The following is a 57,671-nucleotide window of genomic DNA, read 5'->3' as shown; positions in this document are numbered from 1 at the left end:
AATACCTTACCACTTACGCCCACCGTCATTGCCTTAATAATGTTATTCCAAGTTTCGGAATTTTGAACTAAAATATCCTTTGGCTTTTGAACAAATGGCGGCGTCGGTGTAATTGCTACTGGTGGAGTGGTTTTGCGGTCTGGATTATCAATATCATCTTCATCCGTTGCGATGTGGAAGAACTTCAAAAGGAAATAGCGTTCCCCGTACGTCAAAGCACTCCCTAAACCTTTTTCCCAATCGTTTTGCCCATTAGCAAAAAATAAATTTTCGTCTCTTTCTCCTGTCTCACAATTAATCCAAGTAAACTTTAGATGCAAAGTTGTAAATATTTCAGCTTTGGGTTTTTGATATTCAATAGCTACATTTTTGCCATCTACATTTTCCCATTTTTTGCCCGTCACAAAATAATCTTGTCTTTGGTTTTCAATTTTAATAATTTCCTGCTTTAAGATTATTCCTAACTCATTCATTAACGGCTTAATGTGGCTTAAAACTTTATCCCCTGTTACATACTTGTATCCCCCTGGATTGCTGTTGGTCTTAGTGTCTTTATCTTTTCCAAGTCCATTAATTCTCTTTTGAATTTCAAGTAACTTTTGATACAAATTCAAAGGCTTAATTTCTGTATTTTCCATGATTATTAGTTTAGTTAATTGTTATTTCAAAATGGTAAATCTTGATCCTCTGCATCAAAACTTGGTAATTCAGCAACGGGATCCGCTTGTTTGGGCGATTGCGGTTGTTGTGTCTTTGGTGCAGCCGCCACACTTTCCAATACGTCTATACGCCATACTGAATTTTTACAGAAGTATCTATCTTGCCACGGGTTCGCCTCTGGATTGAATGATAATTTAACCTTTTCGCCAACGGTTAAACTATCAATTTTATCCCCGCCAAACACTGAAAATATGCCTTTTTTGATATGTGGAGCATCTCCATATTCAAGTAAAAATTCCATTGAACGCCATTCGTTACCGTTCGTTTTACTTACACCCGACTTTTCGGGTAATAACTCTGTTATTATTCCTGTTATTTCTGCCATTATATTTGTTTATTTGATTTATTTGAAAGGATTACATTCGGAAATTTGTCAGAAAATTAAGGGAGTGCCAAAGACACCCCCGAATTTAACACAACACAATTACCTAATATTTAACACAATTACTTTGTGGGGTCGTTAATCCCTATCATCATTTGGCGTTACCTTATAGGCTAACCAAAGCCCTAACACCATTAAAATAACTGTTGAAACTACTTGAACGTTAATTATAGTATCCATCTTTTGAGTAAATTCCTTTATACCGGTCTTCGTTCTTTTGATTTACCTTTTCTTGGTTAAAAAGAACGATTAACCAAGTAGTGATGATTGCGAAAATTAAGCCTAATAGTATCATGATTTTTAGCTGTTATAAAAGTTCGTGATATGAAATATTATGTTCTGGTATCGTATGAATTACACCCCCAACTCTATCCGTTGCCTTAAAATCTCTTAACTTCCCATCTTGCAAAACCTTTATTTTGTCAGGATAAAAAATTACTTTGTTCATTACTGTTTTCTGTTCCTCTCCCAAAACAAAAAAACTTGGTATCCTCTGCATGGTCATGCTAATTCAAGTTCAAGGTTATACACTTCGTTCTTTGCTTTTTCAAGTTGTTCTCTTTTGTTTTTCTCAGTCCAATCTTCCATCTTTAATTTCAGTATCAACGAAGCCTTTGAATTTTTCTCTAATTGAACCCGACACCGTAAGCAGTCGTCTTCCGTTAAGTCTTCATATACATTGATTGTCTTGAAAGCTTCCGCTTTCTTGTAATAAGCGAAATTGAATGTAACCCCTTGGATAATCGCCCTTGCAAACGACACTTCACTTTTATCCTCGACATTGTTTACTATAATATCAAGCTCTTCAATAGCTTTAATCACTATTGCCTGTGCCATAAATGCCAAGTTTTTAAGGCTTAACATGGTAATTTCTTTAGTTTCTGACATGATTTTTTTATTTTAAACTATTAATTTTTGATTAAATCAGCTTAGAGGAAATTTATAAGCGAGCATTACCCGCCCTAAATTATTTCACACTAAACCTTAACTTAACACTATGAAAAATAACCACTATACTATCTGATAAGGGTAAAATGAGATGATGTACCCATTTAACCCCGCTTGGTACTTATCCAAATCAACCATCTTGATAAGTCCGTTTGATTCCTTTTGGGCTTTAGACTGATAACCGATTGATTCAAGGGTTACCACGTTACGAGTAGTTACTTCCACCTCCCCATCCTGATTTTCTGCGAGCTTCCAGAATGTTATCACACCTTCTTTAATGCCTTTAATTAACTTAGAAGCCTGTCTCATTGCATCCTGCCAGAACGTGCGACCCTTTAAAATGTACTTTGAATATAATTGAGATGCTTTTTTAGAGATTTGCGAGATGATTGTTGAATTTTTCATTATCTTTATGGCCGTAAGACCGTTTAAATTTGTCGTTTAATTGATTCTTATTGTTAGCCGTGAGATTGTGAAGAATCCCACGGCTTTTTTTGTTATCTACGGAAGGAAATTCTTTCATCCTCCTGTCTGTACTCTTCTTCTTCCTCATTCTCCTCTTCACACATCCATTGCATTACTCTGCGTTGATTTTCCAATTGTACTTCTTGGAAATTTTTTCTTTGTGGAGCAACTACTGACTGGATTTTTTGGGCTTGTGTGATGTTGTTCATTTTCTTGTCGTTTAGTAATTGTGAGTATCTGATTGTTTGATGATGTAAATTTACGCAAATGTTTATAATAAAACAAACAAATGTTTATTTATTTTGGATATTTTTTTACAAATGTTTATTTTGATACCAATAAACACTTTTGCTTTGAAAGCATTTTTTGAAAGTTTACATTTACAATAGTTTAAAACTTAAAACTCTAAAAACATGAAAAGATTAATTAGGCTTATTGCGTTGGCTATTTTGTTGCAGTCTTGTGCTACAATGACACCTTTGAAAAATGATTACTCAAAAGTTCAAAATACATTCTATACCGACAAAACGAAAGATTACGTTTGGGGGAAGGTTATAGAGCTATTCAGTACAAACGGAATAGGAATTGGATTAATTGATAAGTCAAGCGGATTGATAGTATCAAGCAAAACTGACTTCCTAACAAAAACTACGACTGAAACAGAAACAGGGCAACTGACTGACAAAACGGCCTTTATTGTAAGAGAAAAGAAAGATTATGGAGGGGGAGATTTAAAGCCACGTGAAGTAAATGGCATCTGGAATGTTAGGCTTTTTGAAAAAGACGGCAAGACTGGCATAAATATCAATTTGACAAATATATACGCAGGCATAAATTCGGTTTCTATGGGTTCGCAAATCATAATTAATTATGATGCAAAAAGTACAGGGAATTTTGAGAAAATGATTGCTGATTCAATAGTATTTTAAACACAAAAAAGCCCTTTCAAATATGAAGGGCTTTTAATAAAACATATAAACCAATAATACAATGAATAGTATTCCTGAAAAACCCCAACAAGCACCGCCGCCATTGGTAACACCGCAACCAACACATCCGCCATTAAGGAATCCATCTACTCGTGATGACAAAGGATTAAGCAAGCCTGAAATACAACAAAAATAATAACGACTAATGACGTGCCAATCATAAGTGTATTTAATCCATTTTTGAAGCTATTCTTTCGGCTCACATAAGCTTCCTGATATAATGTAATGTCACAATTCAGTCCATACACTTTAATTCTTAGGTATTGTAATAAACTTTCTTCTTCCGAACTTAGAAAAATGTCGTCTTCAAGCATCATTGACGGCTTTGTTCCTATAAATGGAACTGTTCTTAATGCAAGGACTTCAAATAAGAAGTAGCAACTCAAAAAAATTACAACGCCCTCTATTAAAGAAAAGAATAGTAATTGACTCATTCTATTGTTTGATAATTCAACAATAATAAACCCGAAAATCGCAACAAATGAGGGGAATAATATTTGTAATAATGACATCGACTTACTGGTGACAAATAAATCTGAATCGTGATAACTTTTTAACAATTCGTTGGCATCTGTTTTTATTTCGACTAATACATCTTTTGATGCTTTATATATTAGTTCTTGATTTAATTCTTTGTCCATAACTTTTTCTTATTTATCACACTAAGTTATAAATAAAATCTATAACTTAAAAAAAAGCCCTGAAAATTAATTCAAGGCTTTTTTGTTATTTACTCTTTTTCTTCAAACTCCTTCATTTTCTCATTAAAAATATTAATAGCCGTATGCTTGTTAATTTTTGCATAGGCTTTCAGGGCCTCAACGGACGAATGCCCTGTATATCTACAAACGATGTGAGGCGGAATATTCAAATCATTCAAACAGTGATTAACAAAGGTTTTTCTTCCCGTGTGAAAAGTAATTATTTCAGCATCTGGATAGTCTATTTTATGTAGAGCGACTTTGATGTAATCATTTGCTTTTTGGTTGCTTATTTTTGGGATTGCTTCCAAACTGCTAAATTCGTCAAAAATCTCTTTTGCGAAACGGGTTAAGGGAGCGGAGTAAACCGAATTAACTTTCTGCCTCTGATTGGTAATCACTAATCCTAATTCTTTATCATCTTCAAGGTGTAAGGATTTCAAGTTTTTCATGTCAGCATAGCAAATCCCTGTGCAACAACTGAAAACATACATATCCACGGCTTTTTTTAGTTTGCCCTCATACGGGTATTCCCGTAACTTTTTCACCCAGTCCCACGTCAAATGCGTGAGATTCGTTTCTTGATTAATAATCAGTTCGGCATCACGGAGCGGATTCTCGGTAATATGCCCCTGCTGGACTGCCCATCGCAGAGCCTTACGAAATTTCAAGCCGTGCTTATTGGCATGATTGTTTCCGCACGATTTTGTTTTAATTAGCCACGTTTTAAATTGCGAAAACGCCTGAATGTTGAAACGCCTTGCTTCAAGTTTAGGATTTTTAGTTTCTACCAGCCACGCTTCTAAGTTGCCAATTTTACACTTCCAATCTTGCATTGTTCCGTGTTCGTAATCGCTTGTTGCTTCTGCCATATACATTTCTAAGAGTTTTAAAATTGGAGGGTTTAAACTTGACTTGCCGTTTACCAAGTCCCGAATTTTTGGAGCCGTTGGGTCTGGAGTGTGTTCAATAAAATAGATAATGTCGTTAGTGAGTTGAACCAGTCGGGCGTTCTGGTCTTGATTCTTAACCCGTTGCCGTTTAGTATCAAAATCCGATTGTGGAACAAAAACACCCGTACAGCACAATTCAACTTTTATGCCGTTCAATGTAAGGCGTGCGTAGATAGTCCCTTTGTCGGGGTCCCGTTGTGATTTTCGGAAATAATACAGGATTGTGTACGTGTTGCGTGCCATTTCATAGTTGAATCTTTCATACTTAATCATTGTGTGTGTTTAGAGGAACAAAAATGTTCTACATAAACTCAGATTAGTTTTGTGATTGTTATTATAGTGTAGAACTTATGCAAAATTAAAAAGAGCATAATTTATTCTAAACCAATATAGTAATTATGTAAATTAAAGCACTTATGTATATATTTCAATATTCTTCATATTAATACACCACTCATGGATAGGAATAATGAGAACAATACTTCGTGTACACAGCAAAATAAAAGTGTACACGAAGTTGTAAAAATGAAAATGCCGATTGTGGGCTTGTAAAGCAAGAAAATGCAGAGAAATGGGGTGGAAAATTAGTAATTGTGGGCGGTATAAGATTCGAACTTACGACCTCCGCCCTGTCAAGGCGGCGCTCTAAACCAACTGAGCTAACAGCCCTTTTTAATGGTTGCAAATATCAGTTTGAAAATTCAGATTTACAATTATTTAGTCCTTAATAATGTAAATATTTTTGGATGGAATTCTAATTAATACTAAAAAACCAATGGCAAAGATCACGGTTAAAAATAATAAACTCATGCGCATACTTCCTGTCAGTTGGTTTACTAATCCAAACATGAAAGTACCAATGACGGTTGAAAGGCGATCACAAACATCGTAAAAACTAAAATAAGAAGCCGTATCGTTCGTATTCTCAGGCAACATTTTAGCATACGTCGAGCGTGAAAGTGATTGAATTCCACCCATCACAAAACCTATTCCTGTAGCCAAAATGTAAAATTCGTTTCGAGTATAAACGTAATATCCCGCAATACAAATGACAATCCAAATTAACACAATGTAGGACAGAGACATTGTATTGCCCACTTTTTCGGATAGTTTAGAAAAAATATAAGCCCCAGGAATTGCAACCAATTGAATTAATAATATCGTAATAATCAATGAATCAGTTGGTAATTTTAATTCTTGCCCGCCAAACAAAGCTCCCAAATACATAACCGTTTGAGCACCCATATTATAAAAGAAAAATGCCAAAAGAAACTTTTTAGTAATTCTTAGGTTTTGTAATTCACCAAATACCTTTTTCAACTCTTTGAAACCATTAAAAATCCAACTTCCAGTTCTCCTTTGCGGCTTTTGGGTTTCGGGCAATAACGCAAATGGAATTTGAGCAAAAACTATCCACCAAATTCCTACGGTAAGAAAGGATATTCTGGAGGCTTCATCGCCCGAAATTCCACCGTACCAAGATGGTTTCAAGACCATCGTTAGGTTTTGAATTAGTAAAATTACGCTTCCTAAATATCCCATCGTAAATCCTCTGGCTGATAATGAATCGTATTTGTCTTCCGTGGCAATTTCGGGAATGTACGAATTATAAAAAACGATACTTCCGCCCCAACCAACGATTGAAAATAAGAAAGCAAAAGTGCCTAAATAGTAGTTTCCTTCCTTAAAAAAAAATAATGTCATGCAAGAAATCGCCCCTAAATAGCAATACAATTTCATGAAGACTTTTTTCTTCCCTGTATAATCAGAAATGGCGGAAACGAGTGGTACAGAAAAGGCTAATAGAAGAAATCCTAAAGAAACAGCATAGGAATAAATGACCGTATTTTCAATTTGAAACCCTAAAAAATCAAGTTTCGTGCTTTTTGAAGGCAACATGACCGCCGCAATCGGAAAATAGATTGGAAAAATTGCTGAAGTTATGGTTAATGAATGAACAGAATTTGCCCAATCATACATCGTCCAAGCAGTGAGTGTTTTAGGGTTATTTTTCATATACTCAAAATATTGTGATTTCTATTTTCTTTAATTTTTTGTGGCAATGATTCTAAAATACTGGTTTTTAACGAGTTTAGAATTCCTTTCTTGACAAAATTTTTGTGAGAAACTAAACTTATTTCTCGAACAGGTTCGGGAGATTTAAAATGACGTACTAATTTCTGTCTATCTTTATCAAAATCACTGGTGGCCAATTCTGGTAAAATCGTAATACCTTGATTGCGTTCTACCATTTTGCGGAGGGTTTCCAAACTTCCTGATTGATATTCAAATTGATTATTTCCAATAGATTTTCTTTTCAATTCGCATAAATTCTCAATTTGCGATCTTAAACAATGTCCTTCTTCCAAAAGCCATAATTCCTTTGGATTAATGTCTTCAGAAAGTGCGTATTTTTTCTTATAAATAGCATTATCACGAGAAACGTACAAAACTAATTCTTCGTAAAAAATTGGGTATTCTACAATATTTACTTGTTGCAATGGGGTAGCCAATAAGCCTAAATCTAATTCATCATTTTTCAGTCCTTCGATTATTTTATCAGTTGTTAATTCCTTGATTTTTAAATGAATATTAGGATTCTTTTGTAAATAATCTGTCAGAAATAAAGGTATCAAATAGGGTGCAAGGGTTGGAATAACTCCTAAACGAATCTCCCCCGATACGTCGTGCTTATTGGCATTAACAGTATCATTAATTTTGTAAAATTCCGAGATTGTAATTCTGGCTTGTTGAATAATTTCTAAGCCAATTTGTGTGGTAATAACGGGTTGTCGGCTTCGGTCAAAAATTTTAACGTCCAACTCTTCTTCCAACTTTTGAATTTGCATACTCAATGTGGGTTGAGTAACAAAACAACTATCAGCCGCTTGCACAAAATTTCGGTGTTTTTCAACTGCCAAAACGTATTCTAATTGCGTGATTGTCATGGGTTTGCAAGAATTTTATTGACTTTATTTAACCAAATATCCCTTCCCTCACAAGTCCAATGCGAATCAGATTTTAGATAATATTTGGAAGGATTTTTTCTAAATTCTGAAAAAGTATCAATGAAGGGCATTTCTACCCTTGAATCTGCCTGAATTTGCTCGATGAGATGGTTGTATTTTCCTAAATCTGGGGCGAGAATACTCACTTTATTGGGAATGATGGATAAATAAACTTCATCAAATCCAGCACGTAAATATTTCTTGTATGCCGCATTGATGTTTTGAACCAGCAAGGCTTTTTCTTTGTCCGTAAATGGATAAAATGCTGAATGTGAGTCAGTTGGTAAAGATTCTTCGGAAAAAAATACACTTTTTTTATCATTTGATAAAATTACTTTTTTCTCAACTCTATCAAAAAATGTGTTATTCAGCGTTGCTTTAATTTCTCGAAATATTAAAAAGAAATCATAGCTAAATAGTGATGATTCAAAGCGTTGTTCAATGCCGTCTTTTTCTGGAAAAATAAAGGCTACTGTTTGAATGATATTTTCCTTTAAAATTCTCTTCCAAGATTTTTTATCTTCCACTTTATCTTCATTTTTTTCCAACCTAAATTGATTAACTTCTTGTGAAAAATGATCTTTGAAAGTACGTTCAACAGTTTCTAAAATTAAAACATTTCTAAGGGTTCTATCTAATTGAATATCAGTTTGTTTACTCCAATGAATGTTGGTATAATTTAACGCATTAACATCGTTTTTATCAACTCTTTGGGCTTCAGTAAAACTATCGCCAATGACAAATAAATTAACTTTTGATTTAGCGGAAACACTTTTTGCGGGCGAGCAGGGCTGTAATTTTTCTTTAAATTGAGGCAAATAGGAGAGGTGATACAAATCACCATTCCGATAATCATCTGGAAAAAGCCTTGACGATTTATAAATCAAGGGCGAGTAGGCTTGTAGCCACAAATAAATGGCTAAAAATAGGACTGAATATTTAAGAATCTTTGAAAACATCGGGTTTCAGATTAAAACTGAAAATAGATAAATTGATTGGTATTGAAGACCCCGAAGAAATAAATTGTCAGGGCAAAAAGACCTATCAACGTATAAAATCTGGAAGTATTTTGGGTATTAATATTGAAAAACTTAAATTCTTTCCACAATAAGAATACAATCAAAATCAGTGAAAACCACATTTCGGTTGAATTTAACGGACTTTTGAAATCTTGCGAAATTGAAAATGTACTTATTTTTTTCAAAACTGTTAAAGCATCTTTTGTGCCTTTCGCCCGAAAGAAAACCCAAGCCAACATTACTAAAATGAATGTTGAAATTAGGTTAATTGTTTTGCCTAAAAGATTTTTTGGTAAGGTTAATTTCGGTAAATATTTATCTCTTAAAACGGCACAAATTAGGTAAAAACCGTGTAAAGAACCCCAAATTACGAATGTCCAAGCGGCACCGTGCCACAATCCACTAATCATAAAAACAAAGAATTGATTGAAATATCTTCGCCATTCCGAAACCCGATTTCCGCCCAATGGAATGTACAAATAGTCTCTAAACCAAGTGGATAGAGAAATATGCCAACGTCGCCAAAATTCTGAAATTGAAGTTGAAAAATAGGGCGTTCTGAAATTTTCCATTAAATCGTACCCCATCACTTTTGCCGAACCCAAGGCAATATCTGAGTATCCAGAAAAATCGCAATAAATCTGAAATGTATAGAAGAAAGTGGCAATTAAGAGCGTGAGACCAGTTTTTTCAGCGGGATTTTCGTAAGCATAATCCACCACCATTGATAATCTATCCGCAATTACCACCTTTTTGAATAATCCCCAAGCCATCATCATTAAGCCACTTTTCACTTTCTCAAAATCATATTGGTGCATTTGATGAAATTGCGGCAAAACATTTTGCGGTCGTTCGATTGGGCCAGCCACCAACTGCGGATAAAACATCACATAAAGGGCATAAATCCCGAAATGTTTTTCTGCTTTTTGATTGCCTCGATACACTTCAATCGTATAACTCATCGCTTGAAATGTATGAAATGAAAGACCAATGGGTAGAATATAATCAAATATGGGTAAGGGGTTTTTTACTTGAAAAATACCTAAAACATGACCGATATTTTCAAAAGAAAAATGGTAATATTTGAAGAAAGCTAATATGCCAACGTTTGATATAATACTAATAATTAGGAGCCATTTTCGCTGTTTCCCTTGCGTTTTTTCCAGATAAATTCCAGCGTAATAATCAATAATAATTGTAAAAAATAATATTAAAATATACTCAGGTTTGAAAATCATGTAGAAATAACAACTGGCAAACAATAATAAACGCCAACGACCAGCCCAACCCAAAGACCAGTAGCCCAAAGTAACAATAATAAAGAAAAAGAAAAAATGTATCGAGTTGAACAGCATATTAATGTATCTTGACTGACCAAGTTTCTATGCTACTTGGTGTGGTAATATTCATGATTATTTTTTTGTAAGAGTCTGAATACGAGATACTTGGTTTGTATGTTGATTCAACGGGTATTTGACCGATACCTTCTCCATTTTCATTAAAAAACTGATAAGTAGTGTAGCCATTATTAACAGAAAAATACTTCCCTGCAATGCCTAAGTTGTAGTAATTCAAAACTTTTCTACCATAATTTAATTCTTTAATGGTAAATATTTCTTGCTCATTTTTATTTAGCACGACAACTTCTTTCCCATCGGTACGCATTAAAACCCAATCAGCACTTCTTTCATCCATGACCATAGAGAATTTAACCTCATTATTTGGTCTGAATAATTGTCTTTTTTCAAGAATTTTACCATCTAAACTAATTTTATACAAATCTCCTTGCTCACTTATTATGCGAATGAGAACATTTTTATTCTCACCTTCTAATAAGGCAGGAGAAGTGAAATTACCGCTAATCGTAAGTGGAAAACCTTCGGCTATTTTTCCTTTCACATTCTGTAAATATATTTTGCCAGATTTCTCTAACATCACGGCATATTCATTGCCTTTTAAAATTATATTTGGCAGTGGTGTAAGTGTTTGACTGACCGTTGAACGCTTAAAAATAGGGGATACGATTAGGCTCTCTTTACTAAGTTTATAAGATTCGCCATTTTCTGACATCAGGGTGATATTTTTACCTCGGTCATTTTCATTTTCAAAGACATTGAAATTTTCTAAATTAAAACCCTTAAAGGGCTTACTTGTGATAACTTCAAATCCTTTTTGATTTCTCGTCAAAATGTAAATTTTTGTTTTGGTGGCAATAAGCAATTCTTGAGAAGCATTTTTTGAATAATTAACGCTTTTTATATCTCCAATGATTTCGCCATTTAATTGGTAACTCCAAATCTGTTTTCCTTTTTCGTATAAATGTGCTACTTGGTCAGCACTTTGAAGCAAAATCTGGGCATTTTTATTCAATGGATTTATTAAATACTTTGGTTTTGAGGAAGCTGTTATATTTATTGTCCCCAATTTAACCCATTTATTATTGGTCTTTTGAATCACTTTATTTACTTCAATATTCTTTAAAAGCACCAATCTCCCATCCGAGGCACTTAATTGTAAAATTTCGGCTTGTACCCCTAAAAGGGCATTTTTATATACATTAAGCTGTTCAGCCCATTTTGGATTCAGTACTTTTTGTAAACCTTTCAAGGCCTTGGAGTTCTCTATAATTAAGGTTAAATTGGCAGGCAAACAATGATTGGTAATTTTTTTACTTTTAGGAGAATTACTTAAAACATCTCCTTTACTAATATTAATCAAATAATCTTGCATCATTGCCAAACTACTCGCCAAAATTATATAGTCATTATATTCAGTAAAGTAGCATTCTTCAAAACCTGTATAAACCTCTCCTAAAAGCATCATTGGAAACTCTTTTATTCCCAATGAAGTTATCAAAAAACTTCCGTATTGTACACTATAAACATCATCTTCACTTTTGCTTGCCACATTTCGTGCAAAGACTTTTAAGGGATTTAAAAGTCCTTTTTGTTTAATTAGAAGGACTTTATTTTGAATTGACTGATCCAAATTGTCAAAACTGCAAAGCGTAACTTCGTCATTTATTTTAGCATAAATTTTATTAAATTCCACTTCAAATTTACTACTTACCTTTTTCCGCAACGAATTAATTTTTTGATGACCTTCTAAATTTTTTTCTAAATTTTTGATAAATTTTTCTTGATTTGAGAAAGACATAATCAAAGAATAGGAACAAGAATTTGGAATCATGTTCAAACTTTGAATGTGAGCAGGTTTCTGACCTTCAAATAAGTTGCTATTGACAGAAGTGCTAAGTGCCTCAATTACATTTGCATTGGGCTTCAACCACTCAAAACTTTGAGGAATAAAGGAGGAAAAATTTATGGCATTTTTATCCGAAATATCTTTTAAAAAACTGTTGATTGAATTTTGGTTAAAGTACGTTTGGGTAAAAATTGCACCCGAAGTAGCATTTATAGCATAGAGTTTAAGGGACTTTACCCAACTATTTTCAGAATGCAAAATAGACTCTTCCAATGCTAAACTTGATTGACTGAAAATTAGAAAATTATCTTGAATAATATAAGAAAAAAGCGACTCTGCATTTTCATCAATTACTTCCAAAACTTTAAAGCCTTTTGTGGTGTGGGGAATTAATCTTTTCCCCGTATTATTTTGTAAAAGTTTACTCAATTTTTCTACAAAGTCTTCATTTTCAGTCGTTAAGGGTAAATAATTGATAAAAGAAAAATTGTCTTTTCCTGCTGGTAGTAAGGCAAAATAAAGCGTTTTTTTGAAAATCAATAACTCGATTTCCTTTTGTGTAAGCCCAATTTTTTTTAAGACTTGATATTGAGAAGATGCTTTGGTGAGCAGAGGAATTCTTGGAATAACGACGTTTTTAACGGTAGAAATTTCATTTGTTTCCAATAAAACAAGCGTATTATCTGGAATAAAGTCGGTTATTTGGTTATTGAGTTGGCTTGTTTGATGATAATAAATGAAACCTCCAATTCCCAAAATGGCAAAGCCCAGTATAAGTAGTTTTTGTTTTATCATAAGGATAATCTTTATTTCACTTTATGTTATTAGAACAAAATTTACACAGAATATTATCTTTGATACACAGAAGTCGTCCTTCAATAGGACGACTTCCGTAAATTCAGGTATAAAAGATTTTATTGTAATTCGTTTTTTGCCGTAACCAATGCCGATCCAATCACTTGGTGCATATCATAATATTTATATTCAGCCAAACGACCTCCAAAAATTATACTTTCTTCTTGACGAGATAAATCACGGTACTTTTTGAATAATTCGGTGTTTTTATCGTCGTTTACGGGATAATATGCTTCCATTCCAGCCGACCATTCACAAGGATATTCTTTTGTTACGACCGTTTTAGGCTGTTTTCCAAATTCAAAATGCTTATGCTCAAGTATGCGAGTATAAGGAATATCTGCCTCCGTATAATTGACTACTGCATTACCTTGAAAATTTTCTTGATTCAAAATTTTATGTTCAAACTTCAAACTTCTGTATGCTAATTTCCCGAATTGATAGTTATAAAATTCATCAATATTACCTGTGAATACAGTTTTTTCGGCTAAACCCATCAATTCTTCTTTATTTTGAAAAAAATCAACATCGGTTCTCACTTCAATATCTTTTAATAATCCTTCCGTCAATTTATTATATCCTCCAATCGGAATTCCTTGATATTTATCGTTAAAGTAATTATTGTCGAAAGTAAATCTCAATGGTAAACGTTTGATAATAAAAGCGGGTAATTCCGTTGCTTTACGTCCCCACTGTTTTTCGGTATATCCCTTGATTAATTTTTCGTAAATATCAGTTCCAACCAATGAAATGGCTTGTTCCTCTAAATTTTGCGGGTCTTTAATCCCAGATGCTGCTACTTGTTCATCAATTTTAGCTTGCGCTTCTTCGGGCGTTTTTACTTTCCATAATTGATAAAAAGTATTCATGTTGAAAGGCAAATTAAATAATTCACCTTCATAATTAGCAATTGGGGAGTTTGTATAGCGGTTAAATTCTACGAATGAATTTACATAATCCCAAATGCCTTTATCATTGGTGTGAAAAATATGAGCCCCATATTTATGAACATTAATCCCTTCGATTTCTTCTGAAAAAATATTGCCACCCGTATGATTTCTACGATCAATAACCAGGCATTTTTTTCCTTTTTTTGTAGCTTCGTGGGCGAAAACTGACCCAAAAAGTCCAGCTCCCACAATTAAATAATCGTATTTTTTCATAATATAGGTTTTAGTTATTTGGCGTTAGGTTTTGGGGATTAGATAATTAGGTATTGGGTAATTAGGGATTAATTTTAAAGTATTTTTGATACAAAATGCAAATAATTTATTATTCTTTCTATTCTCATTTATCCAAGATCTAATCCCTAATCCCTATTTCAAATTCTTTATTTTGTTGTTTAACTCTAATCTAAAATTCAACAATTCTTTAAATGATTGCCAACAAACCTTTAATAATTTCATTTTTTGAATTGACACTTCTCCCGTAGCCCTTTCTTTGTGAATAATCGGAATATTATACAATTCTTGTCCCGATTTTTTAGCCATAATTGCCAAGAAAATATTGGGCGCAAAAGGTACAGGATTTGGTAATTGTGAAAGCAATTTTTTCAAGAACGACCCTTTAATTAATCGAAAAGGAATATTTGAATCCATGATAAAAGTACCATAAACCAAAAACATACTATATCGTAAGATTCTGGTTATCAGCAATCTAAATATATCATCGTGTCTAATTTGGCGGTATCCCAAAATGAAATTTGAATCATTTCGTTTATCCCACAATTTTTTTACATCTCCGGGGATAAATTGATCATCCGAATCAGTTTGGAAGACATATTCAGCCTCCAATTCTACCGCTTTGAGATAAGCGTGAACCACTGCATTCCCATGCCCACCATTTATTTGATGAACCACTACCAATTTTGGATATTGTGGTGTCAAAGTGTCAAGAATTTTGCCTGTGTTATCTTTCGAACCATCGTTTACAACGATAAGTCTTGTATTTTCTCCTGCAAATTCAGTGTCTAAAAGGTCTGACCAGATTTTTACTACGTCTGCCATGCACGCTTCCTCATTGTAGGCAGGCATGACGATTGCTAATTTAATACTCATTAAAAGGGTTGTTGGGAACGAAAATTATTTTACAAAAATACCGAATTAGGTTTAAATTAACGAAATTCTAAATTAAACTTCGTTTTCTTTTTATCAAGTGGTTAATAGGTAAAGTATTTTTTAAGGTTATTTGCCGGTTTTTCAATTAAATACCACGATAAAGTTGCGATAAAAACAGTTATTCCGAAAAAATACAATAATTCAAAAACAGAATTTTGAGTCAATACTGGAATAATTCTTTGAATTTTATGCAAAATTCTTAAAATTAAACTTGTTTGTGGGGTATGAAAATAGTTATAGACAAAATTATGGTACAAATAAAGGCCGTAACTAATTCTTCCTAAATAACTGACTACGGGGTTTTCAAGAAACCATTTCATGATGCCACCATATTCATTCACGGCTTTGGCAATCAAGAAAAAACAAAACATTGAACCGATTAATCTTTCCAATACCAAATTGCCAAAATGATGCACTTGATTTGAGGTAATTTGATATTGCCTCGAAAAATACAAAAATAGTATAAGTAATAATAAACTCATCATCAAATACTTAGAAGTACTGATTTCTTTAAAAATAGTCCCCTTTTGAAAAGTAAAAAGATAAGCCAAAATCCCGCCAAGGCCAAAACTATCCAGACAAGTTGGCATCAAAACATATTGAACCATCCAAGGACTCCCATTCAAAAATAGCATCAATCGGAGAATAACTGATAAAAAAACCATTCCGACTAAAATTTTGAGATAGTGCTTAGTAGGTAAAAAGAGTATTAAATACGGAAAGATAAGATAATATTGTTCCTCAACGGCAAGTGACCAAAGATGATCAATGGTCCCCATCCAATGTTGTTTTGTGGCAATATAAATATTTGTCGTATAGGTCAGACACCACAAAATTGTATCACGAACGGGCGGTACATCTAATACAAATAGGACAAATATGGCTAAAAAATAAATTGGAAATATGCGGATAGAACGGCGAATAATAAATTGTTTAACAGAAAACCAATGGCTCCTGCCTGTATTATCATCCTTCAATTTGCTTTGAATTAATATTCTGGTAATTAAAAAGCCGCTCAATACAAAAAACATTGTTACGCCCAATTGACCCAAAGGAAGTACATTTTTTTCCGCTAACCAATGGTCAATTAGTACCAAACCGACCGCCAAAAAACGGATTCCATCAAGTTGTGAAAAGTATGTTTCTTGTTTCATAAAAAACTACCAATTGGTTTTAACAGATTTAGGTTTTGCGACATTAACAATTAATGAATCTTTCAAAAAATACTTTTTAAAAAGCTGTCCCTCTTTAATTATTAGCCCTAATTGATATGTGCCATTTTCGAATTCATTGTGATTTAACACACCAAGGAAGCCATTTTGCCAATATTTCCCCGTTCTAACGAATGATTTTAAAGGATAACTCATTAATTGTACGGGCATCAAATAATTTCTTTTACTCGATTGAACAATTATGGAAATATTGTCTTCTTTATTTTGTGGGATGATTAAGGTACTATTTTGTACTATTAATCCTTCAGCATTGAAGTCTTTTGTCATATTTTGTTCCCACACTGGTGCATTTTGTATATTTTTTTTAATTTCTTCAATATTATTTTCAAAGCCTAACGTTGGCAATTCGTATAATTTTAAAGCAGAATTTAACGCTGGTTTCGTATCTTCTAATTGCCAATTCACCCCAAAAGAGATTAACTGATTTCTAAAATTAATAACGTCTTTAAAATGGGTGTAATTTGCCACAAAATTGAAACAAATTGCCATGAAAATCAAAGCCGAAACGATCCATTTATCGTTGGTTAAATTTAGTTTTGAAATAAAGGCAAGGTAAATTGTGAGTAATAATAGAATTGAATAAATCTTATATCGACTGGTCAGCAAGCCCGCTTCGCCGTAACTGATTCTGCTCAAGGTTACTACGATTGCAGTACCCATTAAAAACAAAATATTTCCTAAAATGAATAATTCCGTCTGATTCAGGTTACGCTGTTTTTTTATTAATTTGCTGTTAAAAATTAGATAAATAGCTATAATTAAACCAGTTATGAATAAATTGATGCCACCAAAAATGGTGGTTTTTCGACTTTGATTGGCATTCGGTACTAAATCAAATACTGAACCTAAGAATGAAAAGAATCCCAAAATGATTTTTTTGAAACCAATCCCAGCCATCGAAGGATTATTTTCCGGAAATTTATACTGAAAAAAGTATAAAAATATTAAGGTCAAGGACACAATCCCAAATATTGAAAGGTCTCTGTAGCGTCGTTGCAAAACCAATAATACAAAACACACTGGAAATACCGTAATGCCATTTCCGCTGGTGTAAGTTGCCAAAAAAGCGACGAATAAAGCCAAATAAAAATAGGTCTTTTTTTCGGAAGAAATTAAATAAATTAAGGTCAGAATAAAGAAAATAATGCCGAAATTTTGCATTGAAGCCATTCCCCAAAAGGTATTTTCCCATAATTGCATTTGGAATAATATCAACGGAATTGGAACGAAATAGGCAATGGATATTTTTTGTTTTTGGAACAGTCTAAAAAAAATAAAAAGTACCCCTAAAAGCGTAAAATTTCCAATCCACATCAACCAGCGATATTCTATGCTTCCATGAATCCAAAATACGATTAAAGTGAAAAATCGATCAAACGCAATTCGATGTTCATTATGCTGTCTGAAAAATGTTTGCAATTTCGACACAAAACCATCGGCATTCTGAAAATCTACGATAAATGATTTAAGCGCATGGTCGTCCCACTTCGGAATATTTAGGGAGTATTCTGAAAGAAAATAAAAATAGAGCGCTACTGGAAGAAAAATCAGCAAACCCCCAAACGTATTTTTTGAAAGAAATGATTTCAAGAGATAAGGATTATAAAAAAAGTCTCAATTTTTCACCAATATTTCCGGCATCTAAACCAGATTGGGTTTGATGAAAATTTTGATCGCCATAAGTACCATCGGGATATCCTTCAGCTCGCAAACTAATGAATTTTTTGAAAGAAATTCCGTTTTCCATTAACTGAACTGAGAGTTGTTGTGCCAATCCACCCACACTCACGTGTTCTTCTATAACTAACAGATTATCAGTAGATTCTAATAACTTTAAGCCTTCAGGATCAATTGTTAAAGGTACATTTTGAGCCGTATATAAATTAAACTGATTGTTGAATTCTGCTTTTTCCAAAACACTCACCACATTATTGGCTACTGGACCCAAAGCCACAATTGAGCCTTTTGGATTAGCTGATTTAACCACTAATTTCAAACTTCCAAATTCTCCTTCGTGAGCTGGTGTCTGTTTCCCTGCGCCCAAGCGTAAATATGCAGGACGACCATCGGCAACTATTTGATTTACAAAAGGTTCTACTTCATCCGCAAAGGCTGGAATCCAACATTTTACATTTTGTAGCGAACTCAATCCTGCTAAATCTTCAATCGCATGATGGGTACTTCCCATGATTCCGTAGCCGTATCCACCACCGTTTCCCACTAAAAAAACGGGTAAATTATGCAAACAAACGTCATTTCTGAACTGTTCCCAACAACGATACACGACAAAAGGCGCAATCGAATAACAAAACACTTTAAAGCCTTTATAAGCCATTCCTGCGGCAAGTCCGATCATGTTTTGTTCGGCAACACCAGCATTAATGAAACGATTACCTAATTTTGCTTGTAAGTTTTCGAGTGCATTATAGCCTAAATCACCTGTGATAAAGACGACTTTTTCGTCCTCAAGGGCAATTTTTTCAATGGTATCTGAAAATTCTCTTCTCATAATATTTTGGTCGGAGTGAGGGAGATAGGTGGGATGGAATAAAGAATTTTTAGATTTCATTTCTCCATTCCTTCTGTCTACTTTTCTCCTTATTTCCTCTGTTCTTCAACTAATCTTTTTATTTCTTCTGAAGTGTTATATCGTTTTATTCCCTTTCTAACTTTCGTTCTAATAAACTTCGGACGTTTTTTTGTTTCTTCAAAAATTTTGGCAATGTATTCTCCTAAAAAACTGATTCCTAATAGATTAATTCCTCCGAAAAACATTACCAAGATAATAACTGTCGATAGTCCTGAAGGGGTATCAGGATAGATAAATAATTTTGCTAATATTTGCCAAATTATCCCCAAAACGGAAGCAAATGTCATTAGAAAACCTGCGTAAGACATGATTTCCAAAGGCACAAAACTAAATGAAAATATTGCCTTTTTTGCCCACCAGATATTTTTACGCCAGTTGTTGGTAGAAACCCCAAACATTCTTTCGGGACGAATATAATCGACGCCAATTTGCTTAAAACCAACCCAAGCACGCAATCCACGCAGAAATTGTTCGGTTTCTGGAAGACTTACTAATTCTTTCACCACTTTACGATCAATCATTGAAAAGTCGCCCGCATCTTTTGGAATATTGATGTAGGACATATTCCTGAAGATTTTGTAAAATGTTTTGTAGAAAAAATGCAACCAAGCAGGCATTTCTCGTTGAACTCGTACTCCGTAAGTTACTTCATAACCTTGGGTCCACTTTTCGTAGAATTTAGGCATTACTTCGGGCGGATCCTGCAAATCTCCATCCATCAATACAACTGCATCTCCCGTAGAGATTTCCATTCCCGACAAAAATCCTGCTTGCGAACCAAAATTTCTTGAATGCGTAATTCCGATTACGTTAGGGTCTTTGTTGCAAATGGCTTCTAAAACCTCCTCCGTATTATCTGGCGAGCAGTCATTTACAAAAATGATTTCGTAACGAACTTTCATTTCATTGAAAGTTTTCACCAATCGCTCGTACATATACGGAATTGCCTCAGCATCTCTGTAACACGCAATAATGGCCGTTATGACTGGATTTAAGTACGGATTTTGAAAAGCGGGCAATAAATTTTGTTCATATTTTATCGCTGATTGCCAATCGAAATATTGTCTTAATCCGATATTTAAAGGGGTTTTTGCTTTCCAACCTAAGTCTTTTTTTGCTTCGCTTGGGTCGCCGTACCATTCGGCCAAATCCCATGCACGATTTTGCATTGTCCCCCAAGAAGGTTCTTCTTCTATTCCAAATTCTTTCCGACAAATTTCTACTAAATCGCCAATTGTTGTTTTTACACCGCTGGCAATATTGTATGATTTCCCTCTAATTTCAGCTGACATTTTTAAGGCAGAATCAATAAATGCTTCCACGCAATCCGACATGTACACAAAATCACGGCTAATATCTTTAGATACAAAATTGGGCAATTTATGCTGACGAACCGATTCAATCAATTTTGGAATTAATCTATCAGGCTCCTCCCAATCTCCATAAATTGAATAAAGTCGAAGATTTATGGCATTCTTTTCGTGAACTCGTGCGTAAAATTGGATTAAATAAGCCGCTGAAACCTTTGAAACTGAGTAATGACTGTTAGGTTCGAGCGTATCGGTTTCTTTGGGCGTTGTGCAATTAAAACCGTATTCAGAACTACTTCCTGCATGGATATAAACCATGTTAGATGTCATATTTTCTAACAAATTGACCGTTCCAATAACATTGGTTTCGTAAGTTAGGGTAACATTACTTTGTTTAGAATATGCTCCATAAGCCGCTAAATTGAAGACAGTTTTTGGTTGATAAGTTTTAAAAACCTCATGTACTGAATAATTGGAAACAATATCACAATGTACTATATTTTCGGCAGGCACATCAATTAATTTCAAACGCCACGCTTTTTGGGCATCGTGGGTGAGAGCAAAACAGTCTTTGCGAATACTGAAAATATCTTTAAAAAGATTTGTTCCGATAAATCCACTCGCACCATAAACGAAGATGGGTCCTTTGAGAGATAAGATTTTTTCTTTTACCGAATCGGTCATTTATGAGTAGGATTATTAGTTTGTACTGGGCGGTTTTTGAGTAAGCAGTTGGAAGTTTCCAGTCAGCAATAAAATTTGAGTGGTTTTTACTGAATACTGCTAACATGAATTCTTCTTAAAGATAATTATTTTTAACATCATCCATGGCTATTTCATAATGTTCTGGTTTCATGGGTAAATAATGCCATTCCATTTTATTTTCCATGTAAGAAACGCCCTTTCCTTTTACGGTATTGGCAATTAATAATTTAGGAATACCATTTTTGCAAGACTTGAATAAATCAATTTGATTGTGAATTTTCGAAACATTATGTCCATCGACTTCAACTACTTCAAAACCCATCGCTTCCCATTTATTTTTGTCGGCAGAAACACCCAGAATTTCGTCCGTATTCCCAAATCCTTGGATGCCATTTTTATCAATCATGACAATTAAATTGTCTAAGCCTTTTGCCACTGCATAATGCCCACCTTCCCAAGTTGTCCCTTCATTCGTTTCACCATCCGACATCAAAACGTAGGTATATTCGTCATTTTCAAGGATTTTGTTTGCTTGGGCAATCCCAATCGCAATTGGCAATCCGTGTCCTAAAGAACCCGTAGCAAACGGAATTCCTTTGATTTTGTTTGGAGCAGGATGGGCTGGGAGGGTAGTTCCGTTTTTGTAAAAAGTCTTTAATACTTCATCAGAAATTTCACCCAATTCGTGCAAGCAAGCGTACAACGAAGCAGCTGCATGACCTTTTGATAATAAAAAAACTTCCGACTCTTTTCTGTGTGTGATCAATGAACCAATCATCATATCAACGCAAGATAGTGAACAGCCAATGTGTCCAGCATTAGCATTGAAATACATTTCCAGAATTTTGAGACGGAGTTTACCTTGTAACTGTTTAAAGTCAGTTATAGGTTCTATTATTTGTTGTGTTGAGGTAGTCATTCAGCGTTCGATACGTCTAATTTTGAGGAGAATTATTCTTACTCCTTCTGCAAAAATAGCTGATTTTTATGAATCTAACACAATTAACCTATACTGAATCTACTTGGAAAGTATTAAGCGGTCTATTTTTTTACAATCGTAAACTCAACTCTACGATTTAATTTACGTCTTTCTTCGGTCGCATTGCTGGCAATTGGGCGAGTTTGCCCCCAACCTTTTGTCGTTATTCTATGGGAAGGAACGCCTTTTGAAATCAAATAATTTTTAACTTCCTCAATACGTTCTTCGGATAATTTTAAGTTCAATTGAAAATCTCCTTGATTATCGGTATGACCTTCAAAAAGGATTTCTAAGGTCGGGAAATCAAGCATTGCTTGGGCAATTCTATCTAAATCTTTTAAGGCGGGTGCCTGCAATTTTGATTCGCCTTGTTCAAAGGTAAAACTGTTCAAAACACCTTTATTCCCCACTTCCAAAGGCATAAGATAGAAGTCTTTTTTTATTTCTCGGTAAGAAATTTCTTTCGATAAATCTATTGTTTCGTTGATGGCTAAATAGCCTTTTGCATAAGGAACAAAGTCATAAACTTCTTTCAGTGGAACCACAAAACTAAACGAACCAGTGGCTGGGTCATAGTTTTTTACCTCTGGTTTTAATTTATCATTTTGGGGAGTCATCGTAAGAATTGACTCAACGGGTTTTTTATCGGTAGTACTTAAAATATCACCCGAAATTATGGCCACAGGCTCAGGCTTGGCTGTTTTTGGTAATTCTAAACGATAAATATCTTCTTTTTTTGAAGCATTTATTGAACAAATAAAAGCATAGTCGCCTGAAGCAGGAATGGTAAAATAACCATCCCAATTTGGCGTATTAATCGCTGAGCCTAAATTTTCTGGTTCCGACCAAAGTTGCCAAGTTTCATCCAATCTTTGGGATTTAAAAATATCATTATCGCCAAATCCGGGCAGTCCTTGGGTTGAAAAGTAAAGCGTTTTTCCATCGGCAGCAATAAATGGCGTAACATCGTGTTCAAAAGTATTGAGTTGTCGTCCCATATTAATAGGTTCAGTCCAAGAATTTTTATCTTTTTTGAATGAGACATACAAATCACGTTTACCAGTCGTATTTTTTCTTTGAATCGACATAACCATGACCGAACCATCGGGCGAAATAGCAAATTCAGCATTCGGACTTTGGTTGTAATAATTATCAATTTTTACTTCATCTGGATACGCCCAACCGTCACGAGTACGATACGACCGAGAAATGCCAGGCGATAATTTGCCATCTTTATTGTATTTATTCATTAACAAAATCTCACGACCATCCGCTGAAACGGAGAAAACGGCATTTTTATCGTTATTATTAATTGGGTAGCCAATATTTTTAGATTTTATCCAATTTCCCGCTTTATCCTGAACGCTAAACCATACATCCTGATCTTTTTCTTTCCCGAACATGGATAGATAGTTTCGAGTATAAAAAAGTGTTTTCCCATCACCTGATATTACAGGAGCAAATTCTTGATGTCTGGAGTTTACACCTTTTCCCAAATTTTCTCTAAAAACTTCTTTTGGGGCATCGGCTGCTACTTTTATCATCGCTTTGATGGGTTCGGTGGTTTCAGAAATTCCGATGGCATCAATCTGATTTGGCCCGTTTATTTTCTCGGTATTTAATATTAGTTTAATGGCGATTACAGTGTACGGCGTATTTTCTGGTAAATAAATATTAAGCATTTTGCCTTTCGCCAGTGTTTTCAAAGGCTCATTTATGCTCTGAAAAAGAATGTGTGGAATAGATTTATCATCCAAGGCAATTATTTTTGAGATGCAACCTTGTCCGTAGTTTTCTGCCACTGCTACTTGCCGAATAGCCATCAACGTATCGAAACCAACGGTTATGTATTCTTCCACGGGGCTGTCGAGTGAATAGGGTTCCCATGCAGCGGTGCTAACGGCGTGGTTTGGTAATACATTTGGTTTTCCTAACGCTTGTATCGCTTTATATTCAGTAGTTTGAAAAGGAATGACTTTTTCGGAAGAACATTCTAATATTTTACTCGCCCAATACGTTTTTTGAGCAAACGTTGGGAAAATAATGAGTAGCAAGTAAAACAAAAAAGGGGCGGTTTTTTTGAGCATTGAGACCATATCTTGAGGTTATTTTATCTTTATGCAAAAATTATACCGATTTGTGTAATGCTTAAAATAGTATCAATTGAAGTTCGTCAATATAAGTTGTTTGAGCAACCCGAATTTAGATAATTTGCTTTAATTTTTAATAATGGTTACTTCAACTCGTCTATTCAACTTGCGCTTTTCTTCGGAATTATTACTGGCTACTGGACGAGTTGAACCGTAACCTTGTACTTGTATTCGTTTCATGTTTACACCCTTTGATGCTAAATATTTTTGCACTTCTTCAACTCGCTCTTTCGATAAAAGTAAATTAGCGTTCCAATCACCTTGATTATCCGTGTGACCTTCCAACATAATTTCCATCGTTGGATTCTCTTTCATTGCTCTTACAATTCTATCCAATTCTGGAAATGAAGTATCAATGATTACTGACTTACTTTGTTCAAAAAAGACACTATTCAAGGTCATTTTTTGTCCCGCTTCAATTGGGAGGAGGTAAATATTCTTTTTTACTTCTTTGAAATTATTCTCTTTCGTAAAATCCAGTGGCTCAGAAACTGCCATAAAGCCTTTTTTTGTAGCAGATATGGTATAAATTTGCTTGGTTGGCAACATCATTTTATAATCTCCCGTGAGTGGATCATAAGTAACGCACACGGTATCACCATCCGTCATAGACTGTACGTTGATTCGGGCAGAAATGGGTTTATTGTCAACTTTATTATACACCGCACCTGTAACTTGAACCACTGCGTTAGGTTTGATTGATTCGGGAACTGATAATTTGAAAATATCCTCTTCGCCCAATGAATTTTCTTGAGAACTGAAGTAAGCAAAATCTGATAAGGCTGAAATGGTAAAATAACCGTCCCACTCGGGCGTATTGATAACTGAACCCAAATTTTCTGGTTCCGACCAGTTTAACCAAGTATCATCCAATCTTCTACTTAAAAAAATATCATTGTTCCCAAAACCGCTAATTCCTTTGGTTGAGAAATAGAGTGTTTTCCCATCTGCCGCAATGAAAGGCGTACTTTCTTCATCCGCCGAGTTAATTTTTTTACCTAAATCTCTTGGTTCCGACCATGTATCGTCCGCTTGTAGAAATGAAACGTAAATGTCTTTTCCTCCTTGCGTTTCCGAAAATTGTCCCGTCATAATCATCACCCTCCCATTCGGTGAAAAGCTGTATTCAGCGTAATCAGACTTGTTTTTAAAGTTTTTTACGGCGATTGATTTTGGAAATCCCCAGCCTGTTGGTGTTTTAGTGGCCATGGAAACCCCTTTTGACATTGACCCATCTCTTAAATAGATATTATTCAACAAAATAGTCTTTCCATCCGGTGAAATGGCACAGATGGCGTTATGTTCGGTATTATTAATCGGTTGTCCAATGGGTTTTGCCAAACCCCATTTGCCATCTTTTTGAATTTCAGAAAACCACACATCTTGATTTTTAGCAGTTCCTAAATTGTCCGGATGTTTCCACCTTGTATAGTATAAAGTTTTACCATCTGGCGAAATGACAGGAGCTATTTCTCGATAGGCAGAATTGACATTGGTGCCTAAATTCTCTTTAACAATTTCGGCAGGTAAATTCTTGGCAACATTTATAGTAGCCTTAATCGGCATATCAGATTGAGAAATACCAATGGCATCAATCTGATTCCAATCTTTAACCAAGGAAGTATTTAATACAATTTTTATCCCTCTTACCCTAAAATTAGTTATTTTTGGAAGGATAATATTTAACATTTTACCAACATCAGCGGTTGGCGTATTTTTGTTAATCCAGAGTGATTTTAGATTGTCAAATTCATCAAACCCTTCAATTTTAACAATGGCTCCTTGTCCAAAATTCTGGGCAACGGCAATTTGTCTAATTGGCATCAAAGTATCAAAACCAACGATGAGAAATTCTTCGAGCGGATTATCTTGGGTTTGAGGTTGCCAAGCACAAACACTTTTTCCGAATTGGGGCAGCATATTTGGTTTGCCCAAAGCTTGAATTGCTCGATTTTCTTTCGTGGTGTAGGCATCAGAATACTCGGAAGAAAAAGCAATCACTCTACTCGCCCAAAAGGTTTTTTGAGCAAATGATTGAAAACAAAGTAGGAATATGAAAAGGATTAAGGGGATTCTCATTGGGTAATTTAAAGCGGTGGAAGATTAGAAAATTGAAATTTCTTCAAAAACTTTCACGGGCTCTTTCTCTTTTTTAATTTTCTCAAATGTTATTCTTTTAGCTTTTTGTTCCAATTTTAAGCCTTTTTGAATTTGAATATTATGATCAAAAAACTCAATAGCCCGTTGAACTTTATTTTTGTTAATCGTTAAAAAATAAGGCCGACGACCATTTTTCTGAACTAAACGTGCATCTAATTTATAAATTGTACCTTCTGGGAATTCGGAAATAATTTTCATGGGGCATCCAACCTTCAAATCGCAGGGAATTCGTTGGCCATCTATGGTTTTTAGACGAGGGCGGTTTCGTCGAGTATCGAAATAGACACTTGCGTAAATATCCAAGAAGACTTTTTTCTCCAATTCGGGTAATTCGGAAACTAAAGAAAGTTGCATGATTAGACAGGGATTTTGTGGTAATGTATAAAATTAAGGAGAAAATGTCATTCTGTCAAGCAGTCGCTCATCCTTGATTGATTTGTGGTTGATATTTAAACGTTTTGTTCAACTTGAAGCTCATTTTTAATCTTTAAACATTAGATTTTATTTGCGATTGTTTTATAGATTTTAAATATATTAAAAAAACGAACTTTTGCGTTAAGGATAAGAGTTATAAAACAAATATTTATCGAAAATTTTTAAATTTAACTATTTACTATGATGATAAAAAAAACTATTTTCAAGCCGTATTACTTAATTTTCCCAGTAATATTTATCCTATTAAATGGTTGTAGTAAATCTTCCACCACTGAGCCAGTTCCTGTTAATAAATATTTAGTAAGTGGTTCATTGATAGGACAATATGATAAAGCCTCGTTACAAACAAGAGCCAATGGATTCACGGGAGGCGTGAGTAGTCCAACCGTTACACTTTTTGTAAATGCCTTATTGAAGTATGATATTAAAGCCTATAAAATTGTTTATAGAACCAAAAATACGGACGGAACGGATATTGAAGCCTCCGGTGCTTTAATAATTCCAATCGTAAATGGTGAAGCAATTCCTATGATTAGCCAGCAACATGGTACTATCAGAACGGATGCACAAGCCCCTTCAAATTATCAATCAAGTAGTGAAGCTTTTTCTATCGCTTCGATTTTCGCCTCAAATGGATTTATCATTACCTGTCCAGATTATATTGGGTATGGTGTTTCAAAAAATATTGTTCATCCTTACGAACATCGGGAAAGTTTGGCCCAAGCCAGCTTGGACATGATTCGGGCTTCTTCAGAATTTTTAGCCAATGAAAAAATCAATTGGAATAAGAAATTAATGATAACGGGTTATTCGCAAGGCGGTTTTGCTACGATGTCATTACAAAAAAAGATTGAAGAACAATTTCCAACGGAATTTAATTTGGTAGCATCATCCTGTGGTGCTGGGGCGTACAATAAAACGCTATTCATGAAAGATTTATTCAACAATACAACCCACGGTATTGCAGAATACAATCAGTTATATGTTTGGGTTACTCAGACCTATAACCGAATTTATGGATTGAACCGTTTGATGAACACTTATTTCAAAGAACCTTACGCAACTGATGTTCAAGCGAATGGGAATAATGCGACGATAAATGTAAGTTTTAATTTATCTATCAATGAAACCTTTAAGAAAGCCGTAAATGATGGAACGGATACTAAATTTTTGGATGCCGTAAAAGATAATGATGTGTTTGATTGGGCTCCTAAAACTGAAACACAATTATATCATGGTGATGCCGACCAACAAGTTTTTTATTCAAATTCTGTGACGGCAGAAAAAGCCATGAAAGCGAAAGGAGGAAAAGTTACACTTTTTATAACCGTAGGAGGAACGCACGGGTCAACACTTTCTGACTATGCGCTTGGTACTTTTACCTTTTTTAGTGGAAAGCGATAAAATTGTCGAAATAATTGCCAAAATAGTTATAACAAACAATTTATTGGCACGATTGAATGTTTGTTCGGTATAAGGTGACTTATTTCCTTAAAATCGAAAGGAGAAATGAAATCTAAATTTCATTTCTCCTTTCGATTTATTAAACAGTGTACTTATTTCAAATTACTTAAAAACTCAACTACATCTCTAATTTCCCTTTTGCTCAACAAACTGCCCATTGGAGGCATACTTGAAGGCATATTTTCTCGTTTGGCAATTCTGGCAATCGGAATTACTAAAGGTTCAGCATCTGAAGTTGTAATGGTTAATTCGGTGGTAGTTTCTTTGGCTAAAGTTCCAAAAACTTCTTGCCCATCGGTTAATTTCAAAGAAACCGAACCATAACCAGGTGATAATCTCGCACTTGGGTTAACCAAAGCTTCTAAAATTTGTTCACGGGTAAGGAGATTCGAAATATGTCTTAATGATGGACCAACCGCACCACCATCCGAGGCATTTCCAGCGGTGTGGCAACGAACACATTGAGCTACTGAGTTATAGTTGAAAATATTTCTGCCTTCATCTTTATTTCCACCAAAAAGACTGGCAGAAAAATCTTCCGAAACGGTATCTTTTGGCTTAATACTGGCAATTTTGCTTTTTAAATCCGCCAAACCAGTTTTTTCAATGGATTCGTTCAATTCTAAATATAAACTTGGGGAAAGTTGTTTATTCCTCAATTTTTCGATTAAATCCGAGAAAATTACTTTAGTGTTATCTGGTTTCATTTTTCCCAAAACCATCAATAATTGTTGTTGTTCTTTAATACCACCTTGCGTAAAAATTGTATTGGTAAGAATTGGTAAATTGTCTTTTGTTACATTGTTATCATTCAATAAACTTACTGCAGTTGACCTTACGCTTTCTTCTTTATCTTCTAATCCTTTTTTGATATAATTCTCAATTTCTGGATATTTTAATCGGTTTAATGCGGGCAAAATGGCAGATTTTACTTTTGAATTAGCCGACTCATCGTAAATTTTTGCCAAATCTCCCTTGGCTTCTGTTAAGTTTAAATCGCTGATTAATCCTGCCATAGCAATTTGTGTTTCAGGATTTTTTTCTTTCAAAAAGTTGGCAATATGTGGCTGGATTTTAGCTTTTATGGCGGTTGCATCTCGCTGAATTTTACCTCTATTTCTACCATCAACTCTATCTAATACCGAAGGATTTACCCACGAGCCCAAAGTCAACAAAGCTTCCGATTTTATGTTGTCTTTGATATCCGTTCTTGACGCAAAAGCAATTAATATATCCAATTCTCTATCGCTACCAATCCGTAATGCCGCATTGATTGCTCTACGTAAAAGCGGCTCAGAAGTAAATCTTGTTTCTTTTAATGTAGCAGCAAGCGCTGGTAAAGCAGTTTCAATTGAAGTATCATCGTTTATTCCACGAGCTGCTTCCGTGACAATATATTCATCTTCATCCGTTAAAAATAAAGTAATATTTGTATTATGCAATTTTCGCAAAACTAATACTGCTGCTGTTCTCAAAGCTTTACTTGGATTTTTTACTAAGGCAACGATTGGCGCAACTTGTCCAATTTTTGATAACGCAAGAACCCCTGCATGACGAAGATAAAGGTCTTCATCATTGTTGATTTTTAGCATTTCAATCAACGACTGAACGGCACCTTGGTACGCAATTTTTCCTAATGCCTCCGCCCCATAAAATTTTACTCTCGGATTTTCATTTTGTAATAAAGGGATTAAATCTTTACCGACCGTTGTAATTTTTGCATCTCCCAACATTTTGGCAGCTTGAGCAACAACCTCAGCATCTTTATCTTTCAATAAATCCATTAAAGTTGAGGCAATTGCTTTATTTGTTCTGGCTAATTGTCCAACTCCCCAAATAGCGTGAATCCTCGCTAATTGATTTTCCCGTTGTAAAATTGCCTTTTTGAACATCGGCAAACCCAATCCGCCACGATTTACTAACTCAAATTGTGCCTTTTGACGAATGCGCATATCCACATTTGAAAGCAGTGAATACAGCATTTCGGTGGTTTGTTTGGCATAATCCAATTGAATTAAACGCTTGGTTTCCAAACGGATAGCTTCTAAATCATTGGTTTCTTTGGTTACATCCAATTTCCAAACTCTGCCGTAATCTTTGGCATCCCAACCATTTATCCAGTCGGCTACGTATAACGCTCCATCGGGTCCAAACCTAATACCCGTTGGCAAAATTCCATTCAAGATATTTTGTTCTCCGTCTAATTCAAAACTCGCTCCTTTAGGTTTTAAACCGAACGACCATATTGGCGAACGGGCAGGATTTCCAACGAATTCAACTAAGAAAAATTTATTCTTCCAAACCGAACCCAAAGCCGTTCCAGGATTATAAACCATACCCGTTGGGCCATTATGAAAATTCATAATTGGCGGAATAATATAGGCTGCCTGACCTTCCCAGCGTGGTTTGAAAAGTTTTTCATCCATCCAAACGTTGTATTTGTTGTTTTTAGGGTCGGTATATTTTCCGTATTGCCAATTTGAACGCCAACCCGCATCAGAACCTTGCACCACGTGAACCAAACGCTCACTTTCACCCGGATGGTCGCCGTCATTATCGGAAGAGATTAAATTGCCGTAATCATCAAAAACAAATTCGTGGGTATTGCGTAAACCGGTAGCAAAAATTTCAAAATCACTGCCATCTGGATTTGAACGAGCAATAATTCCAGAATTTGGATTGACCGATTTTTTGCCATCAGGAGAGGTTAGATTTGCGCCAATATCACCAATATTCCAGTAAATTTTACCGTCTGGTCCTTCGATAATTCCTGACATTCCGTGACCTCCAAAACCAATATGTACGCCATATCCATGACTAATTGACGTTTTTTTATCGTAGATCCCATCTCCATTGCTATCTTTTAGACGCCATAAATCAGGGGCAATGCCTACGAAAGCATCATTTTTTCGGATTAATAAACCACCCGCAACATCCGAAACTTCCTCATTGAAATCATTAAGAACTCGGGTTGAAATATCGGCGATTCCATCATTATTTTTATCTTCCAAACGCCAAACTTCATCTTTTTCAACAGTCAAATCGTGCCAATCATGGATTCCGTCATTGTTTAAATCCTTTAACCAACTGTTTTTGGTACTATTTTCTGGGGAAAAAGTTTTTCTTAAAAATGCTCTTCTATCTTCAACGGTTTTGAAACTGATGGATTCAATCATCCAATCACGGTGTCCTCGAATATCAAATTCAGAGTTTTTCTGACGGTTTGAACGAGTCAAGTAAACTCTTCCTAAATCATCAATTGACATACAAATGGGGTCTGGAGCGAGCGAATCGGAAGCCCACAAACTTACTTGTAAACCATCGGCAACCTTAAAAGGGACTTTCTCCCTAATTTCTTTGGCTTTTGAGGCAGCAGTTTTCTGATTCTCCTTGATAGTCAAGGGTTTGGATTGTTGAGCAGTGAGTGAAAATGTAATGCCCAAACACAGGAGAGACGATAAAAGGTTTTTTTTCATAGTAATATTTTTTTGTAAACTCATTTCTTCAAAGTACTCCAATATTTAAGCATAAATATTCAAATCCAGATAAGGATTTCTAAACTTGCCTGTTGGGTCATATTCCTTGATTAGTTTCATAAAATCGCCGTATTTTTCGTATCGTGCATGTAAATTTTTCGGAGCAGTGGTAAATAATTTGCCCCAATGCGGACGATATTGAAATGGCGCTAATTCTGCTTCAATCATCGGTAATAATTTCATAACTTCGGGTGTGTGTTGTTTCCAAGTAAAATGAATGGTCACCGAATCTTGTTTGTAGGCTGTACTCATCCAAAAATTATCCGCCGCAATCGTTCTGATTTCAGTAATCATTAATGCTGGATAAATCAGATTTCCTTTTTTCTCTAAGGCAAGAATGGCTTCAAGAGCGTGTTCTTTGGGTACAAAAAACTCAGACTGCAATTCTTGACCGCTACTCGGCGTAAAACCCATTTTGAAATGGGGTAATCTTTCGTACCAAACTCCTGCAACACCCATTTGCTCCGTACAATTTTCCGCTGATAGTTTGGTGATTGGGTGGAGGTTTTTGGTAGCAGCTTTTGCCCCAAAAAAGTCTTTACCTAAATCTTGTGTATCCGCTTCAACTTTACTCTTTACCCACACTTGACTAATTTTTTGGTCTTGCCAATCCGTGAATAAACTTACGCTATAACCAGTCGAAAGAATCTCATTAAAATGGTCTTTCAATGATTGTAATGGTAAATCTTGAAATACATCTTGACGAACTTGATAGCTTTTTTGAATATCCAACGTAACTTTTGTGACAATTCCCAAAGCTCCCAAATTTACGACCGCACCATTAAATTTGTCACCGTCCTTATCCCGACTCAGATTAACTAAATCACCATTGGCTGTTACTAATTGTAAACCCGAAACCGCCGAAGCTAAATTGCCATTTCCTACACCCGAACCATGGGTAGCCGTTGCGCAAGCACCCGCCACGGAAATATGAGGAAGCGATGCCAAATTGTGTAAAGCATAACCTTTTTTATCTAATTCTGGTGTAAATTGACCATATTTTGCCCCCGCTTCAACCGTTACGGTATTGGCTTTTTCGTCAATCGAAATTACTTTATTGAGATTTAGCGTTGATATTTGATTGAGCGGACTGTCAGCAATATCATTAAAACAATGACACGAACCCAAGGCTTTTTGCTTATCCAATTTCTTCACCAAAGATTGGACTTCCTCCACCGTTTTGGGTTGGTGGAAATTCTCGGCTTTATACTGATAATTACCAGCCCAATTCTTGCGAATAGTCTTTGGTTTTTCCTGACATGAAGTCAAAGAAGATGATAATAAACTACCTGCAACTAATACAGAGGAGGTTTTAATAAATTCTTGTCTTTTCATGGTTAGTATGAGTTTGAGTTATTTTTCGTTGTATTCAGTAATTTTATTTAAAAGTGCTTGCGGTTTTTATTTTACTCGTATTTGCATTTAATATGGAGAAACGCCAACCGATGTCCAACCGCCATCTACCACCAAATTTTGACCCGTAATTTGTCGAGATAGGGGCGATACCAAAAATAAAGAGGCTTGGGCAATATCTTGAATCGTGGCGGGTCGTCCCGAAGGCGTAATTCTTGACCAAGTTTTGAGGTATTCATCATCTTCCAAAGTGCGTTCGGTCAACGTTGCACCGGGAACGATGGTGTTGATATTGATTTGATGAGGCGCTAAATCTACGATTAAATTTTTGGCTAATTGGTCGAGTCCCGCCTTTGTCATGCCGTAAGCCGCTAAATTTTTGTGGGCGATTTTTCCCGTTACCGATGAAGTTAATAAAATACTTCCTCCGTGTCCTTGCGAAACCATCTGTTTAGCAGCCGCTTGGGTTAAGAAAAATGTGCCAAATAGATTGACCTGTAACAGTTTTTGCATCGACTCGGGTTGATAATCAAAGAAATTTCCGAAGGTAGTAATGCCCGCATTGGCGATGAGAATATCCAATTTACTAAAAGAAGAAACCGCAAATTTTACGATTTCTTCGATGACTGAAATGTCAGAAATATCCCCTCCGAAAGCCTCACAAATGCCTCCTAATTCTCGGATTTGTAGAGCCGAACTTTTGGCTAAATCGATATCAATATCGTTTAAAATGACTTTTGCGCCTTGTAAAGCTAATTGTTTGGCAACTTCAAAGCCAATGCCGACACCTGCACCTGTTATGATGGCTGTTTGATTATGGAAAATATTATCTGTCATTTATAAAATTAAATGATTTCATTTACATAGTTACCCGCCATTGTTGGAGTGGGCATTTACAATTTTTGATAATCAGATACTTGTGTTGATGATTACCGATGATTGGAGTGATATTCTCACCTCGCCGCAATAATCACCCCCAACCCAACCATATAACAAAGCAACATAATATTCAAAATCGTGGAGGTTCCTTTGGGGGCATTTTTAAATTCTTTCCAAATATAAATTCCCCAAATGGCCGCTACGATGGTGGCTCCTTGACCTAATCCGTAAGAAATTGCCGCTCCGGCTTTCCCCGAAGCAATAATATTGAAAGACATTCCTAAACACCAAATCATGCCGCCTAATATTCCCATCAAATGATTTTTGGAAGAACCTTTGAAATAGTCACCGTAAGAAACGGGTTTTCCTTCAAATGGGCGAAGCATTAGGTAGGTATTGAAAATGAAATTACTGAGTAAAATCCCAAGTGCAAAAATAACCACGGCGGTATAAGGACTTAATTTTCCTGTTTCGGGAACATTAAAATCTGAAAACATAGAAGCGGCCACATATTTGTAAAAATATCCCATCAAAATACCTGCCGCAACGGAGAGAATTAACCCTTTTGTGGAGAGAGAACTATTACCGCTTTGCATTTTTCGGTAGGCATTTGCGTTTAATAATATGGCAATAGCAATGAGCCCTACGCCTAAAAATAGTAATGTTTTATCTCCGACTGGATTATCTAAATAATTCACAATCACGCCAATTACCAATGCCAAGCCAATGCCTACGGGGAAGGCCACCGACATCCCTGCAATTGTGATGGCGGAAACCAACAAAATATTTGCTGCATTAAAAATTACGCCTCCAATTAACGCTGATTGAATATTTAGACTATCAGCTTGTTGATAATCTGCTAAGAAACTGCGACCCTCGTTTCCAGAACTGCCCAAGGTGAAGGCAAAAATGAGAGACATAATGACAATTCCGAATACATAATCCCAATAAAAAGTCTCAAAACGCCAATTATTTGAAGTGAGTTTTTGGGTATTTGCCCACGAACCCCAACATAACATGGTGATAATCGTAAATACAACGGCAAGGGAATAATTATCTACAATAAACATAGTTTTGTGGTTTTGAATGTGAAAATAACGATAAGGTCTTAAAATATTAATTCACTTTCTTCTTAATCGTTCCAAACGAACCAATCGTAATTTTTTCCTGTGGTTTGCTCGAATACCAAATTAATTCAGTCATTCTGCAAATATAATCGGGCGAAGGGTCGAGCATTTTTAATTTTAGATGGTGTTTAGAATCCGTTAATTGATATTTCCACGTGAGTTCATGTCTTCGGGTAATGAAATTTGTGGGTAGTTCAGCGGTTTCGTACAGTTTGCCGTCAATATAAACTTCCATTTTTAAGTTTTTGGGGTCTCTCGATTCCCAAGATGAAGAATTTTTTGGATAAGCTTCACCCTTTAAAACAAAGCCATTTCCCTCAAAATCAAGTTCGTATTCGTTTTCTAAGACTTTCCCAATCGAAATTTTATCCGTTGGAAAATGACCTTTAAAACTCTGTTCAAACTTTACTGGTACAGGCATTTGAGTCTTAATTTTTACCTTTTCACCATCAATTTTTCCCCCATTTCTTTCAATATTTAAAAGAGCGTGTTTTGTTCCGATTTCGTAAACATCATCTAACGAAGTGCTGGTATATTTAAAATCAATTGATTCTGCTTCTTTTAATCCCAATTTCCAATATTCAGGAATGGCTTTATAACCTAACATCGCCCCTAAAATTCCACCCGCCGTCGAAGGATTGCAATCGGCATCCTGTCCGCAACGAGTGGTTATTTCCATAGTGTTGGTAAAATCTTTTTTTCCGTATAATAATCCTACCACTACATAAGCTGAATTTATGGTAGCATCAATATTAAATGGCGCAAAAACACCATCGGGACAACCGACATCGTTGGTCCATTTCTGTTGTAATTCGAACCAAGTTTTTTTCCAATCATCAGGATATTGTTTATGCCATTTAATTACATCGGCAATACATTTATAATAATTTGACTCCTTCGGAATGGTCTTTAACGCCTCATTTACCACATAATCCATATCACTTGAAATCAAAGCCAACGAATACATCGCTCCCACGTATACGCCACCGTACCAGCCATCACCGTAGTTCATGATGTGTCCGATTTTATCCGAAATTTGTGAGGCAGTATTGGGCATTCCCGGTGACATTAGACCTGCAAAATCAGCCTCAATTTGATAATCAATGCAATCGGCGTGCGTATTATTAAGCCAATGGCCTGATTCTGGGGCATTTTTCCCTTTCAAAATATTATATCTTGCGGCTTGGTTGGCGTGCCACAAAAAGTATCCGGCATTGGCAAATGCTTTAGCGTGCGAAGAAACAGGTGCATCGAGTCCTTCCTTTTCAAAAACCTCGACAAAAGTTAAATCCATGTACAAATCATCGTAAATGCCAGGATTACCAATCATCGTTTTTTTGATATAGCCATCATACCAAGGAATTTTTTGGTAGTCATTAATCATGGTGCCGTTAAACTTGAACTCAACGGGCGCACCAAAAGTTACGCCAATGGTTTGTCCAGCCCAGCCGCCCATTATTCTATCCTTTAACTGACTTTTCGTTAAGGTAATTTCTTTCTGTGCTTGCGAAACAAAGCAAATAAAAGTTAATATTAACAGCTTGATTTTCATGTAATTATGGTTTATTGTTGGTTTTAATTATTTCGTCTCTGTTAGGTGCGGAGGCTTGGGCTCCCATGCGGGTAACCGAAATAGCGGCGGCTTTAGAAGCAAATGCAATTGCGTCTTCGGTGGTTTGTCCTTCGGAAATGGCCACGCATAAAGCGCCATTAAATACATCACCAGCGGCAGTTGAATCAATAGATTTTACTTTGACCGATGGAATCAATAATTGTTTTGCTGAATTACTAAAAAAAGCGCCCTTCGAACCCAGAGTAATGATTACTTCCGAAACCCCTTTTTGGTGAAATATATTGGCAGCCTGTTTTGCTGCATCTAAATCCACGACTTTAATGCCCGTCAAAATTTCTGCCTCAGTTTCATTTGGCGTGATTATGCTCAAATACTTAAAAATAGAATCGTCTAATTTATGGGCAGGAGCGGGGTTTAAAATTACTATTGCTCCTTTTTCTGCACATTGTATAATGGTTTTCGTAACCGTTTCAAGTGGAATTTCTAATTGAAGTAACACAATATCTCCCGATTCTACTTTGTCAATTGCCTGTTGAACGTCCGAAATTTGTAAAGTCCCGTTGGCTCCAGAAGCTACTGAAATAGAATTTTCTCCGTAACTATCCACTAAAATCAGTGCAACTCCCGAAGGATTTTGTGAGTCAGTAAAGACAAAATCCGTATTTAAGCCAACTTTTTTGAAACCTTCAAACGCCTGTTTTCCAAAAATGTCATCGCCGATTTTACTCACAAAAATTACGTCGGCCCCTAATTTTGCGGCGGCAACTGCTTGATTAGCCCCTTTGCCTCCAGCATTCATCATAAATTCGCCTCCCATGATTGTTTCACCCGGAGATGGAAGCTTTTTAGCTTTAATCACCATGTCAGTATTTGAACTACCGATTACAAAGATTCTTTTGTTCATTTGGCGCAAAATTTAGCGGTTTGAATTCGTGAAGGCAAAAATAATTATATATTTCACAGTAATTGTACTAAACTATAAGGTATTTTCTATAAAAAAACCTTGCAAGATCATATTCTGCAAGGTTTTATACATATCAATTTTAAATCGAATACTAAATCAACGCTCTATCCAAATGCGTATAACCACCATCCACATAAATTAATTGTCCTGTGGTATGGCTCGAACGTTTTGACATCAAGAAAACGACCATATTTGCAATTTCTTCGGAAGTTGTCATACGTTTGCCTAATGGAATTTTATCGGTTATTTTTGCCAAAGTCTCCGTTGGATTGGGCAGCGTTTTCAACCATTTGTCGTACAAAGGCGTGTAACATTCAGCCACAATCACGGCATTAACCCTGATGCCATATTTCAATAATTCCACTGCCCATTCACGGGTAAGTGCATTACGTCCACCGTTGGATGCCGCATAGGCAGAAGTGCCTCCTTGACCTGTTTCGGCCACTTTTGAACCAATATTTACGATTGAGCCTTTCGATTCTTTCAAGTAAGGAAGAGCATGATGCGCCAATAAATAATAATGAATCAAGTTGCTGTGAAGCGATTGCACGAAGCCTTCATAGCTGCCATTTTCTAAGCCTACGCCATCATTTACGCCCGCATTATTGACCAAACCGTCAATTCTCCCGAACATTTTTACAATTTCTTGAATAGCTTTTACACATTCTTCTGGTTTCGTTAATTCGGCCACAAACGACCAAGCCTGACCGCCCGCTGCATTGATTTTTTCAATTGCTTTTTGGTTGTCTTCTTGGTTTCTTCCGATGATGGCTACGTAAGCGCCTTCGGTTGCTAAAACGCCCGAAATTCCTTCGCCAATGCCTTTTGCACCTCCCGAAACGACAATTACTTTTTCTTTAAGTCCTAAATTCATGAGGTAATGATGAATTATAAATGATAAATTATGAGTTTTTAATTAGTTAACAATCAGATGAGTGTCAAATAATCCTGCAAAGCTTATGTGTTTTACTATAATCCATAAAATTTAGAAGCATTATCGCCCATGATTTTCCTTTTTTCTAAATTTGTAAACGATGAAAAATACGAGGTTATAATATCCAATTGCGCTACGTAAGTCGCTGCCAGCGTACAAACTGGAAAATCAGAACCGTACATTAATCGGTCCGTTCCGAAGGCTTTTACTACTGTATCCAAATAGATTTTGAAATCTGAAGGTTTCCAATCGACCCATTCGCTTTCCGTAACCATGCCCGAAATCTTGCAATACACATTTTGATGTAAGGCTAATTTCTTGATATTTGTTTGCCAAAGACCATATTCTCCTGATTTGATTTCAGGTTTTCCAAGATGATCAAGTACAAATTTTTGCTCAGGAAATAGCTTTACGAATTGACTGGCTTGTTCCAATTGATAATGATAAATCAGAATATCGTAGGTGAAATCGTAGAATCCCAATTCAGTAATGCCATTTTTGAATTTTGGGCGTAGCATGAATTCAATATCATTTTCACCTTGCACAATATGCCTAAAACCTTTCAGTTTTTTGAATTGAGAATAATGCTCCAAACGTTCGTAAATATTATCTGCCCGTAAATCAACCCATCCAACTACGCCTTTGATAAAATTGTGATGATCCGCTAATGCTAACAAAAAATCGGTTTCTGCTTCCGTTTGGTCGGCTTGTACTGAAATACAACCATCAATATTATTTTGTTGTAAAATCGGATGTAAATCCGACGGTAAAAAATCACGTCGAATTACGTTCATATCAGCCGTAATCCAATCGTGTTTTGTGGGATTATATTGCCAAAAATGTTGATGCGAATCTATCGTTGCCAATTTTTTGCCGTTTGTTTTTGTGTTCCTAATCCTTCAATTCCTAATTCCATCACGTCACCTTCTTTCAAATAAATGGGTGGTTTAAAACCCAAACCAACACCACTTGGCGTTCCCGTTGAGATAACATCGCCTGGTAAAAGGGTCATAAATTGACTGATGTACGAAACAATTATTGGTATTTTAAAAATTAATTGGTCTGAATTACTTTTTTGAAAAGGCTTCCCATTAATATTGAGCCACATTTGCAGATTATTGACATCTGAAACTTCATCTTTTGTGGCTAAGAATGGTCCGAGAGGGGCGAATGTATCACAACCTTTTCCTTTGCTCCAATTTCCACCTCTTTCTAATTGAAATTCACGTTCAGAAATATCATTATGCAAGCAATATCCCGCCACATAATCCATCGCCTCAGATTCTTCCACGTAAGATGCCTTCTTTCCGATAACAAAAGCCAATTCAACTTCCCAATCGGTTTTAGTTGAATTTTTAGGAATCACAACATCATCATTTGGTCCTGATAATGAAGTGGTTGATTTAAAGAAAATGATGGGTTCTTTCGGAATTTCAGCCCCAGATTCTTTGGCATGGTCGGCAAAATTTAGACCAATACACACAATTTTTGACGGACGAGCCACGCAGGAAGCAATCCTTGAATCAGTTGGAATTTGATGTAATTCATCTTTTACTTCCAATAATAATTGAGAAAGTTTTTCGATGCCATTCGTTTCAAAGAAATATTCGTTATAATCTTCCACAAATTGCGAAACATCGTACAAAATTTCATCAATAATGACCCCAGGTTTTTCATTCCCGATTTCTCCAAATCTAAATAATTTCATTTTAAGCTTTGAGTTTTGAGCAACGAGTATTAGCATTCTGTTATAATTAGGTTTATCTTCTCATAGCTTAATGCTCAAAGCTCACTACTTTAAGATTAAAGGCAACATTTTATCTGCTACAAATTGGTTTCCTAATTCATTTAAATGTACTCTATCGGTTGTAAGGATCGATTTTTCTTTATTTTCGGGATTATTTTTCATGTTATAATCCTGAAAATCTTTCCGTAAATCACACAAACCAAGGTCATTTTTTGTCGCTAAGTTTCTGATGCTTTTGCTGTATTGATTCAAATCCCCATCTTGTTGATTACTGGCATCATTACGTTCGCCAATGGCAGCCGGTGTGCAAAGAATTACCTTAATATTATTGGCTTTCATTTTGTTGATTAAGGCTTGATAGAACTTCTCAAATTTATCTAAATCAGTTCCCGTTCCAGAAGTTGCTTTGTGCCAAACGTCATTTACACCCACAAAAATCAGCACAATGTCGGGTTTTTTATTCAATACATCCTCTTCTAAGCGTAAGTACAAATCATAGACTTTATTGCCCCCAATTCCTGCACCAATCAATTCATATTTATCTTTAAGTCCTTGTTTTTCAAGCATCTGGCCAATTTTTGTAATGTATCCCGTTGGTTGCACGCCCGCTTGCGTAATTGAATCGCCAAAGAAAATAATCTTCTTCGGTTTTTCTTGAATAAAAGAGGTCATTGACCAAATTAGCGTAATTAATAAAAGTGTCTTTTTCATGTATTTAAAATTGTTTTTTGATAAATTTTTTAAAAATTAAAGCAAACTGTAAATGGACTAAGGAACATCAAAAATCGAACTTCGATTATCAGTTATTTAAACGAATAAAACCGCCATCAATCGGATAATCACATCCCGTAACGAAACCTGCTTCGTCCGAACAAAGGTATAAAGCTAAATGTGCTACTTCTTCGGGTTTTCCCATTCTACCAATGGGTTGGGAACCGGATAATTTTTCAAACATTTCTGCCTTATTATCGGGATAATTTTTCTCCAAAAATCCATCGACGAAAGGCGTATGCACCCGTGCGGGTGAAATGCAATTACAACGAATATTTTCCTTCAAATAGTCTTTGGCAACCGATAAAGTCATGGTTAAAATAGCCCCTTTCGACATGGAATAAGCAAATCTATCCGTAATTCCAACGCTGGCTGCAACGGATGCCATATTTAATATTACACCTCCACCTTGCGCTTTCATCATCGGTACGCTAACGAAAAGACAATTATAAGCACCTTTTACATTTACTTGAAAAATTCGATTAAAATCATCTTCTGAAGTATTTTCGAGATTACCAACGTGCGCAATTCCCGCATTATTTATGAGAATATCAACTTTCCCAATTTCTTGAAAAACTTCCATCACTTTGGCTTGATTGACAATATCGCAAGCATAAGCCTTGGCAATTCCTCCGTTGTTAATTATCTGATTTACAGTCTCTTCGGCAGCGATTTGGTTTAATTCTAAAATATTTACCGATGCGCCTTGTTGAGCAAAAAGCATCGAAATTGCTCGTCCAATTCCTGAGCCGCCACCCGTAATAATTACTGTTTTATTCTGTAATGAAAACATAGTTTTTTGAGTTGTAATAATTACTTATTTCGTTGATGGAGTAACAACGGGTTGATTTTCTTTTATTGGAATACCAAAATCGGGCGTTCCATCTTTTTTCCAATTAATTTTCTGAGCTCTTGGCGAACGAAATCCTCCGCAACCTTGACCCACCTTTGAATTGGCGTGATACAAAATCCAATCTTCTTTGCCATTTGGCGACTTAAAAAATGAATTATGTCCTGGGGCAAAAACACCATTTTCAAGCGATTGTTTGAAAACTGGTTCTTTTGATTTTGTCCAACTTTTAGGATTCGTTAAATCTGATTTTGAACCAGCACTTAACATTCCCAAAGCGTAATAATCTGTCCAACAGCCACTTGCAGAATAAACAATGAATAATTTATTGCCGTGCTTTAATATCTGCGGACCTTCATTGACCTTGACGTGGGGTAAATTTGGGTCGCCAGAAATGTCTCCATATTTTTCCCAATCGTAATCTGAACCCGAAATTTTTGTACGACTTCCATCAATCGTCCACGGATTTTTCAATTTGGCAATATAAATATTTTGTTGCCCATTTGTATCTCCTTCCCAGCCCGACCAAATTATGTATAATTGACCTTTGTGTTCAAAAATATCCCCATCAATAGCCCATTTGTCATTTTGGTCAGCCACTTTTTCTTTGAATATCCAATTGCCAATCATGGGGTCGGGAGAATCATTTTCCAACACGTACATCCGATGATTTTGATTATCGCCATTATCCGCCGCAAAATACAAATACCACTTTCCTTGAATGAAATGGATTTCGGGTGCCCATAATTCTTTTGAATAAAAAGTGCCCTCTGGGGGTGTCCAAACAACTTTATTTGCGGCTGATTTTAATTGCGTTAAGTTTTTAGTCTTCCATAACATCAATTTGTTTTGGGTAGTATGGGTGTAATAATAGAATCCGTCCTTATAAAAACTGTAAGGGTCTGCACCGTAAGGCAATAGAGGATTGGTGAAAAAATCTTTTTTCGGAGTTTGTGAAGTACACAAATTGGCGAAAGAAACCAGTATTAGCAGAAGCCATAGTAGCTTTTTCATTCATTAATAAATTTGTTTCATTAATATCCATTTTTCACTTGCTTTGGCCATTGGCAAAGCCTCCTGATATTCCCACATGAGATTTTCCCAAACTTGCACTTTTTCATTGGCAGCGTCCATTTCGGCTTTTTTCTCAAAACTAAATTCATCAATGGTATCCAAAATCATAAACATTCGGGTATGAAGTCTATAAATTTGCATGGATTCAATGCCAGAATCTTTGATACTTTTCAAGATTTCTGAACTCACGTGTTGATGATATTCTTCGTATTCCGCAATCATTTTTGCGTCGTCTTTCAGGTCGAGGGTTAAGCAAAATCTTTTCATTTTTTCAATTACTATTTTATTCACAAAGAGAACTAAAATATGCTTATACTCAAAATAAAATTAGAATTTATCTAAAATTACCCCTACAGATAGTTTTTCAAAATAAATGAATCTTTATTTTAATTTATCTGTGTTATCTTCGTAATCAACAATTTTATTCAATTTTAAGATTAATGTATGGATTTTTTGCATCAAATATTTGGGGAGGATTTGGGGGCAGCGGCCTTGATTATTGGAAATTTAATTATCATTGAAAGTCTTTTGTCTGTCGATAATGCGGCTGTTTTGGCAACGATGGTGATGGATTTATCGAAAGAGCAACGTAAAAAAGCACTTAAATACGGCATTTTTGGGGCTTATTTTTTCAGAGGACTATGTTTACTTTTTGCTTCAATTTTAGTGAAAATATGGTGGTTGAAACCCATCGGTGGGCTTTACCTTTTGTACTTATGTTTTGATTATTTTAGACGGGAAACTACACCGCAGCAAGAAGATGATACGCTGGATAAAAAATCAAATTGGTTTTACAGAAAAACAATTGGTGCTTTTGGGCCATTCTGGGCAACGGTTGCCTTGGTTGAAGTAATGGATTTAGCATTTTCGATTGATAATGTTTTTGCGGCCGTTGCGTTTACCGATAATTTATACCTGATTTGCATAGGTGTTTTCATCGGAATATTAGCCATGCGTTATGTTGCTCAGGGTTTTGTGAAATTAATGGAAAAATATCCCTTTTTAGAAACTGCTGCTTTTGTAGTGATTGGCGTGCTGGGATTAAAATTAACTTCGTCAGTAATTTGTCATTTCAATGAAAATAACTTTTTCTGTAAATTTTTAGAAAGTGAAGAATCGGATATGTATATTTCATTAATTACCGTTGGTATTTTCGTTGCGCCCATGATTACTTCTTACTTTTTTAATTATCCACATCACAAACGCAAAAAAACTTAAGCAATGTCAAAAATCTTAATATTATTTGTGCGAGCTTATCAAATAATTATTTCACCCTTTTTGCCCAGTTCATGCCGATATACGCCCACGTGTTCGCAATACATGATTGAGGCAATTCAAGAATGGGGATTTTGGAAAGGATTCAAATTAGGCATGAAAAGAATCTCAACGTGTCATCCGTGGGGAGGACACGGTTTTGACCCCGTTCCGAAGAAATAAAAATTATTTTTCTCGTTACGGAAGTCGCCCTTCAAAAGGAAGACTTCTATATATTCAACAGTTACTTCAATTCAAATCAACAAACATTATGCAAACATTTTATCGAAAACTCACTATTTATCTGTTTTTATTTTTTGTGTTTACCACAATAATTCCTAACTACTCATTTGCTCAAACCACCGTTCAATCTCCCGAAGAATTCTTGAATTTTAAGAAAGGAGAGCGTTTTCTGAGACATCATCAAGTTGTTAGTTATTACGAATACATTGCCCGTCAGTATCCGAATCAAGTTAAAATGATTCCTTATGGCTCAACCAACGAAGGTCGTCCTTTGATGGTAGCAGTGGTTGCCTCGGCAGAAAATTTTCCTCAATTAGAAGAAATTAGAACGAATAATTTGAAATCTATCGGTTTGATGGAAGGAAAACCGACGAAAAAACAACCAGCCATTGCGTGGTTGAGTTATAACGTGCATGGTAATGAATCTTCGAGCTCAAACACCGCACCATTTACGATTTTTGAATTGCTAAATTCTGCCAATGCTCGTTCAAAAGCGGTTTTGGCCAATACAATCGTGATTCTTGATCCATGCGTAAATCCCGATGGATATGACCGTTATGTTAATTTCTACAATCAAAAGGTTGGTGGAGTTTATAACGCATTACCTGCTGGAATTGAACACAACGAACCGTGGCCAGGGGGAAGGTTTAACCACTATTTATTTGATTTGAATCGTGATTGGGCTTGGCAAGTCCAGAAAGAATCCCAGGAAAGAATGGCGCTTTACCGTCAATGGATGCCCCATTTACACGCTGATTTTCACGAACAAGGTGTTGAGAACCCTTACTATTTTTCACCATCCGCAAAACCTTATCACGAAGATATCACATCTTGGCAAAGAGAATTTCAAACGATTTTAGGAAATTATAACAAACGTGATTTTGATAAAAATGGTTGGTTATATTTCTCAAAAGAGCGTTTTGATTTACTTTATCCTTCTTACGGTGATACTTACCCAACCTATAATGGTGCTTTCGGAATGACTTACGAACAAGGCGGTTCTGGACGTGCTGGCTTGGGAGTTGCCAAAAGAGACGGCGATACGTTGACGTTAAAACAAAGAATTGACCACCATTTTAGTACTTCGTATGCTTGTATGGAAGCACTTTCTGCCAATGCCGACAAAGCGGTTACTGAGTTTGTGAAATTCTTTGAAAATGCGCAAAAATCGCCCATTGGTCTGTATAAATCATATGTTTTTAAAACGAAAGGAAACGAAAGCAGAGTGAAAGAATTTGTGAATTATTTAGAACGAGAAAATTTTCAATATGGTGTTGCGGGTAAATCAATGATGGCTTCGGGTTATAATTATCAAGAAGATAAAAATCAGACTTTTTCCATTGAAGCGGATGATATTGTGATAAATCTATTTCAACCACGTTCAACTTTTTTAAAGATTTTATTGGAACCTAAAACCACCGTTGAAGACTCGTTAACGTACGATATTACTTCGTGGTCGTTGCCCTTTGCTTATGGTTTAAACACTTTTGCGGTAAAGGACAGAATTAATCCCGCTGGAAAACCACAATTTGCCAATTCGACCTTAAAAATTGACAAACCGTATGCTTATTTAGCCAGATGGAATTCATTTGCGGAATTGAAATTTTTAACGGCCTTGTATAAAAAAGGCATTAAAGTACGTTCGGCAGGAAAGCCTTTTGAAGTAGAAAATATGTCATTTAACGAAGGTACATTGATTATTGCTCGTACTGGAAATGAACGGTTAGGGGATAATTTTGATAAAATTGTAAAATCAGAAGCGGAACGTTTAGGCGTTAATTTATCATCGGTTTCTACTGGCATGTCTTCTAAAGGTTCTGATTTTGGTTCGGATAATGTCAATTATTTAAAACCACCTAAAATCGCTTTACTTTCGGGCGATGGCATCGTACCAACTTCTTTTGGGGCTACTTGGCATTTCTTCGATAAGCAGTTAGAATATCCTGCTACGATTTTGGGCGAAAGTTATTTTTCAAGTACTGACCTTTCAAAATTCGACGTGTTGATTTTGACGGATGGAAATTATGGCAAAATTTTGGATGATAAAAATCTTACAAAAATTAAGGATTTTGTGAGAGCAGGAGGTAAATTAATTGCGGTTCAAGGCGCTTTAAATGCGTTTGCGGGCAAAGACGGTTTTGAATTAAAACACAAAGAAGAAGACAAGAAAAAAGATGAAAGTAAGGATAAAGAAAATGACAAATTAAAAATTTATGCCAATGCTGAACGTGAATCTGCTTCGGACGAAACGCCAGGAAGTATTTATAAATTAACGATGGATAATACGAATCCTTTGGCATTTGGATACGATAAAAATTATTTCAGTTTAGTGCTTGAAACCTCTGATTATCAGTACCTTAGCTCAGGTTGGAATGTGGGTGTGATTAAAGAAAAGGCAATGGTAGCCGGTTTTGTGGGAATTAAAGCACAGGACAAATTGAAGAATTCATTGATTTTTGGAACGCAAGATTTTGGTAGAGGACAAATCGTTTACATGGCTAACGACCCAATTTTTAGAGGTTTTTGGCAGAATGGGAAGTTATTGTTTGGTAACGCTGTATTTGTGGTAGGAAATTAAAATAACGCTGGCTGGGTTCAAAACCCAGCCAGCGTTATAACCTAATTATTTATTTAAAACGTAACGAAATGCCGTTCCCGAGAGCGTGTATCCAGTAGTCTTCGCAGTTGAAAATACTTTATAATTAACATTCATCAAACCACTGGCTCCCAAATCTTGCGCCTGAAGTACCATCCTGTCTAATAAAGCTTTCTTTTGCTGTTGGTCGTTTCCACGGTTCAACATTCTACCTTTATAAAGCTGGTCAGGTTGAATGGGACTTTCATCCGAAATCGACAATTTCTCAATTTCTTGTGTTTCTGTTTGCGGTTTCTCTTGCCCAATTAAAATCTCAATTGGATATTTATCTGGTATAGCAAAACCCAAACCATCGTGTCTATCATTAGTCCCAGTTTGATAATTGGGCTGATAATAAGAAGTAGTTTGTAAATTTTTATTCGATTTACAAGCAGTAAATAGTAGGCAGGAGAAAGTAGTCAGTAGGCAGTAAATAAAAAACTTCCCGGCTCTAATTTCCTTAAAATATTTAAACGGTTTCTGAATCATATATTAATACCTTTTCCCAAAGGTGTTTACAATCGTCTATAAATTTAAGGTGTAAAGGATGAACTTGATACACATCGTGTCCCGCTTCATCGTTAAAAATTGTTAATTCGCAATAATCGTAACTGCGGTCAATTACAGGACGGTCAGTTGCTGCTGGTGTACCAATATTAAACGTTACAAGAGATTCAATATTACCGAGCGTCTTAACGCCATCGACAAATTGCTGACGCTCTGCGTCTGTTAGGTCTTTTTTCAACCAAAAATTTACTACGTGAACAAACATGATGAATTTGAATATTTATTAATTTGAAAATAATTTAAGAAAAATATCAAAGCGTGAGGGAACAGGAAATATAAAAAACTAATTTTCTCTAAACTCTAAACTCTAAACTCTAAACTCTAAACTCTAAACTCTAAACTCTAACTAAAGGCTATCTTTCGCAATAACGGCTTTCATTCTTTCCCCTAATTCATCCGAGGCTTTCATCAAAGGCAAACGCACATCTGAGCCACAAATACCTTTCAATTCTAAGATTTTCTTAACGCCAACTGGATTTCCTTCTTCGTATAAAAGTGGGTCAATGGCTAAGAAACTGCCCAACATGGTTCTTGCTTTTAGAAAATTACCGTCCAAAGCTGCGTGAATCATTTCGCTAAATTGTGCAGGAATTGCATTGGCAATCACCGAAATAATACCCACCCCACCACAAGCAATTGTAGGTACTGCTTGAACATCATCACCAGAAATTAGTAAGAAATCTTCTGGCTTATCTTTGTTAATTTCCATGCACTGTTCGATGATGCAAGAAGCTTCTTTAATCCCAATAATATTTGGATGTTGAGCTAAAGTTAAAGTCGTAGCAGCCGACATATTGATCCCAGAGCGACCAGGAATATTATACATAATTACGGGTACTGGACTCGCATCCGCAATGGCCGTATAATGAGCAATTACACCTCTTGCCCCAGGTTTGTTATAATATGGACAAACCGACAAAATGGCATCAATTCCTTGAAAATCAATTTCCTTGAATGATTGAACAACATTTGGTGTATTGTTGCCACCTAAACCATACACAATTGGAAGATTCTTTGAATTATTTTCTTTGATAAAATCTAAAATTGCTTTTTGTTCATTTTTATCAGTGGTTGCTGACTCTCCCGTTGTTCCGTGAACCACTAAATAATCCACGCCACCGTCAGTAACGTGTTGAATTAATTTTTTTAATCCTTGAAAATCTACTTGCCCATCCGCAAACATTGGGGTAATTAAGGCAGGGGCAACCCCGTGAAATTTTGGTCTCATTTTTCTATAATCCGAACTTTCCAGTACGGTTGAATTGCATTTTAATTTATAATATTCCGAACTGGAAAGTTCAGGTTACAACATTTGTATAAAATCGTTTTCCGAAATAATCGAAACTTTCATTTTTTGTGCTTTTTCTAATTTTGAAGGACCAGCTTCTGAACCCGCAATTAGAAAATTTAATTTGCCCGAAACACCACTTAACACTTTTCCACCGTTGGCTTCAATCTTCATTTTCAAATCATCCCGTTCAAAATGTTGAAATGTTCCCGAAATTACGAAAGTTTTTCCCGCTAATTTATCTCCTTCCACAACTATTTCAACCGCATTATGGGTAAATTGTAAGCCAGCACCTTTCAAACGGGCGATAAAATCTTGATAATCAGCATTTTGAAAATATTCTACTACACTTTGAGCAATCCGTCCACCAATTTCTGGAACTTGTAATAATTCTTCTAAATTCGCTTTTGCCAAATTATCAATATTATTGAAATAAACCGCTAATTTTTCTGCTACCGTTGCGCCAACAAATCGGATTCCAATGCCAAATAATACTTGTTTAAAAGGGATTTGCTTAGATTTTTCTACTCCCAATAAAATATTTTGAATAGACTTTTCTTTAAAACCATCTAAATTTAAAAGGTTTTCGTATTTCAAATCGTATAAATCGGCGGGCGTTGTTACGAGGCCTTTTCTATAAAACATATCAATTGTTTCAGTGCCTAAATTCTCAATATTCAAGGCTTTTCTCTGAATAAAATGTTCGATTTTTCCTTTTATTTGCGGAGGACATCCTTTTTCGTTTGGACAATAATGGTTGGCTTCTCCGTCCTTTCTAATCAAGGTTGTTCCACATTCGGGGCATTCAGTTGGAAATTGAACTTTATCAAGATTGACCGTACGCTTTGCTAAATCAACGGCAGTGATTTTTGGAATTATTTCGCCACCTTTTTCAACAAAAACATAATCGCCAATGTATAAATCTAACCGTTCTATTTCATTGGAATTATGAATACTGGCACGTTTAACGGTTGTTCCTGCCAACAGCACAGGTTTTAAATTGGCCACTGGTGTAACATTTCCAGTTCTTCCCACTTGATAACTAACTGATTCTAAAAGGGTTGAAGCAGCTTCGGATGGATATTTATAAGCAATGGCCCATCTTGGAGATTTAGCCGTGTATCCCAAAATTTCACGCTGAGCGAATGAATTTAATTTAATAACAATTCCATCAGTATTTAAAGGTAATTTGAATCTTTCAGTATTCCATTGGTCAATAAAGTTTAAAACTTCCTCCATGTTTTGACACTTTTTCCAAGTTTGCGAAACGTTAAACCCTAACTCTTTCATCCGAATTAAGCTTTCTTCATGGGTGTCAAATACCTGTTCATCCGCTAAAAATTGGTAAAGATAACAATCCATTTTACGTTTCGCCACTACCGCTGAATCTTGCATTTTAAAAGTTCCCGAAGCGGCATTTCTTGGGTTTGCCAAAAGCTGTTCGCCAATATCTTCTCGTTCTTTATTTAATGCTTCAAAAGTTGTTAAAGGCATAAATCCTTCTCCCCGAACTTCAAAGCGATTTGGCATGTTTTTTGCTCGTATATTCAGTGGAACGGTTCTAATGGTTCGTACATTTGCAGTGATATCGTCACCTCTTACGCCGTCGCCACGGGTAACACCACGTATCAATGTTCCATTTTCGTACCATAGCGATAAAGCCACTCCGTCAAATTTTAATTCGCAAATATATTCGTAATCTACTCCGCCAAGCCCTTTACGAATTCGTTCATCAAAATCCGCCAAATCTTTTGCGTTATATGTGTTGCCCAATGAAAGCATTGGATAACGATGATTTACTGACTCAAATTCTTTGGAAACCAAGCCTCCGACACGATGCGTTGGTGAATCTTTTCTCACAAATTCAGGATACCGATTTTCTAAGTTAACGAGTTGTTCTAAGAGTTCATCAAATTCAAAATCAGATACTTCTGAGATGGAATTTTGATAATATTGAAAATTCAAATCGTTTAATTTTTCCGTTAAATGGTTGATTTGTTCCTGTGAAGTCATGGAGATAAAGTTATTTTTAGGCTAAATTAACGCCAAAAAATAAGTTATAGTAAGATTTTTATTAAAAACCTTTAAATTTACAACCTTACGCTTGTAATTTGCAAAATCATGAAAAAAGCCTTTACTACTTCAATTATCAATACTTTAATGATTGGCACTTTAATTATTTTTTCGCATTTTTCTTTTTCTCAATCAAATATTAGATTCGGAATTCGAGGAGGTGTTCATGCGGGAACCCAATTTGGGCGTGCCATAATCACCAACCCAAAAGGTACTTTGGTTGGTTTTGAAGGAGCAGTATTTGCAAATATTGAACTTTCAGAAGATATTTCACTTTGTCCAGAAATTGCCTTTAGCCAAAAAGGGTTCAAATTGGATACCACAGAAATTACTTCCAATTATTTTGAAGTTCCGTTATTACTAAAAATCAACATGGGCGATGGTGGTTTATATACCATTATTGGACCGTATGTTTCCTATTTGCCAACCGTAAATGTGAAAGCACCCGATGAAAAAGCACTCGGATTCGGCGGTACTTTTGGCTTCGGTACAAGGGTAGGCGACCATCTAATTATCGAAGGACGTTATAATTTCAATGGTAATATCTGGAAATTAGCATCCGACTCTTCAAAACTTTATGGCTTCAGAAATACGACGATTGGATTATCGTTGGGATATCTATTTTAGTAATATTTGCCCGATTTATGGCCTTCTTGAAATTTTCAAGGAGGCTTTTTTATTGTTTGGGGGATTTATATGTAATAATTTTGCGCTAAAATTAATGTATTTCAAATTTTCTATGAATTTATCTCGTTACTCCATTCCCTTTTTACTTTTAATACTTGTCTTAGCCTTCGGTTTAAGAACCTATAACCTTGATAAACATGGTATTTTCTTTGATGAAAAAGCAACCGTTTTGGTAAGTCAGGGCATGGCGATGGAAGGCAATACGCAGAAAAACTGCTTTTATACCCAAGGAAAAACCACTTTTACGCCCAAAGAATTTTGGGCTGATAAATCGGTAGAAGATTATTATGATGCCATCAGACGAAGCGATATAGGCAACAGTCCGTTTTATTATGTCATGCTTCATAACTGGATAAATTTATTTGGAATTTCTGATTATTCAATCCGATTTTTATCCGTTTTATTCAGTTGTTTGACGATTATTCTTTTGTTTTTCTTCATCATAGAACATTTTAAAAACCTTCAATTAACCCTTTTAGCCTGCTTTTTAATGGCGATTGAGCCATTTTTTATTGCGTACAGTCAGCAAGCTCGTAATTATTCTTTGAGCTTTTTCTTAACGCTTTTAGTAACGCATATTTTCTTGAAAATCATTAAAAATGAGGAAGTTGGCGTAAAGAAAAATGGTCTGTACTGGCTTTATGGATTCCTTTCGGCCATGTGTTTGCTCTCTCATTTCTTAACGGCAACGGTTTTTATGGCGCATGGATTGTACGTTTTATTGTTTGTTAGAAAATCTCGCCCGTGGATTTTGTTACCAATTTCATTGTCTATCGGAGCGTTAGCTTTTGGCTATTGGATTTTATACGGGGGAGGAAATTACACGTTTTCCACCTTAAGTTACCAAGCCAAGATTTATTATCAAGAAGCCCATCAAACTCCAAATCCACACGCAGGGTATATAGACCCCGCAACGCTCGGAAATGTTACGAAAAAATCATTGCCAATTTTCACGGATTTATTCATTGCAAGTAATAATATTTTGAGTAATACCGTTGGAAAAAAGAATTTATTTTTAGCTATGTTGATTGCTATTTTGTCCGTTTTTTCTTTGTTTAAATATCAAAAAACAAAGCAGGGATTATGGATTGGCATTATTTTAGGTGTAAATGCTGTCGGCTTTTTACTGTATTCAACGGCAAAATTCCAGTATTTGGAGTTAGTAAATTGTGGTTTGTTATTTTATCTTTTTATTGAATATTGGCGAACAACTAAAGCCAAATCGCAAAGGACACAAAATTGGTTTTTGGTCATTTTAGCTTTCTTACCAACCCTTTTTTTAGTAGCTGCAACCTTCAAAAATGGACATACTTTCGGCCTTTCTCAGCGGTATTCTGGTTTCTCATTTCCATATTCGATTATTATAGTGAGTTTGGCGCTTTTGCAAGCAAATGCTACATCAAAACCGCTTAATTATGTAGTCTGGGCCGTTTTTGCCATCCATTTATTTTTCGTTGGTACCACGATTAAAACCGTATTAAACGATGAATCTTTTAAATATAATTACCGAGATAAAGCCCGTTCAGAAAATCCTTATCCTTTGATTGCCAGTAAGTTGGAGCAACAATATCAAACGGGCGATACCATTGTGTTTCCTTCCTACGTAAAGATTTTTTATGAAACGGATTTTTATACAAAAAATATAAAAAAGTCGGTTTTAGACGCACAGTACGTAAATTTGTACTTTCCAAAAGATGCTGAATATGTCCAAACGATTGATGCGAAAGAACCCAATCGAGTAATTTTGAAGAAAAAAGATGGTCAAAAAATTGAAATTTTTGACTTGAAGGGCGATTTATTTCGATATTAATTACGATTTTCGATGTTCGAATTCACTCCAAAATCAATAATTTCTAACAACAAACATCGAGCAACGAACAACGAATAAAAAAAACGAACAACAAAAATATGAGTAACATACTAATTGCCCCATCATTGCTGGCTGCTGATTTTGCTAATCTCCAACGAGATATTGAAATGGTCAATAATTCACAAGCCGATTGGTTTCACATTGATGTAATGGATGGGCTATTTGTGCCAAATATTTCTTTCGGAATGCCAGTTATAGAAGCCATTAATCGTCACGCCAAAAAACCTTTGGATGTGCATTTGATGATTGAAAAACCTGAGCGTTATGTAGCAGAATTTAAAAGAATCGGGGCTACGAATATTACGGTTCATTATGAAGCCTGTACACATTTACATCGTACTATTCAGCAAATCAAGGACTTAGGTTGTTTGGCTGGAGTCGTTTTGAATCCTGCAACGCCTGTTTCGGTTTTAGAAGAAATTTTGCCAGATTGTGGAATGATTTTATTAATGTCGGTAAATCCAGGTTATGGCGGACAAAAATTTATCGAATCTACTTACGAAAAGGTTAGAAAACTTCGTAAAATGATTGACGAAAAAGGGCTTTCAACTTTAATTGAAATTGATGGTGGCGTAAATCAAGAAACTGGTCAGAAATTAGTGGATGCGGGAGCAGACGTTTTGATTGCGGGGAGTTACGTTTTTAGTAATGCAAATCCATTGGAAGCAATTGCTGGATTAAAAGATATCAAAAAGAGCTAAGGTAATTGTAGAGAATGTAAGGACGGCATCCCTTTGAGGGATGCCGTCCTTTTTACGAAAAACAAAATCCGGGTAAATCGGTTAAATCCCTACAATCTGTGGTCTAATCACTATTCAAAATGCTCAAAATCGCATATTCGCCTATCTACCAACACTCACTTCCCGAAGGACATCGTTTTCCGATGTTGAAATATGAATTAATTCCCGAACAATTATTGTACGAAGGGACTTGCACACCCGAAAATTTCTTTGTTCCCAATCCGGTTGATTCAACATGGATTCTTCGCACGCATACAAAAGCGTATTGGGAGGATTTGAAAAATCTAAGGCTCGACCCCAAAATGATTCGTAAAATAGGCTTCCCTTTATCGGCAGAACTGGTTTTACGAGAAACTATTATCACGCAAGGAACAATTGATTGTTGCCATTTTGCCTTTGAAAACCAAATTGCCATGAACGTGGCGGGAGGGACGCATCACGCATTTACGGACAAAGGAGAAGGGTTTTGTTTACTGAATGATATAGGCATAGCCGCTAATTATTTGCTTGATAATCAGTTAGCTACAAAAATATTAGTTATTGATTTAGACGTTCATCAAGGCAATGGAACGGCAGAAATTTTCCAAAATGAAGCACGAGTATTTACTTTTTCAATGCATGGGAAAGAAAACTACCCACTCCATAAGGAAAAATCAGATTTAGATATTGAATTGTCAACTTATTCCAGAGATGAAGAATACCTAAAAATTCTGTTTGAGACTTTACCAAAACTTATTACAGCGCAAAAGCCTGATTTTCTATTTTATGTATCGGGTGTCGATATTTTAGAAACGGATAAATTAGGGAAACTAAGTATTTCTATACAAGGTTGCTACCGTCGTGATGAGTTTGTTTTTCAACAAGCCATCAAATATAAATTACCAATTGTTGTTTCGATGGGCGGGGGATATTCACCTCAAATTCGGGACATTGTGGAGGCACATTGCAATACTTTTCGATTAGCTGAAAAGATGTTCTTTTAATATTATTATTAATGGTTTAACGAAAGCTAAGTTTAAAACCCAGCTTACGTTGGTTTAAGAAGAATATTATTTTTTGATTTATTTTCTTCGTAAATTACTGTTCTATTCAACTTTCTAATAATAACATGAAAAAAATAATACCCTTCAAATTTGGGCTTATTGCTCTTTTTCTGATGGCTTTTTTAGCAAATTCTTTTGCTCAAAAATCTAAAACTAAATCTGCGGCTCCAATAATTACTCGAAATGCAGTAATTGCCGTGAATGATAGTCTTTATAACGGCTTAAAATGGCGAAATATTGGCCCTTACCGTTCCGGACGCTCTTTGGCGGTGGCAGGACACGCAGATCAACCTTTAACTTACTATTTTGGCGCCGTAGGTGGAGGTGTTTGGAAAACCATCGATGCTGGAGCAAATTGGTTTTCTGTTTCTGATTCTACCTTTCATTCTTCATCAGTAGGGGCAATTGCCGTCGCTCCGTCCGACCCAAATGTTTTATACGTTGGGATGGGTGAAGGTGATATGAGAAGTAATATTTCGTATGGCGATGGAGTTTATAAATCTACCGATGCGGGTAAATCTTGGAAACACGTCGGATTAGAAAAAGCGGATGCTATTTCAAATATTGAAATTCATCCGACCAATCCAGATATTGCCTACGTGGCTTCGGTGGGAAACCCTTTCGCTCCCAATCCAGAAAGGGGCGTGTTTAGAACCAGCGATGGTGGAAAATCTTGGAAACAAATTCTTGCTAAAAACGACAGTACGGGTGCGGTTATGGTAAGAATTGACCCCAATAATCCACGAATTATTTATGCGGCTATGTGGCAAGCCTATCGAAATGGCTATTCGATGAGTAGCGGTGGAAAAGGTTGTGGACTTTATAAATCAGTGGATGGTGGCGATACTTGGGAAAATCTAAGCCAAAAACCGGGAATGCCTAAGGGTGTTTTAGGGAAAATTGGTATTGCCGTTGCTGCCTCTAACTCAAATCGTTTATTCGCTTTAGTTGAAAATGCGAAAGGAGGACTTTTTCGTTCGGATGATGGTGGCGAGCATTGGACTTTAATTAACGAAGACAAAAATCTTTGGCAGCGTTGTTGGTATTATATGGATTTGGAAATTGACCCAAAAAATGAAAATAATTTGATTGTGTTGAATGTGAATGCGATGAAATCGAACGATGGCGGAAAAAGTTTCAAACGAATTATGGTTCATCATGGTGACACGCACGACTGTTGGATAAACCCAAAGAATCCAGATAATTATGTGATTGGTGACGATGGTGGGGCAGAAGTAACTTTCAATGGTGGAGCGACTTTTTCGGATATCGATATGCCAACCGCTCAATTTTATCACGTTGCTTTAGATAATGATTTCCCCTATAATGTTTATGGTGCGCAACAGGATAATTCATCGGTTCGAATTGCCTCAAGAACCGATGGGAATAGCATTGATAATAAAGCGTGGTATCCTGTAGCGGGTGGAGAAGCAGGTTATATTGCCCCAGACCCGCTGAACTCAAAAATTACTTACGGTGGTGAATACGATGGTCAGATGTCGCAACACAATAAAGAAACTGGCGAAACTCGTGATGTCGCTATTTGGCCCGAATCAGCCATTGGAGCGCCTTCAATCGTGAAAAAATATCGTTTTCAATGGACATACCCGATTGTATTTTCTCCTCATAATCCGAAAGAATTATACATTACTTCTAATTATGTGCATGTTACTACGAATAGTGGATATAGTTGGGAAACGATTTCGCCAGATTTAACCCGAAACGACCCTAAGACATTAGGAGAAACGGGTGGCCCGATCACAAAAGACATGACAGGGGCGGAGATTTACGGAACGATTTTCACGTTTGCTGAATCTCCAACCGAAAAAGGAAATTTCTGGACAGGTTCGGATGATGGCTTGGTTCATGTATCAAAAGATGGTGGCAAAAAGTGGGAAAATATTTCGTTGCCTACTTCACAATTGCCCGATTATAGCTTAATTAATTTGATTTCACCATCAGAGTTTGATAAAGGAAAGGCTTATTTGGCTGCCACAAAATACATGTTTGGCGATAGAAAACCATATTTGTTCAAAACATCCGATTATGGAAAAACTTGGACAAAAATTACGAATGG

50 protein-coding genes and 1 tRNA gene (1 of these 51 running past the window's edge) are annotated in these 57,671 nt (G+C 35.8%); 10 read left to right on the top strand and 41 right to left on the bottom strand.

Features of this window, described 5'->3' with window-relative positions; genetic code table 11:
• The 6 genes from AC1W31_RS08875 to AC1W31_RS08850 form a co-directional block, all read right to left on the bottom strand.
• Nucleotides 1-638: the 5' portion of an ERF family protein gene (locus tag AC1W31_RS08875; RefSeq protein ID WP_481734074.1), read on the bottom strand. The gene continues 82 nt to the left of window position 1, outside the view; only the first 638 of its 720 coding nucleotides appear in the window; the start codon lies at nt 636-638; the stop codon falls past the left edge of the window.
• A 26-nt stretch (nt 639-664) separates the two neighbouring features.
• On the bottom strand, nt 665-1,045 hold the full coding sequence (locus tag AC1W31_RS08870; protein WP_481734073.1) for a DUF3127 domain-containing protein: 381 nt from the start codon (nt 1,043-1,045) through the stop codon (nt 665-667).
• 364 nt (nt 1,046-1,409) lie between these two features.
• Complete coding sequence (locus AC1W31_RS08865; protein ID WP_481734072.1) at nt 1,410-1,550, bottom strand: hypothetical protein; 141 nt, start codon at nt 1,548-1,550, stop codon at nt 1,410-1,412.
• Nucleotides 1,551-1,603: 53 nt separating this feature from the next.
• Nucleotides 1,604-1,990 (bottom strand): hypothetical protein, encoded by a 387-nt coding sequence (locus tag AC1W31_RS08860; protein WP_481734071.1) that lies wholly within the window; start codon nt 1,988-1,990, stop codon nt 1,604-1,606.
• 123 nt (nt 1,991-2,113) lie between these two features.
• Nucleotides 2,114-2,455 (bottom strand): hypothetical protein, encoded by a 342-nt coding sequence (locus tag AC1W31_RS08855; RefSeq protein WP_481734070.1) that lies wholly within the window; start codon nt 2,453-2,455, stop codon nt 2,114-2,116.
• 92 nt (nt 2,456-2,547) lie between these two features.
• Nucleotides 2,548-2,724 (bottom strand): hypothetical protein, encoded by a 177-nt coding sequence (locus AC1W31_RS08850; protein WP_481734078.1) that lies wholly within the window; start codon nt 2,722-2,724, stop codon nt 2,548-2,550.
• 204 nt (nt 2,725-2,928) lie between these two features.
• Here AC1W31_RS08850 and AC1W31_RS08845 point away from each other — a divergent pair, with 204 nt between their 5' ends.
• Entirely contained in the window at nt 2,929-3,444 is a 516-nt protein-coding gene (locus tag AC1W31_RS08845) for a hypothetical protein (protein WP_481734069.1), read from the top strand.
• Nucleotides 3,445-3,590: 146 nt separating this feature from the next.
• Here the strand turns inward: AC1W31_RS08845 and AC1W31_RS08840 are convergent, their stop codons facing one another.
• The 18 genes from AC1W31_RS08840 to AC1W31_RS08755 form a co-directional block, all read right to left on the bottom strand.
• Nucleotides 3,591-4,145 carry a hypothetical protein gene (locus AC1W31_RS08840; RefSeq protein ID WP_481734068.1) on the bottom strand — a complete coding sequence of 185 codons (555 nt, stop codon included), beginning with the start codon at nt 4,143-4,145 and terminating at the stop codon, nt 3,591-3,593.
• 89 nt (nt 4,146-4,234) lie between these two features.
• Nucleotides 4,235-5,431: a phage integrase SAM-like domain-containing protein gene (locus AC1W31_RS08835; RefSeq protein WP_481734067.1), complete on the bottom strand. Its 1,197-nt coding sequence runs from the start codon at nt 5,429-5,431 to the stop codon at nt 4,235-4,237.
• A 321-nt stretch (nt 5,432-5,752) separates the two neighbouring features.
• Nucleotides 5,753-5,827 (bottom strand) — tRNA-Val (locus AC1W31_RS08830).
• Nucleotides 5,828-5,875: 48 nt separating this feature from the next.
• Nucleotides 5,876-7,174, bottom strand: coding sequence for an MFS transporter (locus AC1W31_RS08825; RefSeq protein ID WP_481734066.1), 1,299 nt, complete (start codon nt 7,172-7,174; stop codon nt 5,876-5,878).
• The gene (locus AC1W31_RS08820) at nt 7,171-8,106 is read right to left on the bottom strand and encodes a hydrogen peroxide-inducible genes activator (protein WP_481734065.1); all 936 of its coding nucleotides are present in this window, start codon (nt 8,104-8,106) and stop codon (nt 7,171-7,173) included. Before AC1W31_RS08820 ends, AC1W31_RS08825 begins: the two co-directional genes overlap by 4 nt.
• Nucleotides 8,103-9,125: a hypothetical protein gene (locus AC1W31_RS08815; protein WP_481734064.1), complete on the bottom strand. Its 1,023-nt coding sequence runs from the start codon at nt 9,123-9,125 to the stop codon at nt 8,103-8,105. Before AC1W31_RS08815 ends, AC1W31_RS08820 begins: the two co-directional genes overlap by 4 nt.
• A gap of 11 nt (nt 9,126-9,136) precedes the next feature.
• Nucleotides 9,137-10,540, bottom strand: coding sequence for an MBOAT family O-acyltransferase (locus tag AC1W31_RS08810; RefSeq protein ID WP_481734063.1), 1,404 nt, complete (start codon nt 10,538-10,540; stop codon nt 9,137-9,139).
• A 1-nt stretch (nt 10,541) separates the two neighbouring features.
• Nucleotides 10,542-13,184 carry a hypothetical protein gene (locus tag AC1W31_RS08805; RefSeq protein WP_481734062.1) on the bottom strand — a complete coding sequence of 881 codons (2,643 nt, stop codon included), beginning with the start codon at nt 13,182-13,184 and terminating at the stop codon, nt 10,542-10,544.
• Nucleotides 13,185-13,303: 119 nt separating this feature from the next.
• Nucleotides 13,304-14,407 carry a UDP-galactopyranose mutase gene (glf, locus tag AC1W31_RS08800; protein ID WP_481734061.1) on the bottom strand — a complete coding sequence of 368 codons (1,104 nt, stop codon included), beginning with the start codon at nt 14,405-14,407 and terminating at the stop codon, nt 13,304-13,306.
• 153 nt (nt 14,408-14,560) lie between these two features.
• Nucleotides 14,561-15,301: a glycosyltransferase family 2 protein gene (locus AC1W31_RS08795; protein WP_481734060.1), complete on the bottom strand. Its 741-nt coding sequence runs from the start codon at nt 15,299-15,301 to the stop codon at nt 14,561-14,563.
• 101 nt (nt 15,302-15,402) lie between these two features.
• A complete protein-coding gene (locus AC1W31_RS08790) occupies nt 15,403-16,515 on the bottom strand; it encodes an acyltransferase family protein (protein WP_481734059.1) in 1,113 nt (370 codons plus the stop codon).
• A 6-nt stretch (nt 16,516-16,521) separates the two neighbouring features.
• Nucleotides 16,522-18,183 (bottom strand): hypothetical protein, encoded by a 1,662-nt coding sequence (locus AC1W31_RS08785; RefSeq protein ID WP_481734058.1) that lies wholly within the window; start codon nt 18,181-18,183, stop codon nt 16,522-16,524.
• A 10-nt stretch (nt 18,184-18,193) separates the two neighbouring features.
• A complete protein-coding gene (locus AC1W31_RS08780; protein ID WP_481734057.1) occupies nt 18,194-19,102 on the bottom strand; it encodes a transketolase family protein in 909 nt (302 codons plus the stop codon).
• A gap of 89 nt (nt 19,103-19,191) precedes the next feature.
• Nucleotides 19,192-21,177: an NAD-dependent epimerase/dehydratase family protein gene (locus tag AC1W31_RS08775; RefSeq protein ID WP_481734056.1), complete on the bottom strand. Its 1,986-nt coding sequence runs from the start codon at nt 21,175-21,177 to the stop codon at nt 19,192-19,194.
• A 115-nt stretch (nt 21,178-21,292) separates the two neighbouring features.
• A complete protein-coding gene (locus AC1W31_RS08770) occupies nt 21,293-22,117 on the bottom strand; it encodes a transketolase (protein ID WP_481734055.1) in 825 nt (274 codons plus the stop codon).
• 122 nt (nt 22,118-22,239) lie between these two features.
• Nucleotides 22,240-24,264 (bottom strand): OmpA family protein, encoded by a 2,025-nt coding sequence (locus AC1W31_RS08765; protein WP_481734054.1) that lies wholly within the window; start codon nt 24,262-24,264, stop codon nt 22,240-22,242.
• Between the two features lie 129 nt (nt 24,265-24,393).
• A complete protein-coding gene (locus AC1W31_RS08760) occupies nt 24,394-26,406 on the bottom strand; it encodes an OmpA family protein (protein WP_481734053.1) in 2,013 nt (670 codons plus the stop codon).
• Between the two features lie 24 nt (nt 26,407-26,430).
• The gene (locus tag AC1W31_RS08755; RefSeq protein ID WP_481734052.1) at nt 26,431-26,841 is read right to left on the bottom strand and encodes a hypothetical protein; all 411 of its coding nucleotides are present in this window, start codon (nt 26,839-26,841) and stop codon (nt 26,431-26,433) included.
• A gap of 261 nt (nt 26,842-27,102) precedes the next feature.
• Between AC1W31_RS08755 and AC1W31_RS08750 the strand changes: the two genes are divergently transcribed.
• On the top strand, nt 27,103-28,326 hold the full coding sequence (locus AC1W31_RS08750; protein WP_481734051.1) for an alpha/beta hydrolase family protein: 1,224 nt from the start codon (nt 27,103-27,105) through the stop codon (nt 28,324-28,326).
• A 152-nt stretch (nt 28,327-28,478) separates the two neighbouring features.
• On the opposite strand, the gene AC1W31_RS08745 is transcribed toward AC1W31_RS08750, so the two are convergent.
• From AC1W31_RS08745 to AC1W31_RS08685, 13 genes are all read right to left on the bottom strand, one after another.
• On the bottom strand, nt 28,479-31,862 hold the full coding sequence (locus AC1W31_RS08745) for a DUF7133 domain-containing protein (RefSeq protein WP_481734050.1): 3,384 nt from the start codon (nt 31,860-31,862) through the stop codon (nt 28,479-28,481).
• A gap of 45 nt (nt 31,863-31,907) precedes the next feature.
• Nucleotides 31,908-33,257, bottom strand: a complete 1,350-nt coding sequence (locus AC1W31_RS08740) for an FAD-binding protein (protein ID WP_481734049.1) — start codon at nt 33,255-33,257, stop codon at nt 31,908-31,910.
• A gap of 87 nt (nt 33,258-33,344) precedes the next feature.
• Nucleotides 33,345-34,112 (bottom strand): SDR family NAD(P)-dependent oxidoreductase, encoded by a 768-nt coding sequence (locus tag AC1W31_RS08735; protein ID WP_481734048.1) that lies wholly within the window; start codon nt 34,110-34,112, stop codon nt 33,345-33,347.
• Nucleotides 34,113-34,228: 116 nt separating this feature from the next.
• Entirely contained in the window at nt 34,229-35,224 is a 996-nt protein-coding gene (locus tag AC1W31_RS08730; RefSeq protein WP_481734047.1) for a GRP family sugar transporter, read from the bottom strand.
• Between the two features lie 46 nt (nt 35,225-35,270).
• Nucleotides 35,271-36,833 (bottom strand): ADP-ribosylglycohydrolase family protein, encoded by a 1,563-nt coding sequence (locus AC1W31_RS08725; protein WP_481734046.1) that lies wholly within the window; start codon nt 36,831-36,833, stop codon nt 35,271-35,273.
• Nucleotides 36,834-36,837: 4 nt separating this feature from the next.
• Nucleotides 36,838-37,758, bottom strand: a complete 921-nt coding sequence (rbsK, locus tag AC1W31_RS08720; protein ID WP_481734045.1) for a ribokinase — start codon at nt 37,756-37,758, stop codon at nt 36,838-36,840.
• Between the two features lie 151 nt (nt 37,759-37,909).
• Nucleotides 37,910-38,692 (bottom strand): L-fucose dehydrogenase, encoded by a 783-nt coding sequence (locus AC1W31_RS08715; protein ID WP_481734044.1) that lies wholly within the window; start codon nt 38,690-38,692, stop codon nt 37,910-37,912.
• 95 nt (nt 38,693-38,787) lie between these two features.
• Complete coding sequence (locus AC1W31_RS08710) at nt 38,788-39,618, bottom strand: amidohydrolase family protein (RefSeq protein WP_481734043.1); 831 nt, start codon at nt 39,616-39,618, stop codon at nt 38,788-38,790.
• Nucleotides 39,606-40,460 (bottom strand): fumarylacetoacetate hydrolase family protein, encoded by an 855-nt coding sequence (locus AC1W31_RS08705; RefSeq protein WP_481734042.1) that lies wholly within the window; start codon nt 40,458-40,460, stop codon nt 39,606-39,608. Before AC1W31_RS08705 ends, AC1W31_RS08710 begins: the two co-directional genes overlap by 13 nt.
• 84 nt (nt 40,461-40,544) lie before the next feature.
• Nucleotides 40,545-41,210: an SGNH/GDSL hydrolase family protein gene (locus AC1W31_RS08700; RefSeq protein WP_481734041.1), complete on the bottom strand. Its 666-nt coding sequence runs from the start codon at nt 41,208-41,210 to the stop codon at nt 40,545-40,547.
• 88 nt (nt 41,211-41,298) lie between these two features.
• Nucleotides 41,299-42,063: an SDR family NAD(P)-dependent oxidoreductase gene (locus tag AC1W31_RS08695; protein WP_481734040.1), complete on the bottom strand. Its 765-nt coding sequence runs from the start codon at nt 42,061-42,063 to the stop codon at nt 41,299-41,301.
• A 24-nt stretch (nt 42,064-42,087) separates the two neighbouring features.
• Nucleotides 42,088-43,134 carry a glycoside hydrolase family 43 protein gene (locus tag AC1W31_RS08690; protein WP_481734039.1) on the bottom strand — a complete coding sequence of 349 codons (1,047 nt, stop codon included), beginning with the start codon at nt 43,132-43,134 and terminating at the stop codon, nt 42,088-42,090.
• A gap of 3 nt (nt 43,135-43,137) precedes the next feature.
• Nucleotides 43,138-43,461 carry an L-rhamnose mutarotase gene (locus AC1W31_RS08685; protein ID WP_481734038.1) on the bottom strand — a complete coding sequence of 108 codons (324 nt, stop codon included), beginning with the start codon at nt 43,459-43,461 and terminating at the stop codon, nt 43,138-43,140.
• Nucleotides 43,462-43,638: 177 nt separating this feature from the next.
• On the opposite strand from AC1W31_RS08685, the gene AC1W31_RS08680 reads away from it, so the two are divergent.
• The 3 genes from AC1W31_RS08680 (at nt 43,639) to AC1W31_RS08670 (ending at nt 47,269) form a co-directional block, all read left to right on the top strand.
• Nucleotides 43,639-44,412: a TerC family protein gene (locus AC1W31_RS08680; protein WP_481734037.1), complete on the top strand. Its 774-nt coding sequence runs from the start codon at nt 43,639-43,641 to the stop codon at nt 44,410-44,412.
• Between the two features lie 3 nt (nt 44,413-44,415).
• Nucleotides 44,416-44,631, top strand: a complete 216-nt coding sequence (gene yidD, locus AC1W31_RS08675) for a membrane protein insertion efficiency factor YidD (RefSeq protein ID WP_481734036.1) — start codon at nt 44,416-44,418, stop codon at nt 44,629-44,631.
• 88 nt (nt 44,632-44,719) lie between these two features.
• Nucleotides 44,720-47,269, top strand: a complete 2,550-nt coding sequence (locus AC1W31_RS08670) for a M14 family zinc carboxypeptidase (RefSeq protein ID WP_481734035.1) — start codon at nt 44,720-44,722, stop codon at nt 47,267-47,269.
• Nucleotides 47,270-47,314: 45 nt separating this feature from the next.
• Here AC1W31_RS08670 and AC1W31_RS08665 read toward each other — a convergent pair whose 3' ends face one another.
• The 4 genes from AC1W31_RS08665 to ligA form a co-directional block, all read right to left on the bottom strand.
• Nucleotides 47,315-47,815 carry a hypothetical protein gene (locus AC1W31_RS08665; protein ID WP_481734034.1) on the bottom strand — a complete coding sequence of 167 codons (501 nt, stop codon included), beginning with the start codon at nt 47,813-47,815 and terminating at the stop codon, nt 47,315-47,317.
• The gene (locus AC1W31_RS08660; RefSeq protein WP_481734033.1) at nt 47,796-48,098 is read right to left on the bottom strand and encodes a Dabb family protein; all 303 of its coding nucleotides are present in this window, start codon (nt 48,096-48,098) and stop codon (nt 47,796-47,798) included. Before AC1W31_RS08660 ends, AC1W31_RS08665 begins: the two co-directional genes overlap by 20 nt.
• A 141-nt stretch (nt 48,099-48,239) precedes the next feature.
• The gene (dapA, locus tag AC1W31_RS08655) at nt 48,240-49,121 is read right to left on the bottom strand and encodes a 4-hydroxy-tetrahydrodipicolinate synthase (protein WP_481734032.1); all 882 of its coding nucleotides are present in this window, start codon (nt 49,119-49,121) and stop codon (nt 48,240-48,242) included.
• A 75-nt stretch (nt 49,122-49,196) separates the two neighbouring features.
• Nucleotides 49,197-51,194, bottom strand: a complete 1,998-nt coding sequence (gene ligA / locus AC1W31_RS08650; RefSeq protein WP_481734031.1) for an NAD-dependent DNA ligase LigA — start codon at nt 51,192-51,194, stop codon at nt 49,197-49,199.
• A gap of 108 nt (nt 51,195-51,302) precedes the next feature.
• Here ligA and AC1W31_RS08645 point away from each other — a divergent pair, with 108 nt between their 5' ends.
• From AC1W31_RS08645 to AC1W31_RS08625, 5 genes are all read left to right on the top strand, one after another.
• Nucleotides 51,303-51,881, top strand: coding sequence for an outer membrane beta-barrel protein (locus AC1W31_RS08645; RefSeq protein ID WP_481734030.1), 579 nt, complete (start codon nt 51,303-51,305; stop codon nt 51,879-51,881).
• Complete coding sequence (locus tag AC1W31_RS08640) at nt 51,832-53,751, top strand: glycosyltransferase family 39 protein (protein ID WP_481734029.1); 1,920 nt, start codon at nt 51,832-51,834, stop codon at nt 53,749-53,751. Before AC1W31_RS08645 ends, AC1W31_RS08640 begins: the two co-directional genes overlap by 50 nt.
• Before the next feature lie 98 nt (nt 53,752-53,849).
• On the top strand, nt 53,850-54,512 hold the full coding sequence (gene rpe / locus AC1W31_RS08635; protein WP_481734028.1) for a ribulose-phosphate 3-epimerase: 663 nt from the start codon (nt 53,850-53,852) through the stop codon (nt 54,510-54,512).
• A gap of 119 nt (nt 54,513-54,631) precedes the next feature.
• A complete protein-coding gene (locus AC1W31_RS08630; protein WP_481734027.1) occupies nt 54,632-55,534 on the top strand; it encodes a histone deacetylase family protein in 903 nt (300 codons plus the stop codon).
• A gap of 125 nt (nt 55,535-55,659) precedes the next feature.
• The coding region (locus AC1W31_RS08625) for a WD40/YVTN/BNR-like repeat-containing protein (RefSeq protein WP_481734026.1) at nt 55,660-57,671 on the top strand (2,012 nt) is incomplete at its 3' end.

Source organism: Arcicella sp. (genome assembly GCF_964672035.1).
The sequence above is the reverse complement of the archived record's forward strand: the minus strand, read 5'-3'. Positions and strand labels throughout refer to the sequence as shown.

Coding starts and splice junctions, on each gene's coding strand:
- ligA (WP_481734031.1), bottom strand. CDS start 51,194: ATGACTTCACAGGAACAAATCAACCATTTAACGGAAAAATTAAACGAT.
- AC1W31_RS08840 (WP_481734068.1), bottom strand. CDS start 4,145: ATGGACAAAGAATTAAATCAAGAACTAATATATAAAGCATCAAAAGAT.
- AC1W31_RS08680 (WP_481734037.1), top strand. CDS start 43,639: ATGGATTTTTTGCATCAAATATTTGGGGAGGATTTGGGGGCAGCGGCC.
- AC1W31_RS08670 (WP_481734035.1), top strand. CDS start 44,720: ATGCAAACATTTTATCGAAAACTCACTATTTATCTGTTTTTATTTTTT.
- AC1W31_RS08690 (WP_481734039.1), bottom strand. CDS start 43,134: ATGAAAAAGCTACTATGGCTTCTGCTAATACTGGTTTCTTTCGCCAAT.
- AC1W31_RS08815 (WP_481734064.1), bottom strand. CDS start 9,125: ATGTTTTCAAAGATTCTTAAATATTCAGTCCTATTTTTAGCCATTTAT.
- AC1W31_RS08855 (WP_481734070.1), bottom strand. CDS start 2,455: ATGAAAAATTCAACAATCATCTCGCAAATCTCTAAAAAAGCATCTCAA.
- AC1W31_RS08645 (WP_481734030.1), top strand. CDS start 51,303: ATGAAAAAAGCCTTTACTACTTCAATTATCAATACTTTAATGATTGGC.
- AC1W31_RS08790 (WP_481734059.1), bottom strand. CDS start 16,515: ATGAAACAAGAAACATACTTTTCACAACTTGATGGAATCCGTTTTTTG.
- AC1W31_RS08705 (WP_481734042.1), bottom strand. CDS start 40,460: ATGAAATTATTTAGATTTGGAGAAATCGGGAATGAAAAACCTGGGGTC.
- AC1W31_RS08750 (WP_481734051.1), top strand. CDS start 27,103: ATGATGATAAAAAAAACTATTTTCAAGCCGTATTACTTAATTTTCCCA.
- AC1W31_RS08825 (WP_481734066.1), bottom strand. CDS start 7,174: ATGAAAAATAACCCTAAAACACTCACTGCTTGGACGATGTATGATTGG.
- yidD (WP_481734036.1), top strand. CDS start 44,416: ATGTCAAAAATCTTAATATTATTTGTGCGAGCTTATCAAATAATTATT.
- AC1W31_RS08850 (WP_481734078.1), bottom strand. CDS start 2,724: ATGAACAACATCACACAAGCCCAAAAAATCCAGTCAGTAGTTGCTCCA.
- dapA (WP_481734032.1), bottom strand. CDS start 49,121: ATGAGACCAAAATTTCACGGGGTTGCCCCTGCCTTAATTACCCCAATG.
- AC1W31_RS08735 (WP_481734048.1), bottom strand. CDS start 34,112: ATGACAGATAATATTTTCCATAATCAAACAGCCATCATAACAGGTGCA.
- AC1W31_RS08730 (WP_481734047.1), bottom strand. CDS start 35,224: ATGTTTATTGTAGATAATTATTCCCTTGCCGTTGTATTTACGATTATC.
- AC1W31_RS08695 (WP_481734040.1), bottom strand. CDS start 42,063: ATGTTTTCATTACAGAATAAAACAGTAATTATTACGGGTGGCGGCTCA.
- AC1W31_RS08725 (WP_481734046.1), bottom strand. CDS start 36,833: ATGAAAATCAAGCTGTTAATATTAACTTTTATTTGCTTTGTTTCGCAA.
- glf (WP_481734061.1), bottom strand. CDS start 14,407: ATGAAAAAATACGATTATTTAATTGTGGGAGCTGGACTTTTTGGGTCA.
- AC1W31_RS08775 (WP_481734056.1), bottom strand. CDS start 21,177: ATGACCGATTCGGTAAAAGAAAAAATCTTATCTCTCAAAGGACCCATC.
- AC1W31_RS08755 (WP_481734052.1), bottom strand. CDS start 26,841: ATGCAACTTTCTTTAGTTTCCGAATTACCCGAATTGGAGAAAAAAGTC.
- AC1W31_RS08795 (WP_481734060.1), bottom strand. CDS start 15,301: ATGAGTATTAAATTAGCAATCGTCATGCCTGCCTACAATGAGGAAGCG.
- AC1W31_RS08810 (WP_481734063.1), bottom strand. CDS start 10,540: ATGCTGTTCAACTCGATACATTTTTTCTTTTTCTTTATTATTGTTACT.
- AC1W31_RS08770 (WP_481734055.1), bottom strand. CDS start 22,117: ATGACTACCTCAACACAACAAATAATAGAACCTATAACTGACTTTAAA.
- AC1W31_RS08630 (WP_481734027.1), top strand. CDS start 54,632: ATGCTCAAAATCGCATATTCGCCTATCTACCAACACTCACTTCCCGAA.
- AC1W31_RS08640 (WP_481734029.1), top strand. CDS start 51,832: ATGGCTTCAGAAATACGACGATTGGATTATCGTTGGGATATCTATTTT.
- AC1W31_RS08805 (WP_481734062.1), bottom strand. CDS start 13,184: ATGATAAAACAAAAACTACTTATACTGGGCTTTGCCATTTTGGGAATT.
- rpe (WP_481734028.1), top strand. CDS start 53,850: ATGAGTAACATACTAATTGCCCCATCATTGCTGGCTGCTGATTTTGCT.
- AC1W31_RS08845 (WP_481734069.1), top strand. CDS start 2,929: ATGAAAAGATTAATTAGGCTTATTGCGTTGGCTATTTTGTTGCAGTCT.
- AC1W31_RS08865 (WP_481734072.1), bottom strand. CDS start 1,550: ATGAACAAAGTAATTTTTTATCCTGACAAAATAAAGGTTTTGCAAGAT.
- AC1W31_RS08660 (WP_481734033.1), bottom strand. CDS start 48,098: ATGTTTGTTCACGTAGTAAATTTTTGGTTGAAAAAAGACCTAACAGAC.
- AC1W31_RS08685 (WP_481734038.1), bottom strand. CDS start 43,461: ATGAAAAGATTTTGCTTAACCCTCGACCTGAAAGACGACGCAAAAATG.
- AC1W31_RS08765 (WP_481734054.1), bottom strand. CDS start 24,264: ATGCTCAAAAAAACCGCCCCTTTTTTGTTTTACTTGCTACTCATTATT.
- AC1W31_RS08760 (WP_481734053.1), bottom strand. CDS start 26,406: ATGAGAATCCCCTTAATCCTTTTCATATTCCTACTTTGTTTTCAATCA.
- AC1W31_RS08820 (WP_481734065.1), bottom strand. CDS start 8,106: ATGACAATCACGCAATTAGAATACGTTTTGGCAGTTGAAAAACACCGA.
- AC1W31_RS08715 (WP_481734044.1), bottom strand. CDS start 38,692: ATGAATTTAGGACTTAAAGAAAAAGTAATTGTCGTTTCGGGAGGTGCA.
- AC1W31_RS08860 (WP_481734071.1), bottom strand. CDS start 1,990: ATGTCAGAAACTAAAGAAATTACCATGTTAAGCCTTAAAAACTTGGCA.
- AC1W31_RS08745 (WP_481734050.1), bottom strand. CDS start 31,862: ATGAAAAAAAACCTTTTATCGTCTCTCCTGTGTTTGGGCATTACATTT.
- AC1W31_RS08870 (WP_481734073.1), bottom strand. CDS start 1,045: ATGGCAGAAATAACAGGAATAATAACAGAGTTATTACCCGAAAAGTCG.
- AC1W31_RS08700 (WP_481734041.1), bottom strand. CDS start 41,210: ATGAAAAAGACACTTTTATTAATTACGCTAATTTGGTCAATGACCTCT.
- AC1W31_RS08780 (WP_481734057.1), bottom strand. CDS start 19,102: ATGAGAAGAGAATTTTCAGATACCATTGAAAAAATTGCCCTTGAGGAC.
- AC1W31_RS08835 (WP_481734067.1), bottom strand. CDS start 5,431: ATGATTAAGTATGAAAGATTCAACTATGAAATGGCACGCAACACGTAC.
- AC1W31_RS08740 (WP_481734049.1), bottom strand. CDS start 33,257: ATGAAAAGACAAGAATTTATTAAAACCTCCTCTGTATTAGTTGCAGGT.
- rbsK (WP_481734045.1), bottom strand. CDS start 37,758: ATGAACAAAAGAATCTTTGTAATCGGTAGTTCAAATACTGACATGGTG.
- AC1W31_RS08665 (WP_481734034.1), bottom strand. CDS start 47,815: ATGATTCAGAAACCGTTTAAATATTTTAAGGAAATTAGAGCCGGGAAG.